General features: G+C 42.0%; 61 protein-coding genes, 1 pseudogene and 3 riboswitches (2 of these 65 only partly in view). Of the genes and pseudogenes, 45 read left to right on the top strand and 17 right to left on the bottom strand.

Annotation, left to right across the window (positions count from 1 at the left end; translation table 11 throughout):
• Window positions 1-1,407: the 3' portion of a glycoside hydrolase family 13 protein gene (locus AC3ISB_RS26005; RefSeq protein ID WP_489274952.1), read on the top strand. 273 nt of this gene lie to the left of the window's left edge; the window shows 1,407 of its 1,680 coding nt (coding positions 274-1,680); the start codon falls outside the window, past its left edge; its stop codon occupies window positions 1,405-1,407.
• 39 nt (window positions 1,408-1,446) lie between these two features.
• Here the strand turns inward: AC3ISB_RS26005 and AC3ISB_RS26000 are convergent, their stop codons facing one another.
• Window positions 1,447-2,898 carry an amino acid permease gene (locus tag AC3ISB_RS26000; protein WP_377409794.1) on the bottom strand — a complete coding sequence of 484 codons (1,452 nt, stop codon included), beginning with the start codon at window positions 2,896-2,898 and terminating at the stop codon, window positions 1,447-1,449.
• A 96-nt stretch (window positions 2,899-2,994) separates the two neighbouring features.
• Window positions 2,995-3,180, bottom strand: a riboswitch (Lysine riboswitch).
• 252 nt (window positions 3,181-3,432) lie between these two features.
• Window positions 3,433-4,395, bottom strand: a complete 963-nt coding sequence (locus AC3ISB_RS25995) for a LacI family DNA-binding transcriptional regulator (protein WP_098371500.1) — start codon at window positions 4,393-4,395, stop codon at window positions 3,433-3,435.
• A gap of 709 nt (window positions 4,396-5,104) precedes the next feature.
• Here AC3ISB_RS25995 and AC3ISB_RS25990 point away from each other — a divergent pair.
• The 5 genes from AC3ISB_RS25990 (at window position 5,105) to AC3ISB_RS25970 (ending at window position 9,928) form a co-directional block, all read left to right on the top strand.
• Complete coding sequence (locus tag AC3ISB_RS25990) at window positions 5,105-6,028, top strand: metal ABC transporter solute-binding protein, Zn/Mn family (RefSeq protein WP_489274949.1); 924 nt, start codon at window positions 5,105-5,107, stop codon at window positions 6,026-6,028.
• Window positions 6,029-6,040: 12 nt separating this feature from the next.
• Window positions 6,041-6,796 (top strand): metal ABC transporter ATP-binding protein, encoded by a 756-nt coding sequence (locus tag AC3ISB_RS25985; RefSeq protein ID WP_076368189.1) that lies wholly within the window; start codon window positions 6,041-6,043, stop codon window positions 6,794-6,796.
• Between the two features lie 7 nt (window positions 6,797-6,803).
• Entirely contained in the window at window positions 6,804-7,730 is a 927-nt protein-coding gene (locus tag AC3ISB_RS25980) for a metal ABC transporter permease (RefSeq protein WP_098371498.1), read from the top strand.
• Window positions 7,727-8,608 (top strand): metal ABC transporter permease, encoded by an 882-nt coding sequence (locus AC3ISB_RS25975; RefSeq protein WP_098371497.1) that lies wholly within the window; start codon window positions 7,727-7,729, stop codon window positions 8,606-8,608. The genes AC3ISB_RS25980 and AC3ISB_RS25975 overlap by 4 nt, the downstream gene beginning before the upstream one ends.
• Before the next feature lie 147 nt (window positions 8,609-8,755).
• A complete protein-coding gene (locus AC3ISB_RS25970; RefSeq protein WP_480339342.1) occupies window positions 8,756-9,928 on the top strand; it encodes an FtsW/RodA/SpoVE family cell cycle protein in 1,173 nt (390 codons plus the stop codon).
• An 82-nt stretch (window positions 9,929-10,010) separates the two neighbouring features.
• On the opposite strand, the gene AC3ISB_RS25965 is transcribed toward AC3ISB_RS25970, so the two are convergent.
• Together AC3ISB_RS25965 and AC3ISB_RS25960 are read right to left on the bottom strand one after the other, a co-directional pair.
• On the bottom strand, window positions 10,011-10,346 hold the full coding sequence (locus tag AC3ISB_RS25965; protein ID WP_095394034.1) for a spore coat protein: 336 nt from the start codon (window positions 10,344-10,346) through the stop codon (window positions 10,011-10,013).
• Window positions 10,347-10,359: 13 nt separating this feature from the next.
• A complete protein-coding gene (locus AC3ISB_RS25960) occupies window positions 10,360-10,641 on the bottom strand; it encodes a hypothetical protein (protein WP_489274945.1) in 282 nt (93 codons plus the stop codon).
• Between the two features lie 146 nt (window positions 10,642-10,787).
• On the opposite strand from AC3ISB_RS25960, the gene AC3ISB_RS25955 reads away from it, so the two are divergent.
• The gene (locus AC3ISB_RS25955; protein ID WP_141992862.1) at window positions 10,788-11,705 is read left to right on the top strand and encodes a proline dehydrogenase family protein; all 918 of its coding nucleotides are present in this window, start codon (window positions 10,788-10,790) and stop codon (window positions 11,703-11,705) included.
• Between the two features lie 49 nt (window positions 11,706-11,754).
• Here AC3ISB_RS25955 and AC3ISB_RS25950 read toward each other — a convergent pair whose 3' ends face one another.
• The gene (locus AC3ISB_RS25950) at window positions 11,755-11,889 is read right to left on the bottom strand and encodes a YuzL family protein (protein ID WP_072273724.1); all 135 of its coding nucleotides are present in this window, start codon (window positions 11,887-11,889) and stop codon (window positions 11,755-11,757) included.
• A 206-nt stretch (window positions 11,890-12,095) separates the two neighbouring features.
• On the opposite strand from AC3ISB_RS25950, the gene AC3ISB_RS25945 reads away from it, so the two are divergent.
• The 11 genes from AC3ISB_RS25945 to AC3ISB_RS25895 all read left to right on the top strand — a co-directional run bounded on the left by AC3ISB_RS25945 (window position 12,096) and on the right by AC3ISB_RS25895 (window position 23,929).
• On the top strand, window positions 12,096-14,480 hold the full coding sequence (locus AC3ISB_RS25945; protein ID WP_489274943.1) for a 3-hydroxyacyl-CoA dehydrogenase/enoyl-CoA hydratase family protein: 2,385 nt from the start codon (window positions 12,096-12,098) through the stop codon (window positions 14,478-14,480).
• Window positions 14,481-14,553: 73 nt separating this feature from the next.
• Entirely contained in the window at window positions 14,554-15,732 is a 1,179-nt protein-coding gene (locus AC3ISB_RS25940) for an acetyl-CoA C-acetyltransferase (RefSeq protein WP_489274942.1), read from the top strand.
• 69 nt (window positions 15,733-15,801) lie between these two features.
• A complete protein-coding gene (locus tag AC3ISB_RS25935; RefSeq protein ID WP_098371491.1) occupies window positions 15,802-17,589 on the top strand; it encodes an acyl-CoA dehydrogenase FadE in 1,788 nt (595 codons plus the stop codon).
• 142 nt (window positions 17,590-17,731) lie between these two features.
• A complete protein-coding gene (locus tag AC3ISB_RS25930) occupies window positions 17,732-18,088 on the top strand; it encodes an arsenate reductase family protein (RefSeq protein ID WP_063234020.1) in 357 nt (118 codons plus the stop codon).
• Between the two features lie 95 nt (window positions 18,089-18,183).
• The gene (gcvH, locus tag AC3ISB_RS25925) at window positions 18,184-18,567 is read left to right on the top strand and encodes a glycine cleavage system protein GcvH (RefSeq protein ID WP_034310122.1); all 384 of its coding nucleotides are present in this window, start codon (window positions 18,184-18,186) and stop codon (window positions 18,565-18,567) included.
• A gap of 92 nt (window positions 18,568-18,659) precedes the next feature.
• Entirely contained in the window at window positions 18,660-19,025 is a 366-nt protein-coding gene (locus AC3ISB_RS25920; RefSeq protein ID WP_048688210.1) for a toprim domain-containing protein, read from the top strand.
• A 3-nt stretch (window positions 19,026-19,028) separates the two neighbouring features.
• Complete coding sequence (locus tag AC3ISB_RS25915) at window positions 19,029-19,337, top strand: thioredoxin family protein (protein ID WP_098371655.1); 309 nt, start codon at window positions 19,029-19,031, stop codon at window positions 19,335-19,337.
• A gap of 145 nt (window positions 19,338-19,482) precedes the next feature.
• Window positions 19,483-19,589: riboswitch (SAM riboswitch) on the top strand.
• A gap of 99 nt (window positions 19,590-19,688) precedes the next feature.
• Window positions 19,689-20,999 (top strand): O-acetylhomoserine aminocarboxypropyltransferase/cysteine synthase family protein, encoded by a 1,311-nt coding sequence (locus AC3ISB_RS25910; RefSeq protein ID WP_181762202.1) that lies wholly within the window; start codon window positions 19,689-19,691, stop codon window positions 20,997-20,999.
• Window positions 21,000-21,115: 116 nt separating this feature from the next.
• Window positions 21,116-21,228, top strand: a riboswitch (SAM riboswitch).
• 153 nt (window positions 21,229-21,381) lie between these two features.
• Complete coding sequence (locus AC3ISB_RS25905; protein WP_076368177.1) at window positions 21,382-22,416, top strand: methionine ABC transporter ATP-binding protein; 1,035 nt, start codon at window positions 21,382-21,384, stop codon at window positions 22,414-22,416.
• Window positions 22,409-23,077 carry a methionine ABC transporter permease gene (locus tag AC3ISB_RS25900; RefSeq protein WP_076368176.1) on the top strand — a complete coding sequence of 223 codons (669 nt, stop codon included), beginning with the start codon at window positions 22,409-22,411 and terminating at the stop codon, window positions 23,075-23,077. Before AC3ISB_RS25905 ends, AC3ISB_RS25900 begins: the two co-directional genes overlap by 8 nt.
• 15 nt (window positions 23,078-23,092) lie before the next feature.
• Window positions 23,093-23,929: a MetQ/NlpA family ABC transporter substrate-binding protein gene (locus AC3ISB_RS25895; RefSeq protein ID WP_480339345.1), complete on the top strand. Its 837-nt coding sequence runs from the start codon at window positions 23,093-23,095 to the stop codon at window positions 23,927-23,929.
• Between the two features lie 112 nt (window positions 23,930-24,041).
• On the opposite strand, the pseudogene AC3ISB_RS25890 reads toward AC3ISB_RS25895, so the two are convergent.
• Window positions 24,042-24,382: pseudogene (locus AC3ISB_RS25890) on the bottom strand (IS5/IS1182 family transposase); the annotation flags it as partial.
• A 454-nt stretch (window positions 24,383-24,836) separates the two neighbouring features.
• On the opposite strand from AC3ISB_RS25890, the gene AC3ISB_RS25885 reads away from it, so the two are divergent.
• From AC3ISB_RS25885 to AC3ISB_RS25835, 11 genes are all read left to right on the top strand, one after another.
• The gene (locus AC3ISB_RS25885) at window positions 24,837-24,989 is read left to right on the top strand and encodes a YuzK family famiily protein (protein WP_481374256.1); all 153 of its coding nucleotides are present in this window, start codon (window positions 24,837-24,839) and stop codon (window positions 24,987-24,989) included.
• A gap of 451 nt (window positions 24,990-25,440) precedes the next feature.
• Window positions 25,441-26,226, top strand: coding sequence for a Fe-S cluster assembly ATPase SufC (gene sufC, locus AC3ISB_RS25880; protein ID WP_034310141.1), 786 nt, complete (start codon window positions 25,441-25,443; stop codon window positions 26,224-26,226).
• Between the two features lie 15 nt (window positions 26,227-26,241).
• Window positions 26,242-27,543 carry a Fe-S cluster assembly protein SufD gene (gene sufD, locus AC3ISB_RS25875; RefSeq protein WP_098371487.1) on the top strand — a complete coding sequence of 434 codons (1,302 nt, stop codon included), beginning with the start codon at window positions 26,242-26,244 and terminating at the stop codon, window positions 27,541-27,543.
• Window positions 27,543-28,772 (top strand): cysteine desulfurase, encoded by a 1,230-nt coding sequence (locus AC3ISB_RS25870; RefSeq protein WP_489274937.1) that lies wholly within the window; start codon window positions 27,543-27,545, stop codon window positions 28,770-28,772. The genes sufD and AC3ISB_RS25870 overlap by 1 nt, the downstream gene beginning before the upstream one ends.
• The gene (gene sufU / locus AC3ISB_RS25865; protein WP_076368171.1) at window positions 28,762-29,190 is read left to right on the top strand and encodes a Fe-S cluster assembly sulfur transfer protein SufU; all 429 of its coding nucleotides are present in this window, start codon (window positions 28,762-28,764) and stop codon (window positions 29,188-29,190) included. Before AC3ISB_RS25870 ends, sufU begins: the two co-directional genes overlap by 11 nt.
• 55 nt (window positions 29,191-29,245) lie before the next feature.
• Complete coding sequence (gene sufB / locus AC3ISB_RS25860; RefSeq protein WP_144527602.1) at window positions 29,246-30,643, top strand: Fe-S cluster assembly protein SufB; 1,398 nt, start codon at window positions 29,246-29,248, stop codon at window positions 30,641-30,643.
• Window positions 30,644-30,835: 192 nt separating this feature from the next.
• On the top strand, window positions 30,836-31,684 hold the full coding sequence (locus AC3ISB_RS25855) for a DUF72 domain-containing protein (protein ID WP_489274935.1): 849 nt from the start codon (window positions 30,836-30,838) through the stop codon (window positions 31,682-31,684).
• Between the two features lie 83 nt (window positions 31,685-31,767).
• A complete protein-coding gene (locus AC3ISB_RS25850; protein WP_141992869.1) occupies window positions 31,768-32,595 on the top strand; it encodes a sulfite exporter TauE/SafE family protein in 828 nt (275 codons plus the stop codon).
• Window positions 32,596-32,608: 13 nt separating this feature from the next.
• Entirely contained in the window at window positions 32,609-34,003 is a 1,395-nt protein-coding gene (locus tag AC3ISB_RS25845) for a bifunctional metallophosphatase/5'-nucleotidase (RefSeq protein ID WP_489274934.1), read from the top strand.
• Between the two features lie 55 nt (window positions 34,004-34,058).
• Window positions 34,059-34,361, top strand: coding sequence for a YunC family protein (locus tag AC3ISB_RS25840; RefSeq protein ID WP_098371480.1), 303 nt, complete (start codon window positions 34,059-34,061; stop codon window positions 34,359-34,361).
• Between the two features lie 178 nt (window positions 34,362-34,539).
• Window positions 34,540-35,637: an HD-GYP domain-containing protein gene (locus AC3ISB_RS25835; protein ID WP_489274932.1), complete on the top strand. Its 1,098-nt coding sequence runs from the start codon at window positions 34,540-34,542 to the stop codon at window positions 35,635-35,637.
• Between the two features lie 22 nt (window positions 35,638-35,659).
• Here AC3ISB_RS25835 and yunB read toward each other — a convergent pair whose 3' ends face one another.
• The gene (yunB, locus tag AC3ISB_RS25830) at window positions 35,660-36,409 is read right to left on the bottom strand and encodes a sporulation protein YunB (RefSeq protein WP_098371478.1); all 750 of its coding nucleotides are present in this window, start codon (window positions 36,407-36,409) and stop codon (window positions 35,660-35,662) included.
• 86 nt (window positions 36,410-36,495) lie between these two features.
• Window positions 36,496-37,485 (bottom strand): M23 family metallopeptidase, encoded by a 990-nt coding sequence (locus AC3ISB_RS25825; protein ID WP_489274929.1) that lies wholly within the window; start codon window positions 37,483-37,485, stop codon window positions 36,496-36,498.
• 187 nt (window positions 37,486-37,672) lie between these two features.
• Between AC3ISB_RS25825 and lipA the strand changes: the two genes are divergently transcribed.
• Window positions 37,673-38,587 carry a lipoyl synthase gene (gene lipA / locus AC3ISB_RS25820; RefSeq protein ID WP_063234033.1) on the top strand — a complete coding sequence of 305 codons (915 nt, stop codon included), beginning with the start codon at window positions 37,673-37,675 and terminating at the stop codon, window positions 38,585-38,587.
• A gap of 38 nt (window positions 38,588-38,625) precedes the next feature.
• Here lipA and AC3ISB_RS25815 read toward each other — a convergent pair whose 3' ends face one another.
• Window positions 38,626-39,288: a YhcN/YlaJ family sporulation lipoprotein gene (locus AC3ISB_RS25815; RefSeq protein WP_489274928.1), complete on the bottom strand. Its 663-nt coding sequence runs from the start codon at window positions 39,286-39,288 to the stop codon at window positions 38,626-38,628.
• A gap of 113 nt (window positions 39,289-39,401) precedes the next feature.
• On the opposite strand from AC3ISB_RS25815, the gene AC3ISB_RS25810 reads away from it, so the two are divergent.
• Window positions 39,402-39,677, top strand: coding sequence for a YutD family protein (locus tag AC3ISB_RS25810; RefSeq protein WP_076368161.1), 276 nt, complete (start codon window positions 39,402-39,404; stop codon window positions 39,675-39,677).
• A 30-nt stretch (window positions 39,678-39,707) separates the two neighbouring features.
• On the opposite strand, the gene AC3ISB_RS25805 is transcribed toward AC3ISB_RS25810, so the two are convergent.
• Both AC3ISB_RS25805 and AC3ISB_RS25800 read right to left on the bottom strand, forming a co-directional pair.
• Window positions 39,708-39,995 carry a cytosolic protein gene (locus tag AC3ISB_RS25805; protein ID WP_286201329.1) on the bottom strand — a complete coding sequence of 96 codons (288 nt, stop codon included), beginning with the start codon at window positions 39,993-39,995 and terminating at the stop codon, window positions 39,708-39,710.
• 70 nt (window positions 39,996-40,065) lie between these two features.
• Window positions 40,066-40,332 (bottom strand): DUF3055 domain-containing protein, encoded by a 267-nt coding sequence (locus tag AC3ISB_RS25800; protein WP_098371475.1) that lies wholly within the window; start codon window positions 40,330-40,332, stop codon window positions 40,066-40,068.
• Window positions 40,333-40,602: 270 nt separating this feature from the next.
• Here AC3ISB_RS25800 and AC3ISB_RS25795 point away from each other — a divergent pair, with 270 nt between their 5' ends.
• Window positions 40,603-41,187 carry a DUF86 domain-containing protein gene (locus AC3ISB_RS25795; RefSeq protein ID WP_311624894.1) on the top strand — a complete coding sequence of 195 codons (585 nt, stop codon included), beginning with the start codon at window positions 40,603-40,605 and terminating at the stop codon, window positions 41,185-41,187.
• Between the two features lie 23 nt (window positions 41,188-41,210).
• Complete coding sequence (locus AC3ISB_RS25790) at window positions 41,211-41,978, top strand: TIGR01457 family HAD-type hydrolase (RefSeq protein WP_098371474.1); 768 nt, start codon at window positions 41,211-41,213, stop codon at window positions 41,976-41,978.
• A gap of 60 nt (window positions 41,979-42,038) precedes the next feature.
• Here AC3ISB_RS25790 and AC3ISB_RS25785 read toward each other — a convergent pair whose 3' ends face one another.
• Entirely contained in the window at window positions 42,039-42,536 is a 498-nt protein-coding gene (locus AC3ISB_RS25785; protein ID WP_430096510.1) for a phosphatidylglycerophosphatase A family protein, read from the bottom strand.
• Between the two features lie 197 nt (window positions 42,537-42,733).
• Between AC3ISB_RS25785 and yutH the strand changes: the two genes are divergently transcribed.
• The 5 genes from yutH (at window position 42,734) to thrB (ending at window position 48,243) form a co-directional block, all read left to right on the top strand.
• The gene (gene yutH, locus AC3ISB_RS25780) at window positions 42,734-43,735 is read left to right on the top strand and encodes a spore coat putative kinase YutH (protein WP_480339350.1); all 1,002 of its coding nucleotides are present in this window, start codon (window positions 42,734-42,736) and stop codon (window positions 43,733-43,735) included.
• Between the two features lie 105 nt (window positions 43,736-43,840).
• Window positions 43,841-44,755: a L,D-transpeptidase family protein gene (locus AC3ISB_RS25775; protein ID WP_489274924.1), complete on the top strand. Its 915-nt coding sequence runs from the start codon at window positions 43,841-43,843 to the stop codon at window positions 44,753-44,755.
• Window positions 44,756-44,945: 190 nt separating this feature from the next.
• Complete coding sequence (locus tag AC3ISB_RS25770; RefSeq protein ID WP_141992875.1) at window positions 44,946-46,244, top strand: homoserine dehydrogenase; 1,299 nt, start codon at window positions 44,946-44,948, stop codon at window positions 46,242-46,244.
• Window positions 46,241-47,302, top strand: coding sequence for a threonine synthase (gene thrC / locus AC3ISB_RS25765; protein WP_489274922.1), 1,062 nt, complete (start codon window positions 46,241-46,243; stop codon window positions 47,300-47,302). Before AC3ISB_RS25770 ends, thrC begins: the two co-directional genes overlap by 4 nt.
• Complete coding sequence (gene thrB, locus AC3ISB_RS25760) at window positions 47,299-48,243, top strand: homoserine kinase (protein WP_489274920.1); 945 nt, start codon at window positions 47,299-47,301, stop codon at window positions 48,241-48,243. Before thrC ends, thrB begins: the two co-directional genes overlap by 4 nt.
• A 192-nt stretch (window positions 48,244-48,435) precedes the next feature.
• Here the strand turns inward: thrB and AC3ISB_RS25755 are convergent, their stop codons facing one another.
• Entirely contained in the window at window positions 48,436-48,672 is a 237-nt protein-coding gene (locus AC3ISB_RS25755; protein WP_034310199.1) for a NifU family protein, read from the bottom strand.
• 166 nt (window positions 48,673-48,838) lie between these two features.
• Here AC3ISB_RS25755 and AC3ISB_RS25750 point away from each other — a divergent pair, with 166 nt between their 5' ends.
• Entirely contained in the window at window positions 48,839-49,168 is a 330-nt protein-coding gene (locus tag AC3ISB_RS25750; protein WP_098371468.1) for a YuzD family protein, read from the top strand.
• An 84-nt stretch (window positions 49,169-49,252) separates the two neighbouring features.
• On the opposite strand, the gene AC3ISB_RS25745 is transcribed toward AC3ISB_RS25750, so the two are convergent.
• Window positions 49,253-50,320: an NAD(P)/FAD-dependent oxidoreductase gene (locus tag AC3ISB_RS25745; RefSeq protein WP_489274918.1), complete on the bottom strand. Its 1,068-nt coding sequence runs from the start codon at window positions 50,318-50,320 to the stop codon at window positions 49,253-49,255.
• Window positions 50,321-50,606: 286 nt separating this feature from the next.
• Between AC3ISB_RS25745 and AC3ISB_RS25740 the strand changes: the two genes are divergently transcribed.
• Window positions 50,607-50,843: a YuzB family protein gene (locus AC3ISB_RS25740; protein ID WP_098371467.1), complete on the top strand. Its 237-nt coding sequence runs from the start codon at window positions 50,607-50,609 to the stop codon at window positions 50,841-50,843.
• A gap of 210 nt (window positions 50,844-51,053) precedes the next feature.
• Entirely contained in the window at window positions 51,054-51,416 is a 363-nt protein-coding gene (locus AC3ISB_RS25735; protein ID WP_214791215.1) for a HesB/IscA family protein, read from the top strand.
• A gap of 57 nt (window positions 51,417-51,473) precedes the next feature.
• Here the strand turns inward: AC3ISB_RS25735 and AC3ISB_RS25730 are convergent, their stop codons facing one another.
• A complete protein-coding gene (locus AC3ISB_RS25730) occupies window positions 51,474-52,118 on the bottom strand; it encodes an SDR family oxidoreductase (RefSeq protein WP_489274916.1) in 645 nt (214 codons plus the stop codon).
• Window positions 52,119-52,272: 154 nt separating this feature from the next.
• Window positions 52,273-53,265, bottom strand: a complete 993-nt coding sequence (locus AC3ISB_RS25725) for an NAD(P)/FAD-dependent oxidoreductase (RefSeq protein ID WP_141992979.1) — start codon at window positions 53,263-53,265, stop codon at window positions 52,273-52,275.
• Between the two features lie 475 nt (window positions 53,266-53,740).
• Here AC3ISB_RS25725 and AC3ISB_RS25720 point away from each other — a divergent pair, with 475 nt between their 5' ends.
• The 4 genes from AC3ISB_RS25720 (at window position 53,741) to AC3ISB_RS25705 (ending at window position 56,899) form a co-directional block, all read left to right on the top strand.
• Complete coding sequence (locus AC3ISB_RS25720) at window positions 53,741-54,955, top strand: NAD(P)/FAD-dependent oxidoreductase (RefSeq protein WP_098371462.1); 1,215 nt, start codon at window positions 53,741-53,743, stop codon at window positions 54,953-54,955.
• Between the two features lie 216 nt (window positions 54,956-55,171).
• Window positions 55,172-55,651 carry an NUDIX domain-containing protein gene (locus AC3ISB_RS25715; RefSeq protein WP_076368524.1) on the top strand — a complete coding sequence of 160 codons (480 nt, stop codon included), beginning with the start codon at window positions 55,172-55,174 and terminating at the stop codon, window positions 55,649-55,651.
• 107 nt (window positions 55,652-55,758) lie between these two features.
• Window positions 55,759-56,076 (top strand): YuiB family protein, encoded by a 318-nt coding sequence (locus tag AC3ISB_RS25710; RefSeq protein WP_098371461.1) that lies wholly within the window; start codon window positions 55,759-55,761, stop codon window positions 56,074-56,076.
• A 130-nt stretch (window positions 56,077-56,206) separates the two neighbouring features.
• Window positions 56,207-56,899 (top strand): 3D domain-containing protein, encoded by a 693-nt coding sequence (locus AC3ISB_RS25705; RefSeq protein ID WP_144527619.1) that lies wholly within the window; start codon window positions 56,207-56,209, stop codon window positions 56,897-56,899.
• An 89-nt stretch (window positions 56,900-56,988) separates the two neighbouring features.
• Here the strand turns inward: AC3ISB_RS25705 and AC3ISB_RS25700 are convergent, their stop codons facing one another.
• Window positions 56,989-57,021: the 3' portion of a cobalamin-binding protein gene (locus AC3ISB_RS25700; RefSeq protein WP_098371459.1), read on the bottom strand. It continues 756 nt past the right edge of the window; the window shows 33 of its 789 coding nt (coding positions 757-789); the start codon falls outside the window, past its right edge; the stop codon is at window positions 56,989-56,991.

Genomic DNA, 57,021 nt, shown 5'->3' with positions numbered 1-57,021 from the left:
GGAATGAAGGTCATGATGGACCTGGTGGTCAACCATTCTTCAGATGAACATCCGTGGTTCAAGGAATCACGATCTTCAAAAGATAATCCGAAACGTGATTATTATATTTGGAAACCTGGCAGGAATGGAAAAGAACCGAATAATTGGGAGTCCATTTTTAAAGGTTCAGCATGGGAATATGATGAGGGAACCGATGAATATTATTTACATTTATTCAGCAGGAAACAACCGGATTTAAACTGGGAGAACCCTAAGCTCCGTGAAGAGATCTACAGCATCATGACTTGGTGGCTGGATAAGGGTGTCGATGGCTTCCGGATGGATGTCATCAACTTCCTTTCGAAAGATCAAAGCTATTCAGATGGAGCCGTTCATCATGAGAAACAGCATGGCGATGGAAGCCCCTTTTTCCTGAATGGCCCGCGCATACATGAGTTTTTGCAGGAAATCAATCAACGGACACTTTCTGGACATGACGTGATTACGGTTGGGGAGATGCCAGGCGTCACACCGGAGGAGGCGCAATTGTTCACAGGTAAAGATCGTGGTGAGCTACATATGGTCTTTCAATTCGAACATATGGATTTGGGGAGCGGACCAGCAGGGAAATGGAGTAATGATAAGTGGAAGCTTACCGATTTAAAGCGAATTCTTTCCAAGTGGCAGACTGGTTTGGAGGGGGATGGCTGGAACAGTTTATACTGGAACAACCATGATCAGCCCCGGATTGTCTCAAGGTTTGGTAATGATGGAAAGTATCGTATTGAAAGCGCAAAGATGCTTGCAGCTTGCCTTCATATGCTTCAAGGGACACCCTATATATATCAAGGAGAAGAGCTGGGCATGACCAATGTTGCATTTGAAAGCATCGATGATTACCGGGATATCGAAACATTGAATTCATATGACGAACTCGTCAATTCACATGGCTGGTCAAAAGAGCGGATGATGTCAGCCATCCACGCCCGCAGCAGGGATAATGCGAGGACACCGATTCAGTGGAATGACTCCCGGAACGCAGGATTCACGAAAGGGACGCCTTGGATTAAGGTTAATCCCAATTTCCCCGAGATTAATGCAGAAAAAGCCTATAATGATCAGAATTCCATTTTTCATTTTTATAAAAAGCTTATCCAATTACGCAAGAAACATGAAGTAGTCGTTTATGGCCGTTTTGAACTGCTATGGCCGGATGATGAACGAATATTTGCCTACACGAGATCGTTTGAAGAAGAAAGGCTTTTGGTTCTATGCAACTTTAGAGAAGAGCAGGCCTCCTATACTTTGCCTGAAGAACTGCAAGCATATTCAGCCACTAGGCTGATCGGCAATTATGATCAGGAGGAAGTAGGAATCTCCAGCAAACCTCTGCGTCCATATGAATGCCGTGTTTATCATTTGAAATGAAAAAAGGACCTGTTCTCCTTAGAACAGGTCCTTTGTGTATTATTTTGATTTAAGGTCACATTCCTCTAGGGGAATGATTTTCGTTTTATGCTTGATTTTATAGCCGAACCATAGGACGAAAAATAAAATTAAGCCAATGTAGGAAACAAACATTGAATTCCAGTCGATCCCATCGCTGCTGAAAGCTTGATAGCCTTGTCCGATGATAATGATAATACAAAGGACAAGTGCGAATATAGGCCCGAATGGGAAGCCTTTTGCCCGGAATGGTAAATCATTCATATCAAGGCCTTGAGCTGCGTAAGCTTTGCGGAACCGATAATGGGCAATCGCAATCCCGACCCAGGTGACGAATCCCGCCATGCCTGAAGCGTTCAATAACCAGATATAAACGACGCCATCACCGAAAAATGAAGCTAAGAATGCAACGCAGCCTACTAAAGAAGTCACGATAAGTGCATTCACGGGTACTCCTCTTTTATCTAACTTGCCTAGGAATTTCGGTGCTTTCCCATCACGTGCCAAGTCCCATAGCATACGGGTTGAAGCGTACATGCCAGAGTTACCGGCAGAGAGTACGGATGATAGAATGATCGCGTTCATGATGGATGCAGCAAATGCAAGGCCGGCCCGTTCAAATACAAGCGTGAATGGACTTACGGCAACATCTTCACTCAATAAACGTGAATCGGTAAACGGAATGATCATTCCAATTACAAAAATGGCAAGGATATAGAATAAGATGATGCGCCAGAAAACGGATCTGATCGCTTTTGGGATATTTTTTTCTGGATCCTCACTTTCACCAGCAGTCACTCCAAGCAATTCCGTTCCTTGGAATGAAAAGCCGGCAGCCATGAATACGCCCAGGATCGTGAAGAACCCTCCGTTAAAGGGACCTTCGCCCATTGTGAAATTGGAAAAACCAATTGGGTCTTTCCCACCCATGATTCCGAGAATGATCAGAACACCCGTGATCAAGAAAATGATGACTGTCACGACTTTGATCATGGCAAACCAGAACTCTGTTTCCCCGAAACCTTTAACTGACATGTAATTGATAAGAAACATAGTGATTAACGCAATGGCACTCCAGATAAATGAAGGGCTATCCGGGAACCAGAACTTCATAATTAAGACAACGGCAGCCAATTCAGCGGCAATGGTGATTGCCCAGTTATACCAGTAGTTCCAACCAATCGCAAAACCGAAAGACGGATCGACGAATTTGGATGCATAGACACGGAACGAACCGGCCACTGGCATGAACGCTGCCATTTCTGCAAGACTTGTCATTAAGTAATAAACCATGATGCCGATGACCGCGTATGCCACCAAAGCACCGCCGGGACCGGCTGAATGAATGGCCCCGCCACTTGCTAAAAATAAACCTGTTCCAATCGTTCCACCTAATGAAATCATCATTAAATGACGCGCTTTCAGGCTCCTTTTCAGTTCAGTAGGGCTTGATGGTGATTGTGAATTTGACAATTGATGTTACACTCCTTTTTATTGGAAGGGAACGAAAAATAAAAAAACAGCAGTCGAAAAAGATCGACGGCTGTTTATAATAAACCCGTTTATCCTTCCGAAGATAGCTCCCCACGCTTTTTTGAAAAAACGTGACAGTGGTGTTCCTGTTCGGTAACACCGCCAGCGAGAATATACATGGAATATACCCTAACTTCGGCAACTTATCCTTTCAAACGGAGTCTTGAATTTTCCAGAATCTCGTCCGTTTTACTTTTATAAGCTGCAGCCTCTAACTCATCGGTAAATGAGGAAGTATTCAATTTTCTAAAATCGTTGCGTCAGCTTGTAAGTGACGTCGGACGATAGTGCTCATGAAATTCATGCAATCGCAATAGATTGCTAGTAATTGAGTAAACTTTACTATATCAAAATTATAAAATAATCTCATGAATATCGCAATGATTATTTTGTGTGGTTATTTTTTCCTAGTTAATGAATGATGGGCAAGGAAGATTTTAAATGACGATATACCAAAATAAAGCAATGTGATAACTAAACGGTCCTCCTTTTTATAAGGGCGTAGTCCAGTTTTACATGTTTGACCACTTCAGGATTCTCAAATAGGTCCACTGCCATTTTCCCAATCCATTCCAGCGGTAAGGAAATGGTCGTGATGTCGAGCATTTCACTCAGGCTATCATTATTGAAACCGAGAATGGCCACATCTTCCGGGACCCTTATACCCGATTTCTTAGCGGTAAGAATGAAGCCTGCCGCCGTGTCATCATTCGTGATGATGATGGCTTCAGGTTTATCTATCATCGAATTCCATTCCTGAAACAATTGTTCACCGTCTTTGATGTGATAACTGCCTTCAAACAGCCATTCTTTATTGTTTATCAGTTGATGTTTACTCATGATATCGTTAAAGGCCTTTGTACGATGGGAACTATTTCTGCTCTTTTTACGGCCGAGGCTGTATCCGATTTTCTTATATCCTTTAGCAATCACGTACTCAAGGGCACAGGAGAAAGCTGCATAATGATCAATGCTGATGGATGAGAATTCAGCCTGGGCTGTATCTTCACATAAAATAATCGGTCCGTATTTTTGATAATCCAAAAGGATTTTCATTTCCGAAATCCTTGAACAAACGATAATGCCATCGAGCTGCTTCATTTGCAGCATATTAAAAGCCTCGATTTCTTTCTCTCTGTCATAGTTTGTTTGAAAGATGACGATATGACAGCCAATTGCATTTGCCTGTTTAGTGATTCCGTTAACGATTGCCCCGTAATATGGGTGATTGTTGAAGGGGATGATGATGCCGATAAGATTTGTTTTACCTTTTGAAAGATGAATGGCATTTATGTTTCTCGTATAATTCAAACGATCGATGGCTTCTAAGACGCTCTTTCTTTTATCGGGGCTTACATATGGATGATCATTCAATACACGGGACACTGTTGAGACAGATACACCGGCACATTGAGCTATTTCTTTAATATTTGTCATGGTATCACCGTTTTTTCTTTTTTTATATTGTACAGTATGAAACCCATTTCAGGGCAAGAGAACAGTGCGGGGCTGCTGAAGATTTCTCAAATAAGGTCTTGTTCTGGTATGGGTTTCATCCTTTAAGATTGTTTTAAGTCTTAGAGGAGGAGGAGATCATGATGTTCCAAACTTTAATCACCCTTTTTGTGCTTTGCGGAATCGAATTGGGATTTGCTTACTTGGCAATTTCCTTGAAAAAATGAGTGGCAATGCACATGGAATGCGTGAAATCCGCGTTTACTCGTGAATTTTGGCACTTTACTCGTAAAATTCACACATTTACTCGTGAATTTTGGCACTTTACTCGTAAAATCCGCGCATTTACTCGTGAATTTCACACCGTCCCGAAATAGCCCCCATAGTTTATATTCACCATTAAGACCCCACAATATAATATAACTTCAGCGTTAGTTTCATGTACGGAATGACTGACTGTCAGGAAGCTCCCTAGTGGAGCTTCCTGACAGTTTTTTGCTGTGTGTAAAAGTCATTGTCCTTTTTTGAAATGTTTGAAAAAATAGTTTCACTTTTTTTGTATATTTGTGTATAGTATAAAATAAGTTGTGCTCGGGAAACTTTTTAGCCTTTACGACAATGTAAAAAAATTTACACTTAATTTTGCACATGGCAAACTATTTTAGAAAGATGAAAAAGGGAGGGAATATGGATGGGTTTTCTGAAATCTATTGGGAGCGTGCTTGCTGCATTGCTGATTTTAACGGGGTGCGGCAATGATACGGTCGAAAGTGATAAAGGCAATGGTAAGTTGAATGTCGTTGCAACAACGGGAATGATTGGAGATTTGGTTGAGAATATCGGCGGTAAACATGTCGAGGTCACCAGTTTAATGGGTCCGGGAGTCGACCCCCATCTATATAAAGCGACGCAGGGTGATGTTAAGACACTGGATTCGGCTGATATGATTTTTTATAACGGTGTGCACCTTGAAGGGAAAATGACGGATATATTTGAAATGATGAGCAAGGATAAACCGACGATTGCCGTAACGGAGGACTTCAAGGAGAACCAACTTCGCAAAGTGAGTGCAACGGAACATGATCCCCACGTATGGTTCGATGTAAAGCTTTGGATCGTTGCGGCGGAGGCAGTTAAGAAAGAATTGATTGCTAATGATCCGGACCATGAAGCAGAGTTTCGTGAAAATTATGAAGAGTACGTCCTGCAATTGGAGGAACTTGATAAATATGTTCAAGACGAAATTAATAAAATACCAAAAGATCAACGGGTGCTCGTTACGGCACATGATGCTTTTGGGTACTACGGTCAGTCTTACGGACTTGACGTAAGAGGTCTCCAAGGGATCAATACATTATCGGAATATGGATCAAAAGATGTGACGGACATGCGGAATTATCTTGTGGAGAACAAAATTAAAGCGATTTTCATTGAGTCAAGTGTACCAAGGAAGGCCATCGAGGCTGTCATACAAGGAGCAGGTAAGCAGGGGCACAAGGTGGAAATCGGCGGTGAATTGTTCTCGGATGCCATGGGTCAAAAAGGGACGGAAGAAGGAACGTATATCGGAATGGTCCGTCATAATACCGACACAATCGTCCGTGCTTTGAAATAAGGGGGAGAAACTATGAATCTAGCAGCTTTGAAGGTCGAGAATTTAACGATTGCTTATCATAAGAAGCCGGTTGTCGAAGATGTCTCATTTGAGGTGCCGGAAGGGAATTTAATCGGTATCATTGGTCCCAATGGAGCAGGGAAGTCCACATTGATAAAGGGGATACTCGAATTGATCCCCAAAATATCGGGGCAAATCACAATAAAGGGTTCTACTTATAAATCGATGAGGAAGAGTATCGGCTATGTACCACAACGGGAGTCAGTGGATTGGGATTTTCCGACCAACGCACTCGATGTCGTGATGATGGGCAGATATGGTCATCTCGGATGGCTGAAGCGACCAGGTAAGTCCGAAAGACAGAAGGGGATGGAGTGCCTGGAAAAGGTGGGGATGGCTGAATACGCTAACCGTCAGATCAGCCAGCTATCAGGTGGACAGCAGCAACGGATATTCCTGGCCCGTGCATTGGCACAGGAAGCGGATATTTATTTTATGGATGAACCGTTCGTAGGGGTGGATGCCGCAACAGAGAAAGCAATCATACAATTGCTGATGGAATTGAAGGAAAAAGGCAAAACCGTTCTGGTTGTGCACCATGATCTATCCACTGTGAAGGAATATTTCGACTGGACGATGTTATTGAATAAAAAGGTGATGAAAATAGGTCCGACGGAGGAAGTATTCATTCCCGAACACTTACAGGCAACATATGGAGGCCGCCTAGCGATACTATCAGACACGAAGTCCGGCCTTTTATTAAAATGAGGTGTACATGATGAACATACTGGATATTATTACTGATCCAAATACAAGGTGGATATTGCTTGGCACGATGTTCCTCGGATTAAGCAGCGGGGTCATCGGCAGCTTTGCCTACCTCAGAAAGCAGTCTTTACTTGGCGACACGCTCGCACATGCAGCGTTACCCGGTATCTGTGTCGCCTTTATGTTAACTGGAGTGAAATCCACTTCCTACTTTCTAATAGGTGCTGCCCTGGCTGGCTTAGTGGCTGTCTTCTTGATCAGTGTGCTAACGAGATACAGTAAGATCAAGCAGGATGCGGCCTTGGGAATCGTCTTATCTTCCTTCTTTGGCTTCGGAATTGTCATGCTTACACAGATTCAGCAGAGTGAGTATGGAAACCAGAGTGGATTGGATACTTTTTTATTTGGGCAGACGGCGTCAATGGTCATGTCAGATGTATATATGATGATGACGGTTTCCTTTATTCTCATTTTCACTTGTACCGTATTTTTTAAAGAGTTCAAATTACTGTCCTTTGACCCTGGGTTTGCTAAGGGGATGGGATTGCCGGTTGTTTTTCTGGATTATTTCATCATGATGCTGATCGTGGCAGCTGTGGTGATCGGTATCCAGGCTGTAGGCGTCGTATTGATGGCATCTTTACTGATCACGCCTGCGGTTTCTGCGAGGTATTGGACTGAGCGGCTGCATATCATGGTCATCCTGTCTGGTATATTCGGAATGTTGAGCGGTGTGTCTGGAACGTTGATCAGTACATCGGTCAATGATTTGCCAACAGGACCGTTAATTGTCTTATCCGCGACGGTATGGTTTTTCTTTTCCATGCTTTTTGCACCTAAACGTGGACTGCTTTCATCTATATGGAGAAGGGTATCGACGAAAAAGAAATATTCTCTAGAACAGAATAGAAGGAAAGGGAGCCACTCATCATGAATGATTTTTGGATTATTTTAGTCGGAGCATTGGTGGCGAGTGCTTGCAGTGTATTAGGATGCTTTTTGATAGTCAGGAAAATGACGTTGATTGGGGATGCCATCAGTCATTCCGTTTTGCCGGGAATCGTATTGGCATTTTTAATAACCGGGACTCGTGACTCTGTTCCGATGCTGATAGGGGCAGCTGCTCTCGGTTTGCTCACCGTATTCTTGATCCAGCTTTTCCAATCGTCGGGCGTTCAATCTGACGCAGCGATCGGGATTGTATTCACTTCACTTTTTGCAACGGGGATCGTACTCGTGAGCTTGTATACGCAACAAATAGATTTTGACCTGGAACATGTCCTTTATGGAGAAATAGCCTATACTCCCTGGAACACGATGACAATCGCGGGAATCGAAGCTGGACCAAAAGCTGTTTGGATTGTCGGCAGCTGCTTTATCCTGAACCTCATACTGATCTTCCTTTTCTTCAAACAGTTTAAACTCGTGTCATTTGATCCATCACTTGCGGCTGCAATGGGAATTCCTGTACTGTTCTTTCATTACTTATTGATGAGCCTCATTTCACTGACAACTGTAGCTTCTTTTGATAGTGTAGGTTCCATTTTAGTAGTTGGAATGCTCATCATACCTGCGGCGACGGCCTATCTGCTCTCAGACCGTTTAAGCCGCATGATATTGGTCAGTATCGGGGTCGGGTTGCTAAGTTCCGTCATCGGCTACTATTCAGCCACCATTTTGGATGCCTCGATATCAGGTTGCATGGTGGGATCGGCCGCCATATTATTCGGATTGGCCTTTCTCTTTTCCCCAAGCCATGGATTGGTCAGCAGATTGCTGAAACGGAGAAAATCAAAGGAATCACATGCATAGTTCCCCCTGCCTACAGGCTTCTTGGAAATAACTCCATGAAGCCTGTAAACAATTCTTCGATATAGTTGTGATTTTATTTGTTTAAAGTATAATGAATAAGTGTATTTATAGATGTATCGCAGGAGCCTTTTTAAGGGAGAGTTAAGTATGGAAGAACAAAATAAATTTTCATCTCGAATAGATTTTTCTTTGGTCACAATATTGCTGTTATTATGCGTTGGAAGTTGCCTAGCAATCTATAGTGCCCAAACGACTGGACAGTACGCTGAAAACTTCTTAATGAAACAAATTTTTTGGTATATAGTGGGGATTGGAATCGTATTAGGGTTCATCACACTGGATTCGGACCAACTGAAAAAAATCTCTTGGTATGCCTATGGATTCGGATTATTTTTGCTATTTTTGCTGATCATTATGCCAAGTAGCATCGTACCTAATATTAATGGTGCAAGAAGCTGGTTCGTCATTCCGGGAATCGGTTCGATTCAGCCATCGGAATTCATGAAGGTTTTCCTGATTTTGGCTCTAGCCAATGTCATATCGAACCATCATCTCAAAAACACGCTGAAAACGATTCAAACGGATATCTGGCTGCTTATTAAAATCGGTCTTGTGACCGGTGCGCCCTTATTGTTAATCATGCAACAGCCGGATTTGGGTACCTCGCTTGTCATCATGTCAATCATGCTCGGAATGATTTTCATATCAGGGGTAACATGGAAGATCCTGCTGCCGATCGTATCGGGAGGAATTGTCGTCGCTTCCACGGTCCTGTACTTTGTACTTTGGAAGCCGGAAATCCTGGAAAAATACCTAGGGGTAAAATCCTATCAATTCGGCCGTATCTATTCTTGGCTGGATCCTTATAATTATGCCAGCTCCGAAGGATATCACTTAACCAGATCCTTACTGGCCATCGGCTCCGGTCAGACAACGGGCAAGGGAATCGGTTCGAGGGAAGTGTATTTGCCTGAGAGTCATTCGGATTTCATTTTCAGCATCATCGGTGAAGAATTCGGCTTCATCGGATCAAGCATCATTATTTCCTTGTTTTTCCTATTGATTTACCATATAACAAAAACGGGAATGGACACGAAAAATAACTTCTATACATATATCTGTGTTGGCGTTATAAGCATGTTGACGTTCCACGTTTTTCAAAATATCGGCATGACTGTAGGCCTTTTGCCGATTACGGGGATTCCGCTTCCATTTGTCAGTTATGGAGGAAGCTCGCTAATGGGGAACATGATGGCCATGGGCTTAATATTCAGCATTCGGTATCACTATAAGAAGTATATGTTTTCAACGGATATCTAAAAATAAAGCCGGCCCCCCATGGGCCGGCTTTACTTGTAGCACAAAAACAAAAGGAGCAGAATCCACCCCCCTGAATGTTTGCTTATTGAATGTTCGTTCCAGATGGAAATTGATTTTTATAACCGGAAAATTGTTGATACGATTGGCCTAAACTGGTTGCTTGCGCCTTTTCTAAACTATACCAGCCTTTTTCGAACATAAGGTTATAGAGTTCTCGCTGCATTTCCTGATTTTCTTTGGAAACGGAGAAAATGTCTTGGAATAATGCTTGGTTACTCATTTCATGCAGGGCAACGGAAAGGGAGTTACAAAAGTACTTTTCAGTTGTGAGCATATCATTTATAAAATCCCTGTCATTCATTTGCGGTGTCTTTGCCACGGGAGATTCAGGGTTTTGGACTTTGTTTTCATTGGGCATCAAGAACCCTCCTTTACTGGTATTGTTGTTGAACCTGGTTTTGATCCGGGTTCAAATGTTTCAAAATGGTTTCGTAATGGCGTTGATGCATGAGTCCGCACCGATTTAACGCATCAATGATTTGCGGGTCCTTGCATTGAGTGGCAAAAAAATGTGCTTTTTTAACCGCATTAAGATTCCATGCAAGCATATCCGTTAAGTATAAGCTATCTTTCACCGAAACCATTTCCGGCGGCTGTTTCATAAAGCCGGTGGACTGCTGTAGGCTGTTAAACGAATTTTGCTGTTCCATCATTCTACCTCCTTAAGTGTTCTTTAAACGAGCTTAATTTTCCCTTCATGAATTTTTTTTATTCTTGATTCTAAATATCTGAAAAATGAATTAAATGGTAAAATAATCTTGTGCATCTATTTTCCAAAATGATTTGGAGGGGAATGCAGATGGAAAGAGTTTTGAAAAATCTATTCCTTTTTTTATCAAAGAATAAAGGCATGACAAAGGCAGCGAAAAAATACGGGCTGCGGTTTGGGGCATCTCGTTTCGTGGCAGGGGAATCCTTGGATATGGCATGTGAAGTGATTGTAGATCTTAACCGGAAAGGGCTTGCTGTCACCATTGATTATTTAGGTGAATTCATTGAAGATGAACAAGAAGCAAGGAAGATGGCAGATGAGTGCATCGAAGCGATCCGCATGATCGGCACAAATGAACTGGATTCACAGTTATCCCTGAAGCTGACCTCAATGGGCCTGGATGTGTCCGAACGAGCCGTAATGAATAACATGCGGAGGATCTTAGATGAAGCTAAGGCCCATCGTGTTTTCGTGACGCTTGATATGGAAGATTTTCCTCGCTGTCAGCCGACTTTGGATGTATTCAAAAACCTTAAGTCTGAATATAATGAATTAGGGACTGTCATCCAAGCTTATCTGTATCGGACTGAGAAGGATATTGAGGAACTGGATGCATACCAGCCGAATCTAAGACTTGTTAAAGGAGCTTATAAAGAACCGAGGGAAGTGGCCTTTCCCGAGAAAAAAGATGTGGATGAGAATTTCAAGAAAATCATCAAGAAGCATATGCAAAATGGCCATTACACAGCCGTTGCCACACATGATGATAAAATCATTGATTATACGAGGGACTTGGTCAAAGATCAGGGAATTCCCCTGGATCGTTTTGAATTTCAAATGTTATATGGCATCCGCACTGAAAAGCAGCTTGAACTTGCTAAAGAAGGATATAAGGTAAGGGTGTATGTTCCATATGGTACGGATTGGTATGGATATTTCATGCGCCGCCTTGCGGAGAGACCTGCCAATATTGCTTTCGTTTTAAAAGGCCTATTCAAGAAATAGGAAGCGAGAGCCGCCCCGGAGAAGGGACGGCTGCTCAAATTAAGAAGGATTATCTTTTGAACTGATTGTTCTGGCTGTTCACTTTATTGATTCCATGTTGACGTTCGGCGCCAGGTCCGGCATTGCCTTTAACGCTTGCTGCGCTTACGGCTGCTTTAGAAGGATTATCTTTACGCTTCATTATATAGGTCACCTCCTACCCAGTTATTTTTTACTGAACGGAGGAGAAATAACCTAAAGAACCCGGAGAAAAAAATTTTTTTTCCTGTTTAATCATTGCGGAATTTCCAAATATATTCTATATTAGTAATAAGAAAAAATATTCAAAATTTTTTTAAATTAAAAATGAATGAGCATTCATTCAATAAATTGCGTAAGGGGGATATAAACTTGGTTCGACAAATACGAAAGGCTGCTGTTCTAGGGTCAGGAGTTATGGGATCAGGGATTGCTGCACACCTTGCTAACATCGGCATTCCGACTTTATTATTGGATATTGTACCTCGTGAACTCACTGAGGATGAAAAGAAAAAGGGACTTACATTAGATAATAAACAAGTGCGTAACCGCACCAGCCAAACTGCGATTACGAAACTTTTAAAACAGAAACCAGCTCCGCTTTCGGCTAAGGGAAACATTGCGTTGATCGAGGCGGGAAACCTGGAAGATGATATAAGTCGTTTAAAGAATGTCGATTGGATCATCGAAGTGGTCGTTGAGAAGTTTGAGGTTAAGCAAAGTGTGTTTGCCCAGGTTGATCAGCATCGTAAACCGGGAAGCATCGTTTCATCGAATACATCCGGAATCTCAATCGAAGCGATGGCAGAAGGCCGTTCGGAGGACTTTCAAAAGCACTTCCTGGGAACCCACTTCTTCAATCCGCCGCGTTATCTTAAATTGTTGGAAATCATCCCTACTAAAGCAACTTCACCAGAAGTGCTCGAATTCATGAAACGATTCGGCGAAGATGTACTGGGAAAAGGTGTCGTCGAAGCAAAGGATACCCCTAACTTCATCGCAAACCGCATTGGAACTTATGGTTTATTGGTCACTTTGCGGGAAATGCAAAAAGGCGGATACAGTGTTGGTGAGGTCGATTCGGTTACAGGTCCGTTGATTGGAAGGGCAACTAGCGCTACTTTCCGGACACTTGATGTAGTTGGATTGGATACCTTTGCACATGTTGCCAGAAACGTATATGACCAGGTGGATGGAGAAGAAAAAGAAGTTTTCAAAATACCTGATTTCATGAATGAAATGCTTAAGAATGGGTGGCTTGGAAGCAAGTCAGGCCAAGGTTTTTTCTTGAAAAAAGGCAAGGAAATCCTTGAACTGAATCCCGAAACCCTTGAATATGATGCACGAAAAAGATTAAAAACGCCTTCCATCGAAATGGCTAAACAGGCCAAGGGCTTGGAAAATAAAATGAAAGCGCTTGTTTATAGCGAAGACCGTGCCGGCCAATTACTTTGGAATGTTCTGAATCCAGCGCTTGTGTATTCTGCCCAGCTGCTTGGGGACATCGCGGATGACATCGTGGCGATCGATCAAGCGATGAAATGGGGCTTCGGATGGTCCACAGGTCCCTTTGAAACCTGGGATGCGATAGGGATAGAAAAATCGGTAGCCCGAATGGAAGCGGAAGGCATCACCGTTCCGCAATGGGTGAAGGATATGCTCGCTAAAGGAATCACTTCTTTCTATAAAGAAGAAAATGGCATTGTTCACTATTATGATGATGGTGAATATAAAGAACTTGTCGAAAATCCTAAAGTGATCAATCTTAAAGCGATCAAGAAGCAAAAAGGCGTAATCAAGAAAAACAGTGGTGCAAGCTTGATGGATATCGGCGATGGAGTGGCTCTTCTTGAATTCACTTCACCGAATAATGCAATCGGTCTGGATATCATACAAATGATCAATGCGGCGGTCGACGAAGCGGAAACGAATTTTAAAGGCCTGGTCATCGGAAACCAAGGAAAGAATTTCTGTGTAGGCGCTAATATTGCAATGATGTTGATGGAAGCGCAGGATGACAATATTTTTGAACTCGATATGGTCATCAGCCAATTCCAAAAGGCGATGCTTAAAATTAAGTACAGTGCAGTTCCCGTAGTGGTTGCCCCGTTTAATATGACACTTGGCGGGGGTGCTGAAGTGTCACTTCCGGCAGCCCGCATCCAGGCAACGACTGAAACGTATATGGGATTAGTGGAAGCTGGCGTAGGTTTAATCCCAGGCGGCGGCGGGACTAAAGAACTTTATGTGAAGACGTTGAAGAATATGCCGAAGGGCGTTGACTTCGACTTACAGAAAGTGGTTAACCAAGTATTTGAAATGGTCGCCATGGCAAAAGTTTCGACCTCAGCCGAGGAAGCGAGAGAGAATAATTTCCTTAATTCAGCTGATGGAATAAGCGTGAATGCGGATCATCAGCTATATGATGCGAAACAGGCGGTACTTTCCATGCATGAACAAGGTTATACCGCTCCAGCCCGCACAAAGATCCCTGTCGTAGGTGAAACTGGCTATGCCACACTTCTATTAGGGGCGGAATCCATGCGCCTTTCAGGATTCTTATCAGATCATGACCTTGTCATAGCCAAAGAGCTTGCATACGTCCTGGCAGGAGGAAAACTCCCATTTGGCACGGAAGTAGATGAACAGTATATCTTGAACCTAGAAAAACAGGCATTCCTAAAACTGATTTCGACTCCGAAATCCCAGGCAAGGATGCAGCACATGCTTGTTAAAGGTAAACCGCTCCGTAATTGATGAATAGATGAAGATATGGCAAAAAACGAAGATTAATAGATCGATAGCTTAAAAATGAGTAAGGGGGATCCTCATGAAAGAAGCGGTAATAGTAGCTGGAGCAAGGACTCCGGTAGGAAGAGCGAAAAAAGGTTCTCTTGCTAGTGTACGTCCTGATGATTTAGGGGCTCTTGTTGTAAAGGAAACGTTAAAGCGGGCAGGTAAATATGAAGGCACCATAGATGACCTGATTATCGGTTGTGCAATGCCTGAAGCGGAGCAAGGATTGAACATGGCGCGTAACATTGGAGCATTGGCAGGATTGCCTTATACAGTACCGGCCATAACGATTAATCGTTACTGTTCAAGCGGGCTGCAAAGTATCGCTTATGGAGCGGAAAGAATCATGCTTGGCCAAAGTGATACAGTCATTGCAGGCGGAGCGGAATCCATGAGCCTTTTGCCAATGATGGGCCATGTAACACGTCCGAACGCGAGACTTGCGGAAACGGCACCGGAATATTATATGGGCATGGGTCACACTGCTGAAGCCGTTGCAAAAAAATACGGCATTTCCCGTGAAGATCAAGATGCATTTTCTGTTAGAAGTCATCAAAAGGCGGCTAAGGCCATTGCAGAAGGAAAGTTTTCCGATGAGATCGTACCGGTTGAAGTGACCCTCCGTTCAGTGGGACCAGATCTTAAATTAAAGGAAAAATCATTTACTTTTACACAGGATGAGGGTGTTCGTTCAGGCACGACCGCTGAAGTGCTAAAAAAACTAAGACCTGCATTCTCTGTTACAGGATCCGTAACAGCTGGGAATTCATCACAAACGAGTGATGGTGCAGCCGCGGTCATGGTCATGGATAGGGAAAAGGCCTCTTCATTTGGGATGAAACCGATGGGTAAGTTCCGTTCCTTTGCTGTAGCAGGAGTACCGCCTGAAATTATGGGCATCGGTCCAATTGCAGCCATTCCTAAAGCTTTGAAGCTAGCGGGTCTTGAGTTATCGGATATTGGTTTATTTGAATTGAATGAAGCCTTTGCTTCCCAATCCATTCAAATTATCCGTGAGCTCGGATTGAATGAAGAGATTGTCAATGTAAATGGCGGAGCCATCGCCTTAGGCCATCCACTGGGATGTTCGGGAGCAAAATTGACATTAAGCCTGCTTCATGAAATGAAGCGCAGAAACCAACAGTTCGGAGTCGTGACAATGTGCATCGGCGGCGGAATGGGTGCTGCTGGAGTATTTGAATTATTGGCGTAATCCCACGCCTCCCGGAAGCTGTCATGCTTCCGGCGGGTTTACCATCTTAAATACTTAGGAGGAAATGACATGTCAAATCAAACTACAGGTAGCCTCATTAAAGGCGGAGCCTTTTTAGTGGAAGATATTACGTATGATCAAGTGTTTACACCGGAAGATTATTCTGATGAGCATAAAATGATTGCCAAAACTGCCGAGGATTTCGTAGTGAATGAAATTCTGCCGCAGGTTGAACATTTAGAAAACCATGAATTTGACCGTTCCGTTAAATTACTGAAGCATGCAGGAGAAATCGGTTTACTTGGTGCTGATGTTCCCGAGGAATACAGCGGATTGGGTCTTGATAAAATCAGTTCGGCATTGATTACGGAAAAAATGGCGCTTGCAGGCGGGTTCGGAATTACACATGGTGCACATGTAGGTATCGGGTCATTGCCGATCGTATTATTCGGGAATGAAGAACAAAAGAAAAAATACCTCCCTTTACTGGCAACGGGTGAGAAGATTGCTGCGTATGCCTTAACGGAACCAAGCTCAGGTTCAGATGCCTTGGGAGCAAAAACGACGGCGAAATTGAATCCAGAAGGAACACACTATATTTTAAATGGTGAAAAACAATGGATTACAAATGCAGGTTTTGCAGATGTCTTCTGTGTATACGCCAAAATCGACGGCGAACAATTCTCCGCTTTCATTGTTGAGCGTGATTATAAAGGCGTATCAACTGGTGCTGAAGAGAAGAAAATGGGGATCAAAAGCTCATCCACACGTACATTAATACTTGAAGACGTACATGTACCAGTCGAAAACCTTTTGGGTGTAGCCGGAAAAGGGCATGTCATCGCTTTCAATATCCTGAATATCGGCCGCTATAAATTAGGCGTCGGTGCGGTCGGCGGATCTAAACGTGCCCTTGAGATTACAGCTGCTTATACGAATCAACGTCAACAGTTCAAAACGAAAATTTCCGATTTTAACTTGACGAAAGAAAAACTTGCAACAATGGCAGCTAAAATTTATGCAGCAGAAAGCTCTGTATATCGCACCGTTGGCCTTTATGATCAAAGACAAAGCAAATTGACGGATGAGCAAGTGAAAGATGGAAAATCAATGGCGGCTGCAGTTGCTGAATATGCCATTGAGTGTTCATTGAATAAATTCTTCGCTTCCGAAGTATTGGATTATGTTACGGACGAAGGCGTACAGCTTCATGGCGGCTATGGTTTCATGCAGGAGTATGAAATTGAAAAAGCATATCGCGATTCACGTATTAACCGGATCTTTGAAGGTACAAATGAAATCAACCGATTGCTTGTCCCGGGAACTTTCCTGAAGAAAGCACTTAAAGGGGAATTGCCGCTTCTTCAAAAAGCTCAAGGCCTGCAAGAGGAATTAATGATGATGATGCCGGAAGAACCTGGCGATGAGCCACTGGCACAAGAAAAAATGCTTGTTAGGAACGCTAAGAAAATCGGTATTTTGGCAGCGGGCCTAGCGGCACAGAAATACGGCAAAACTCTTGATCAAGAACAAGAAATCCTCTCTAACATTGCTGATATCGCATCCCTTGCCTATGCAGCTGAATCCGTGGTATTGCGTACGGAGAAAGCCATTGCATCTACAGGCCTGGAGAAGAACAAACAAAAAGTGCTTTACACTGAAATCTTCGTTCAGGAAGCTTTCAATGAAATAGAACAGCATGCAAAAGAAACGTTAATTGCGGTGGAAACAGGCGATACTCTTCGCATCATGCTTTCGTCGCTCCGCAAGCTGACAAGACACAATCCGATCAATGTCATTGCGAAAAAACGTGAAGCTTCCGTCAAGGTAATCGAAGCGGAAAAATATGCTCTGTAAGCAATGAATCAGAATCTGTAAAGGGAATGCCCGTTAAGGCATTCCCTTTTATTTACTTTGATGAAATCGCATTGGAAATTCAAAAGATATTTCGTTGTATTGCTTGCTGAAAACGGGTATTCTATTGATAGGTGGTGAAATGATGGGCTTAACATTATATTGGTACCCAAAATGCGGCACATGCCGTAACGCGAAGAAGTGGCTGGATAATCATGAACTGCAATATGAAGCGATCCATATAGCGGAAAATCCGCCTTCGCGAACAGAAATTGAACAACTATATAAAATCAGCAATTTGGAATTGAAGAAGTTTTTCAATACTAGCGGTCAAAAATATCGGGAGCTGGGCTTAAAGGATAAGCTGAAAGAAGCTTCTGAAGCAGAAATGCTTGATATATTGTCCACGGATGGCATGCTTCTGAAAAGGCCGATTGTTACAGATGGCACCAAAGTGACGGTAGGTTTCAAAGAAGAGCAATTCGAACAGGTTTGGAACTGAAATTTCACAAAATATTTGGTTAATTCCTTACTTAAACAAACAATCTACCTTATAATGTAATAGATAAAATAAGATGTACATATGGAGGGTTAATAATGACAACAACACCAAAAGAACTTCGTTACACTAAAGAACATGAATGGGTCAAAACGGAAGATGGAACAGTGCGCATTGGGATTACAGCTTTCGCACAGTCCGAGCTTGGGGACATCGTATTCGTTGAGCTTCCGGAAATCGGCGATGAATTGAAAGCGAACGAACCATTTGGAAGTGTTGAATCCGTTAAGACCGTTTCTGAGCTTTATGCACCTATCAGTGGCAAGGTTGTTGAAGTAAACGAAGATTTAAGTGACAACCCTGAATATGTAAATGAGTCTCCTTATGAAAAGGCATGGATGGTCGTGCTTGAACCATCTAATAGCAGTGATATTGAAAACTTGATGAGCGCTGAAGAGTATGAGAGTTTAATCAACGGTTAAATAGAAGGAGAGGGGGGACTGAAAAGGCCTGCTCTCTTTTTCATTTTGTACAGTGGCAGTTGCGCACATAATTCGTGAGATGGAGTGATGACATGGAGTGGGGCGAATTCGATAAAGTGATCATTGTAGAAGGCAGTTCCGATAGAAGAAAAGTTGCCTCCGTTTTAAATGAAGATGTGGAAATAAGATGTACGAATGGGACCATATCATTAACTAAGCTGGATGAATTAGTGGATGAATTGATGGATCGTGATGTTTATCTCCTTTTTGACGCAGATGAATCAGGAGAAAAGCTGCGGAAGCAGTTCCGAAGGGAAATGCCGGAAGCGAACCACCTGTATATTAATAAAATGTACAAAGAAGTGGAAAGCTCACCCGAACATCATATCGCAACTGTGCTACTATCTGCCAATATGAATGTGAAAATGAAATTTTTAAGTCAAAGGGTGAACGACTAATTGATGCAGGAATGGAAAGAAGAAGAGTGTAAGCTTGCTGTTGAAAATGGGGAAACCTTTTGCTTATATTTATATACGCCTTTATGCGGCACTTGTCAGGTTGCATCCAAGATGTTGACGATATCCTTGGAGCTGTTTCCAGAATTGAAGGCAGGTAAAATGAATATGAACTATGTCCATGCAATTGCCGAATCATATGAAATCGAAAGTGTGCCTTGTTTATTGCTTTTCAAAAAAGGAAAGCTGCACAAAAAAATATATGCCTTTCAATCCGTTCCTTATTTGTACGGATTGCTTAAGGAAATCAGCTAAGAAACCAATCAGAACCGTGGTTGGTTTCTTTGTTGCGGACATTTGAACGCGAGATCGGAATTAAACAAAGAATATTCTAACAATTTATTGACTGATTTATTCTAAAATGCTATATTTTGAATTAAGTAATGGCAGAATTTAATAGTTCTTATCAAGAGTGGCGGAGGGACTGGCCCGACGAAGCCCGGCAACCGGTATAAATTTTATATACGGTGCTAATTCCAGCAGAGTGTTGGCTCTGGTAGATGAGGTGTGTTCTTGAGACCTCTTCTTGTTGAAGTGGTTTTTTTGTTTATAAAAGGCCAGATATCATATAATTCCAACTAAATCCATAGAAAAAGGTGAAATCATATGTCAGGGAAAAAGTTGCGTTTCGAAACATTGAGTGTTCATGGCGGTCTGCAAGCTGATGAAACAGGTGCACGTGCAGTTCCTATTTACCAAAGCAATGCATATTTGTTCAAAGACACCGACCATGCAGCGAATTTATTTGGCCTAAAGGAGAATGGCTATATATATACACGGCTTCATAATCCCACGGTCAGCGTTTTTGAGGAAAGAATGGCCTTATTGGAAGGCGGTATCGGCGGGTTGGCAACAGCAAGCGGAATGGCTGCCATCTCACTTTCAATCCTGAACATTGCCGCTGCAGGTGACGAGATTGTTTCAGCCTCTACATTATATGGCGGTACGTATAACCTTTTTGAAAATACTCTTCCCAAGTATGGGATCAAAGTGAAGTTCGTTTCTCCCGATGACCCTGAAAATTTCAAAAGGGCGATTACGCCAAGAACTAAAGCCATTTTTGCCGAAACGATCGGTAATCCAAGTTTGAGGGTGCTTGACATTGAAGCGGTAGCGAAAATCGCCCATGAAGCCGGCATACCTTTAATCATTGATAATACCTTTGCAACACCGTATCTTTGCAGACCAATTGATTTTGGCGCGGACATCGTCATCCATTCCGCTACAAAATGGCTTCTGGGAAATGGAACGACACTAGGCGGTGTCATCGTGGATGGAGGGAAGTTCGATTGGAACTCGCCAAACTACCCTGGCTTCACGGAGCCTGACCCAAGCTACGACGGTCTTGTATACGCCGAGGCAGTAGGACCTGCCGCATTCATAACGAAAGCCCGAGTTCAGTTACTTCGAGACTTAGGCCCTGCGCTAAGTGCCCAAAGTGCATTCCAGTTTACGCTTGGACTTGAAACGCTGCATGTAAGGATGAAAGAGCATCTATCAAACACCAAGTCTGTCATTAAATATTTAAAAAACCATCCTGCCGTGACTTGGGTTTCGCATCCTGGTGATGAGGATCATCCCGATAAAGCCCTTGCGGATAAATATTTACCTAAGGGAGCCGGGTCTGTCGTGACTTTTGGAATACAAGGTAATCGCGAAGCTGGGGCAAAACTTATCAATTCGGTGGAATTATGGTCCCATGTGGCGAATGTAGGGGATGCGAAGAGCTTGATCATCCACCCAGCCAGTACGACCCATCAACAATTGAATGAGGCGGGTCTTGCGAAAGCGGGTGTGCGCGCCGATCAAGTCCGTTTATCCATCGGGATTGAAAATGTAGACGACTTAATAGAAGATTTGGAGCAGGCAATTGAAAAAGCGACGAATATCGTTTCCTTGACTTCCAAAACGCTTTAACCAAAGTTCCTGTCATTCTTGAACTAGAAATAATATACATTGCGCTCCTTTTTTATCTATGATAAAATTTCTCCATACTAAAGAACTTAATGATGTACAAATATTCTATATATTAGCTCTTATCAAGAGAGGTGGAGGGATGTGCCCGATGAAACCCGGCAACCGACAAGGAGATTTCCTTGGAAAGGTGCCAATTCACACAAAGTTTAATTACTTTGGAAGATGAGAGAAAGGCCTGTTTCTTCACCTGCCTTTCTGCTCATGCAGAAAGGTTTTTTCTGTTTTAATGAGGAAAACATGTGCATGATATGAGAAACAGACTAATAATGTAGAGAAATCAACTAAGTTCATAGGTTTTATTGGATAAAAGAGGTGAGGATTAATGATTACATTGACGAAAGTCAGTAAGCTGTTCCGAACAGGAAAAGGAAACAGTGAGACGATCAAGGCTGTAAATAATGTGAATGTTGAAATAAATAAAGGTGAGATTTTCGGTATCATCGGATACAGTGGAGCGGGGAAAAGTACTTTGATCAGAATGCTCAATGGATTGGAAACTCCTACAGAGGGATCCGTTGTGGTGGCTGAGAAGGAAATTTCAAAAATTAAAGGGGCTCAGCTACGTAAGGCCCGTCAAGAAATCAGCATGATTTTCCAACATTTCAATCTATTATGGTCAAGGACCGTTCAGGAAAATATTTCTTTCCCATTGGAAATTGCAGGAGTTTCTAAAACTGAACGGACCAAGCGTGTGAACGAATTGATCAAGTTAGTCGGACTGGAAGGCAGGGAAAAGGCCTATCCTTCACAATTAAGCGGAGGGCAAAAGCAAAGGGTGGGAATAGCCAGGGCTCTGGCAAATAACCCTAAAGTGCTGCTGTGTGATGAAGCGACATCTGCCTTGGATCCGCAGACTACCGACTCCATACTCGAATTGCTTGTTGACATCAATCAGCGCCTAGGATTGACGATCGTCTTGATAACACATGAAATGCATGTAATACGTAAAATCTGTCATCGCGTCGCCGTAATGGAAAACGGGCAAGTTGTTGAACAGGGTCCTGTCCTGGATGTTTTCAAGAATCCTAAAGAACAAATGACGAAGCGTTTCGTGCAGCAGGTAACGGAACCAGAAGAAACGAAAGAAACGATGGACCATTTGCTCGAACGTTATCCTGCAGGCAAAGTGATTCAATTGACCTTTGTAGGTGATCATGCAGAAAGCCCGTTGATCACCAAGCTTGTACGAAACTTCGAGTTGGATGTCAATATCGTTCAAGGTAAGATATCCCAAACAAGAAGCGGTTCATATGGAACATTGTTTATCCATCTTGATGGCACAGAGGATGAAATGCTCCGCGCAATCGAATTCATTAAAGCACAGCAGGTAGGCGTGGAGGTGATTACTCATGCTTGAAGAATTATTGCCGAATATTGATTGGGAAGACATTATTGAAGCAACGAAAGAAACGCTCTACATGACAAGCGTCTCTGTAGTGGCAACCTTTTTTATAGGCATAATATTAGGATTGATCCTGTTCCTGACAGGGAAGGGTAATATGTGGGAAAACCGGGTAATCAACGGGGTCATGAGTGCTATCGTTAATATATTCCGTTCCATTCCATTTCTTATTTTGATCGTGCTGCTCATTCCTTTCACTAAGGCACTTGTCGGTTCAATGATCGGAGAGAACGCTGCATTGCCGGCACTTATTATCGGTGCGGCCCCATTTTATGCGCGTATGGTTGAAATCGGCCTGCGTGAAATCGATAAAGGTGTAATTGAAGCCGCTAAATCTATGGGGGCAAAAACGAGCACGATCATTTGGAAGGTCCTTCTTCCAGAGTCGATGCCTGCCCTTATTTCAGGAATTACGGTAACATCGATTGCATTGGTTGGATATACCGCAATGGCCGGGGTCATCGGCGCAGGCGGACTTGGTAATCTAGCCTATTTGGACGGCTATCAAAGAAATCAAAATGACGTTACGCTTGTAGCGACGATCGTTATTCTAATTATCGTCTTCATAATTCAAATTATTGGAGATGTGATTACATCTAAATTGGACAAAAGATAAAAGGAGATGAATAGGATGAAAAAGTTTTTAGGATTTGCATTAATTTTAGTGTTATCTATCGCTTTGGCTGCTTGTGGAAGTGAAAAGGATAAAAGCGGCAGTGATACAGAAAAAGAATCGAAGAAATTAGTTGTAGGGGCATCTAATGTTCCGCATGCTGAAATCCTTGAGGAAGCTAAGCCGCTTCTTAAAGAAAAAGGAATCGAATTGGAAATCGAAACATTCCAGGACTATGTTTTACCGAATAAGGCGTTGAATGATAAGGAATTGGATGCTAACTACTTCCAACACATTCCTTATTTAGAAGGGCAAATTAAAGAAAATGGATATGACTTCGTCAATGCTGGCGGAATTCATATCGAGCCGATTGCTCTATATTCACAAAAATATAAAAGCATTGATAAACTTCCGGAAGGCGCAACAATTATTATGAGCAGCTCTGTTGCTGACCACGGACGTGCGTTATCTCTATTAGAAAAAAATGGCCTGATTACATTAAAAGAAGGCATCGATAAAACGACAGCTACAACGAAAGACATCGTTGAAAATAAGAAAAACCTTAAATTCGATGCTGATTATGAAGCGGCCCTGCTTCCTAAAATATATGAAAGCGGCGAAGGCGATGCTGTTTTGATCAACTCAAACTATGCAATCGACGCTGGCTTGAATCCATTGAAAGATTCAATTGCGATTGAAGATTCCGAATCACCTTATGTGAATGTCATCGCAGTAAACAAAGGCGATGAAAATAAAGAAGAAATCAAAGCGCTTGTAGAAGTGTTGCATTCTAAAAAAATTCAAGATTTCATCCTTAAGGAATACAAAGGTGCGGTTGTACCGGCGGATAAATAATTCAAGAATGGCGGCCTGATTTAATTCAGGCCGCAGTTTGTAAACAAAAAGGTTCCGGAATGTTCTCATTCCGGAACCTTTTGATTTTTTATTGGATTTGAAGCAGTTAAAGCGATTTGTACTCACGATAGCCCTCTTTATTTGTTGTTGAGTGCCGATGGGCAGAGATAACAACCAAAACGCTCATATTACAAATAGGCATGGTTGCGGAAGAATATTTCTTTTGTTCGAGGACGTGTACAGAGTAAAGCTGGTGTTTTGTTAGTTGCATCTGCGTCAACCAGCTTCAGGTTTTCCAACTTTCTTAATCACTTGTTCAACCAGATGCTCTTAAGAAACGACTATCATGAGTATTTCCGGGTGTTACTATCGTCCTCAACACAAATCCGTTACGGTCTGTCGCAGCATAAATGAATAGGCAAACTGTTTTGTTCGTTCAGCTTTTACATAATGCGTCGCTCATAATTTTTTCCGAACTTAGAAAAGTGAGGCACTTTATCATGGAAACCTTAACCGGCATGGAACGAATAAAGACTGTAGGTGAAAGTGATTCTATCTGATTGTTTAGTCTTAGTGGATTGGAACGGAAGGTACGAGACTCCTGCGGGAAAAGCGAGTCAAGGGAGACCCCGCAGGCGCAAAAGCGCCGAGGAGGCTTCCGGACCGCCCGCGGAAAGCGAGTGCCTGAAGTGGAAAGTAACGTTTAAATTTTGAAAACCTAAAAACTAAAAAACTGTAGATAAACTCATTGATCAACCAGTTTGTTTACAGTCTGCGGCCTAATTTAATTCATTTCATGTTTAATCAGAAAAGTAAAGGGTAAGAGATAATGAAAGCATTAAAATGATACACAAATTTGAAAGGATGGTTCACTATCAATACTCTAGATTTAAATGTAACAAGCGAAATGGAAAAGGCGATGCAGTCTTCACATGGGGTTGGCTACAGTGAGTACAGTAGAAACTTAGACCTCCGTATCGAGGTCGAGAAAGAACGGGATAGGGAACATGTAAAGTGCAATAAAATGGTCCAGGACCTACAACGCAAAATTCACGGATAAGCATATAAAAGAGTTCTTTAAAAGATCGGTCTGTAGAGGTAAAATGGAAAGTGGTCCATAAATAAGGGGTGCCTTATTGGATAAACTTACATAATGCCTGACAGTCCGTTTTTTTTTCTTTTTAAAGCGGAACGTTCATACCTTGCAATCGAATTCTTTGAACATATATTAATAAGGATGGAGATTTGCTGAATAATAAGATAATTTTAACAAAAGCTAAAATAAGTATGAATATGCAGGAAACAGGCTATATCTGTTAGTATTGTAAGAATAGGACGGGTTTTTAACATGACAGAAGTGGAAACCCTTATCTATTTAGTTGATTCCAAATTGGATTTGTTATAAAATTGGAATGAGAATAAAGTGAGAATGCTTTTACGTAAATTACAGTAAAGAAAGTAATCCTTACTTTCTGGTAATAAAATTGGAATTAGTTCACGGAGGTATTATTATGTCAGCTTCTACATTAACGGTTAAAGATCTTCACGTATCAATTGAAGGTAAAGAGATTTTAAAAGGGGTAAACCTTGAAGTCAAAGGTGGAGAAATCCATGCGATCATGGGACCAAATGGAACTGGTAAATCCACTTTATCATCAGCAATCATGGGTCACCCTAAATATGAGGTGACTAGCGGAAGCATCACATTCGATGGCGAAGATGTATTGGAAATGGAAGTAGACGAGCGCGCTCGTGTCGGTCTATTCCTAGCTATGCAATATCCAAGTGAAATCAGCGGTGTTACAAATGCTGACTTCTTGCGTTCTTCCATTAATGCACGCCGTGAAGAAGGCGATGAGATTTCATTGATGAAATTCATCCGTCAAATGGACCAAAAAATGGAGTTCCTTGAAATGGATGAAGATATGGCGCAACGCTATTTGAATGAAGGATTCTCTGGCGGAGAGAAAAAACGTAACGAGATTCTTCAATTAATGATGATCCAACCTAAAATTGCAATCTTGGATGAGATTGATTCAGGTCTAGATATCGATGCACTTAAAGTCGTTTCAAAAGGAATCAACGAAATGCGCGGAGAAGACTTTGGATGCTTGATCATCACTCACTACCAACGTCTATTAAATTACATCACTCCTGATTTTGTACATGTTATGATGCAAGGACGTGTCGTTAAATCAGGCGGTCCTGAACTTGCTGCCCGCTTGGAAGCGGAAGGTTATGACTGGATTAAACAAGAATTGGGCATTGAAGACGAAACTGTTGGCGAAGAAGCGTAAGTAGGAGGATTTGCAATGACTACAGAAACGAAATTACCGTTTGAACAAGAGGATATAAGCTCCTATTCAACTAAAAATAATGATCCAGCTTGGTTATCCGAGCTTCGGATTCAAGCGTTTTCTGAATTAGAAAAGCTCCCGATGCCAAAGCCGGATAAAACGAAAATCGATAAATGGAATTTTACTTCTTTCCAGACCCATACGGTTGATAGTGAAGCTTTTGCCTCTTTAGAGGAGCTTCCGGAAGAAATTAAATCCATCATTGAAGAAAATGAAAACTTATACATTCAACGCAATAATACGCCGGCACATATCAATCTGTCAGCAAATGTGAAAGAACAAGGCGTCATTTTTACGGATATTTTAACAGCGGCTCGTGACCATGCTGAGCTCGTGCAAAAATATTTCATGAAAGACGGCGTTAAGATAGATGAACATCGTTTAACGGCACTTCATGCTGCATTAGTTAATGGAGGAGCATTCCTTTATGTTCCGAAAAATGTAGAAATCAAAGAGCCAATCCAATCGGTATTCCTATTGGATAATCCAGATACTACACTTTTCAACCATGTCTTGATCGTAGCGGAAGATAATAGCTCTGTCACATATGTAGAGAACTACTTCTCAAGCGTTGAGTCTAACGAAGGGGTTGCCAACATCGTAACGGAAGTATTTGCAAATGCGAATGCCAAAGTGGAGTACGGAGCGGTCGATACCCTTTCTAAAGGCTTCACGACATACGTTAACCGCCGTGGAGTGGCAGGTCGTGACGCTCGTATTGAGTGGGCACTTGGCCTGATGAACGATGGAAATACGATTTCAGATAATACAACATATCTAATGGGCGATGGCTCTCACGGTGATACTAAATCCGTTGTAGTCGGACGCGGGGAACAAAAACAGAACTTTACGACAGCGATCATTCATTATGGCAAACGCTCTGAGGGCTATATCCTTAAGCACGGTGTCATGAAAGAATCCGCATCCTCCATTTTTAATGGAATTGGGAAAATAGAGCATGGCGCTACAAAGTCTAATGCCGAACAAGAATCACGCGTATTGATGTTAAGTGAAAAAGCACGCGGGGATGCCAATCCAATCCTCTTGATTGATGAAGATGATGTAACGGCTGGCCATGCTGCTTCCGTCGGTCGTGTCGACCCGCTTCAACTGTATTATTTAATGAGCCGCGGTATTACTAAGAAAGAAGCAGAAAGACTTGTCATTCACGGATTCTTGGCCCCTGTTGTTAACCAGCTTCCAATTGAGGGAGTTAAAAAACAATTAGTAGCGGTCATTGAAAGGAAAGTACAGTAATGAACCCATACGAAATTCGTAAGCTTTTTCCGATATTAGATCAAGAAGTCAATGGTCAGCCATTAGTTTATTTAGATAGTGCTGCAACCTCTCAAAAACCGGCTGCAGTGATTGAAGCGATTGAGCAATATTACCGCGGATACAACTCGAATGTTCACCGCGGGGTGCATACACTTGGAACAAAAGCTACGGATGCGTATGAAGGTGCACGTGAAAAGGTACGTAAATTCATTAATGCTTCTTCTACAGAAGAAATCATCTTTACAAGAGGCACAACGACTTCTTTAAATACTGTAGCAAGAAGTTACGGTGGTGCAAATATTAAAGAGGGTGACGAAATCGTCATCTCCTATATGGAGCATCACAGTAATATCATTCCGTGGCAGCAGCTTGCCAAAGAAAAAGGCGCTGTATTGAAGTATATTCCGCTTCAAGAGGATTGCACGATTTCCCTTGATGATGTTAAGGCAACAATTACGGACGCAACGAAAATCGTTTCCATCATGCAGGTTTCGAATGTGCTTGGTGTTATCAATCCTGTGAAGGAAATCGCGAAAATTGCCCATGAACACGGTGCTGTAATGGTAGTCGACGGGGCGCAAAGCACGCCGCACCTAAAAGTGGATGTTCGTGATCTTGATTGTGATTTCTTTGCCTTCTCTGGACATAAAATGGTCGGTCCAACAGGTATCGGCGTATTATATGGCAAAAAAGAACTTCTGGAAAAAATGGAGCCGATTGAATTCGGCGGAGAGATGATCGATTTTGTAGGTTTGCAGGAGTCTACATGGAAAGAACTCCCGTGGAAATTCGAAGGCGGTACCCCAATCATTGCCGGCGCCATCGGCATTGGTGCTGCAATTGATTTCTTGGAAGAAATCGGCTTGGATAATATTGAACGGCATGAACATAAGCTCGCCGCTTATGCAATGGAAAAAATGTCAGCAGTCGAAGGGCTGACCATATTCGGTCCTAAAGATGCAGAAAAGCGTGCGGGTGTAATAACCTTTAATATTAATGACGTACATCCACATGATGTCGCTACCGTTCTTGATGCAGATGGAATTGCTGTCCGTGCCGGTCATCATTGCGCACAGCCATTAATGAAATGGCTTAACGTATCATCGACAGCAAGAGCAAGTTTCTATCTATATAACACGGAAGAAGATATTGATAAGCTCGTATCCGGGCTTGTTAAAACGAAGGAGTATTTCAGTAATGTCTTTTGATAACCTAGATACACTTTACCGACAAGTCATTATGGATCACTATAAGAAACCGCGTAATAAGGGCATGCTAGAAGATGGCAGCATGACAATCGATATGAATAATCCAACTTGCGGCGATCGGATTCGTTTAACGATGAAGATTGAAGATGGCAAGGTCAGCGATGTTAAATTCGATGGTGATGGTTGTTCGATATCCATGAGTTCGGCTTCCATGATGACTCAAGCCATTAAGGGCAAAGACGTTGATACTGCCCTAGCGATATCCGAGACTTTTTCCTTAATGATCCAGGGAAAAGAATACGACGATGAGATGGACCTTGGGGATATTGAAGCCCTACAAGGTGTCTCTAAATTCCCAGCCCGAATCAAGTGTGCTACCTTAGCTTGGAAAGCCATGGAAAAGGGATTGAAGGAATAATTAAATTAAAATGAGCTGTTGTAATTCAGCCATTTGAAATGGAGGAATACGAGCTATGGCAAAGAAAATGCCTGAAATCGGCGATTATAAATATGGCTTTGCGGATAAAGATGTTTCCATCTTCCGTTCAAAGCGTGGTCTGACAAAAGAAATCGTGGAAGAAATTTCTCGAATGAAGGATGAACCGCAATGGATGCTTGATTTCCGTTTGAAATCATTGGAGCATTTTTACAACATGCCAATGCCTCAATGGGGCGGCGACATGCAGAGCCTGAATTTTGATGAAATCACATACTATGTTAAGCCATCAGAGAAATCAGAGAAATCTTGGGATGAAGTTCCTGAAGAAATCAAACAGACTTTTGATAAATTGGGAATTCCTGAAGCCGAACAAAAATATCTTGCCGGCGTATCTGCTCAATACGAATCAGAAGTGGTTTACCATAGCATGAAAGAAGAATTGGAAGATTTGGGTATCGTGTTTAAAGATACGGACTCGGCACTTCGTGAAAATGAGGATATCTTCCGTGAGCACTTTGGAAAAACGATCCCGCCCACTGACAATAAATTCTCTGCATTGAACTCGGCAGTTTGGTCAGGCGGATCTTTCATCTATGTACCAAAAGGCGTTAAAGTGGATACTCCGCTTCAAGCTTATTTCCGGATCAACTCTGAAAACATGGGGCAATTCGAACGTACGCTAATCGTTGTTGATGAAGGCGCATCCGTTCACTATGTAGAAGGTTGTACAGCTCCTGTTTATACAACTAACTCCCTTCATAGTGCGGTTGTTGAAATCGTCATTAAGAAAGATGCTTACTGCCGTTACACGACGATCCAAAACTGGGCAAACAACGTGTTTAACCTGGTTACGAAACGTGCGGTTTGTGACGCTAACGCAACAATGGAATGGATCGATGGTAACATCGGTTCCAAATTGACAATGAAATATCCTGCTGTCATCTTAAAAGGTGAAGGTGCTCGTGGTATGACATTATCGATTGCCATTGCCGGCAAAGGCCAACACCAAGATGCTGGAGCAAAAATGATTCACCTAGCTCCAAATACATCTTCAACTATCGTATCTAAATCAATTTCTAAACAGGGCGGTAAAGTAACATACCGTGGTATCGTTCATTTCGGACGTAAAGCGGATGGAGCTCGTTCCAACATTGAATGTGATACATTAATCATGGATAATCAGTCTACATCTGATACGATCCCTTACAATGAAATCTTGAATGATAACATTTCCCTTGAACACGAAGCGAAGGTTTCCAAAGTATCTGAAGAACAATTGTTCTACTTGATGAGCCGCGGAATTTCTGAGCAAGAAGCAACGGAAATGATCGTAATGGGCTTCATCGAACCATTTACAAAAGAACTTCCAATGGAATATGCGGTTGAAATGAACCGTCTGATCAAGTTCGAAATGGAAGGCTCCATCGGATAATAACCGACTGGCCTGCCTGTAAGGCGATTTAGGATAACCATTCATACAAAAGCCTGCCGGGTCTGACTGGCAGGCTTTTTGTTTTGATATTCACACCCTTATACCAAAGATTAGATATGGCTCAAAAAGGGTAAAAAATAATAAAGAAGAAGTCCAGTAATTGGGGCCTGTCCCAAAGGAGTGATGATGCAGATGATTTATGTTGGTGTGACCGGTTGGGGTGATCATGATAGTTTGTATCATGGCGGTGTGTCCCAGCGTGATAAACTCAAAGAGTACGGTGCACATTTTCCCGTTGTGGAGGTGGATGCCTCATTCTATGCAATCCAGCCAAAGAGGAACAGTGAAAAGTGGGTATCCGAGACGCCAGCATCATTCCAGTTTGTCGTTAAAGCCTATCAAGGGATGACAGGACATCAGCGTGGGGAAATCCCATTTGAAAGTAAGAAGGAAATGTTCAAGGCATTTTGCGACTCTCTGGAAGCTTATCAGAAGTCCGGCAAGCTTGCGATGGTCTTATTTCAGTTTCCGCCATGGTTTGATTGTAAACGGGAAAATGTGAATTACCTGCGATGGTGCAAAGCTGAAATGGGCGATATTCCAGCTGCCATTGAATTTCGGAATCAAAGCTGGTACAGGCCCAATGTATTACAGCAAACTTTGGACTTTATCGAAAAGGAAGGCTGGATCCATACTGTATGCGATGAGCCGCAGGCTGGAGAGGGATCCATTCCTGTCGTTCTGCATGCCGCCGGTAAAGATAAAACCCTGATACGCTTTCATGGCCGTAACCTGCATGGTTGGCAAAGGCCTTCCTCAGGTGATAATTGGCGTGAAGTCAGGTACTTATATAGATATAATCATCAGGAATTGACAGAATGGGTGGAGAAAATCAGGAAATTGGAAAAGGAATCCAAGGAGATATATGTCCTGTTCAATAATAACTCAGGAGGAGATGCCGCTGATAATGCCAAACAAATGATTGAGTTGCTTGGTATAGAATATGAAGGGTTGGCTCCTAAGCAGCTTGGTTTGTTTTAAGGGGAATTATATAATTAATAAAGAGATGATGTGACAAGCTAGAGAGGTAATATCCTCACAAACAGGTAAAGGCGGATTTCTTCATGGTATGGTTAGTATTAGTTGGTATTGGATTATTAGCGGGAGCAATCGGCGCTCTTGTCGGTCTGGGCGGCGGCATCATCATTGTGCCTTCTCTTTTATATTTAGGTACATCTACGAATATTATCGATGAGCTGACTCCTCAGGTCGCCGTAGGTGTTTCAACCGTAATCATGATTTTTACCGGCTTATCTTCTACTTTATCTTATTTAAAACATAAAGTGGTGGATTATAAGGCTGGCTTAATCTTTTTTATTGGCAGTGCACCTGGTGGAATAATAGGGGCTTATGTGAATAAAAACCTTAACGCCGAAGCTTTTTCATTGTACTTTGGAATTTTCATGGTTTTCATGGCTATCGTGTTATTAGTGAAAAATCGTTTGAAGCCAATGCTTTTCAAGCCTGGAAAAGGGAAAATAGTGAAGACGTATAAAACAGAAAATGGACATTCATTTTCCTATGGTTACCATCCCCTGTTGGCTGTATTGATTTCTTTTGTCGTGGGATTCAGCTCCGGGTTATTTGGAATTGGCGGTGGGGCCTTAATGGTTCCCGTCATGATGCTTCTATTCTTCTTCCCTCCGCATATGGCTGTTGCGACTTCGATGTTCATGGTATTTCTATCTTCCATCACTAATTCGATTACGCATATTTCTCTTGGGAATGTAAATTGGCCATATGCTTTTGCCCTGATTCCGGGTGCTTGGTTCGGTGCTAAATTTGGCGCATTCATCAATACGCGCCTAAAGAGTGCATCGCTGGAAAATATGTTGAAAATAGTGCTGATAATCATTGGTTTACGTCTTATATATCAAGGTATTACAGGATAAACGAGGAGGAGAAATGATGTCAGAAATCATTCATTTGTATCACACCAATGATCTCCATAGTCATTTTGAGAATTGGCCTCGTATTGATAAGTTTCTTAAAGAAAGAAGACAACTTCATCAAGAAACGGGAGAAGAAGCGATCATACTGGATATAGGCGATCATGTGGACCGCTGGCATCCATATACAGAAGGTACGTTGGGTAAAGGAAATATTGAACTGCTTAATGAAGCGGGCTACCAATATGTGACCATCGGCAATAATGAAGGGATCACTCTACCTCATGATGCATTAGACTCCTTATATGATCATGCAAAGTTCAAGGTCTTGGCAGCCAATATTTATTACGGTGATTATGAAAGGCCGGAATGGGCGCTGCCATATTGGATACATACGACGGTAAAAGGCACCAAAATTGCCATGATAGGTTTGACAGCTTTTTTTCAAAAGTTTTATTCTGCGTTGGGCTGGGAAATAACAGAACCATTCGTGGAGTTAAAGGCACAGCTCGAAAAGGTCAAAACAGAGGCGGATGTAATCATCATCCTTTCCCACCTGGGCATCCATGATGATGAGAGGATGGCAGAGGATTTTCCGGAGATTGACATCATACTTGGCGCGCATACCCACCACATCCTCCACCAAGGTAAATTGATTAATGATACACTCCTTTGCGGTGCAGGGAAATATGGTTTCTATGTTGGACAGGTGGAAATGACCGTCAATCAGGAAAAGAAAGTTAGCCATAAGAGTGCCATTCTTTATGATACCAATGACTTTTTGGAATTGGAGAATGAACGGTCATGGATTGAAGAGATACACCAGGCCGGAGGGGAAACACTAAAACAGGTTGCAGTGGATTTACCCGAAGCACTGGATAATGATTGGTTCAAAGGAAGTCCTTTGACTGAACTACTTGGGGATGCCCTAAGGGAGTGGACTCAGGCGGATTGTTCCTTTTTGAATGCCGGTCTTCTGCTCGAAGGGCTGCCCAAGGGACCTGTCACAAAAGGGGATATTCACAGAATCTGTCCGCATCCCATCAATCCTTGCGTCGTTGAAGTTAATGGGAATGAATTAAAAGAAATCTTAATGCAATCGAGAAATGAGGAGTGGCCTCATATTCAGGTGAAAGGTTTCGGTTTCCGCGGAAATATCATGGGAGCCATGCATTATGATCAAATTGAATTTAACGAAATGGAGAATGGAATCGTAAAAGGGATACTTATAAAAGGGGAGAAACTGCAGGCAGATAAGTCCTATAAACTGGCAATACCTGATATGTTCACGTTTGGGCACTTCTTTCCAAGTATCCAGCGCTCCAATCGCAAGGAATACTTACTACCGGAATTCTTACGGGATATCCTTTTATGGAAGCTGGAAAAAATATACACAAACAACAAACTCTAAATCACGGTTTCGCCCTTTTTTTCATAAAGTATCGGGAAGAGAGGGGCGAAACCAATTGATTAACATGATACCAATAATTCTTGATAATCATACATTCCTAGCCATTTCTGTCCGACTTCCCAAAACGAATTTACTTGCTATCGCGTCCGAAAAAGGGTATATAATGTGCGGTGCGTTAGATGTTGGACTGCTGAATGATAAATTGAGAGATCGTAAAATCCTTGCAGGAAGGGCCACAGGAGTTAAATCGATTGAAGAACTATTGGAAGCGCCGCTTGAATCAGTTACCTGGGAGGCTGTGGAAAAGGGCATTCATCCAGGAATGATTGGTAAAGAGGCATTAATCAAAATGATTTGAAAAGGGGGGCTTTCTTTTTTCCAGAAGGGGGCCTTATTTTTTTATCAAAGTAAATGCAGATATTTTTTCAATAAATGCGTTCAAACAGATTCATTTATCAAAATATTTTCCGATAATCCTAATAAAGGAAAGAAACGGTTTGATTTACAAATATTGAACAGGGAAATGGAGTACAAGTATGAGGCTAGCTATTACAGAGTCCCTAAGCCCTGGAGCAAGGCTCGGTAAACACATCTATAATGAGCGGGGTCATATCCTATTGTGCGAGGGTCTTACATTAACGCAGAGAATGATCAATCGACTGGTGTCCCTTAATATTCCCTTTGTTTACATTCAAGATTCCAGGACGGATGACATTATTCCAATGCTCCCAGTGTCAGGGAAACTACGAAGAGAAGCCATTAATACGATTGAAACTACTTTCCTGGACATGAAAAATAAAATGAACCTTGCTGGGTCATTCACGATAGAGCAGGCTAACGTCAAGTTCACTCAAATAGTTCGGAACATCATGGGCGAGCTGAAAAGGAATAAAGAGTTAATGACTTTATTAGCTGACGTTTATACATACGATGACTATATCTTTACTCATTCCTTCAATGTGACCTTATATACCCTGGCAATCGGCATGGAATTGAATATCAATGATAGGAATCTCGAAATTCTTGGGCTGGGAGCGATTTTACATGATGTCGGCAAAATGCTCGTGCCTTTGGAAATCCTCCATAAACCCGGTAAGCTGACGGAAAGTGAGTTTGAACAAATCCAAAAACATGCCGATTACGGATTCCATCTAATCAAAAATGTTCATACCGTTTCCCTTTTAGTTGCGAATTGTGCCTATCAGCACCATGAACGGTTAGATGGTTCTGGATATCCCCGTGGGATAAAAGGGGATGAAATCCATTATTTCGGCAAGATCATTGCCGTTGCCGATGTGTTTGATGCCGTGACTTCCAACCGGGTTTACCGTAAGGCCATGCTGCCGCATCAGGGATTGGAAGTCCTTTATGCCGGAGTCGGGAAAAAGTTCGATAATATGATCATCGAGGCTTTCCGCCGGGCGGTTGCCATTTATCCTAATGGTCTATCCGTTGAATTGAATGATGGAAGGAAAGGGGTAGTATCCGCTCAGAACGAGGGGATAGGAGACCGCCCCATGATAAGGATACTTGAAGAAGATGGGGAGCAAATCAAGGAGCCGTATGAAGTGGACTTGAATAAAAACCTGCATTTGCTTATCATGAAATGTCTCAATATACAAGAACCAGCCTAACCTCAAGGATAAGCTGGTTTTTTCATTCCTTGTTTTCCTTCATGATGGGAGGTGCCACCGAACTGTTTCCGTTACTAAAATAACTTGGAACATCACCTTCGATCAGCAGGCTTCCGACTGTCACTTCCTGACTCACCTTGGTCTCCTTTGTGAAAGAGGGGATGACGATTTGAATATTGACATCAAAATCCACAATCAATTCATAATAAACATTATTGATGCCTGCGTTTGTCAGTTTTGTCCTCAAATCCGATTCAACATTCCCGATGACCGACATTTTCACTGGGATTTCAGGTCCGTAATTGGAAAGAAGGTTATTCCCGGTTACGACACCAAATGGTATATAATAGACCACACTTTTATATTGTTCATCATTTATTTTGGCTGAACCTGTTTTAAAAGGGTTTCCCTGTTTGATGCCAAGCTTTTTTTGAATATCATTCGTAATGTTAGCCCGCAATTCACTGTATATGACCGGATTGAAGCTATAGGAAGAACTGGAGCCCTTACCACCCTTGTTATTGGTGATGATTTTGTTCATATCAATCTTCGCTATATTCTCATCAACCGATTCATGAATCGTTTCCGTTGCAATCCGTTTGATTTCATATTCGGCTACACTCATGATCACGGGTTCGATTGATTTGTCCACGTACCAAAGAGTCATGATGCTTGATATGATAAACAGGATAAATGAATAGAGAAATACTTTTCGGGTGGGAAGAGGCCCCTTTTTTCGGAATTTCTTCGTTCGAAATCTTTTTCGGAACACGCTTTAGCCCCCTTTACTAATAACTATGCATTAAGTTCAGGGGTTTATGTTCGAATCAAAAAAAAGCAGCGTAAAATTCACGCCGCTCACTTTTGCTTTTTAGACAGATCTTTCCTTTCCCACAATCTTAAATAGGGGTAAGGGTCAAAGCTCCATTCTGTAATTCCATTGTCTTTGTACATTCCGTAATGAAGATGGGGGGGGAATTTTCCGGAAGTTCCTGGAGGGCCGTAACCTGTACTGCCGACACCTCCGATGACTTGTCCGGGCTCGACGATTTGTCCGACTTTCAACCCTTTGGCAAAGCCGCTTAAATGGGCAAAGTAATGATAGGTATTATTTAAATCCCGTATCCCAATCCGCCATCCGCCAAATTTATTCCAGCCTTTCATTTCGATGATTCCATAGCTCGTGGAACGAACGGGAAGGCTATAGTCCGCAAAAATATCAGTGCCCTCATGGATTCTCCTTCCGCCCCATCCACGAGCGCTTCCCCATGTATTTAAGTACGTATAATGAGTTCGTACTGGAACCGGGAAGGCCTTTTCATGTAGATCCAACCGGCCATATTTTTTATAAATCTCGGCATTGCCGATAATGATGCTGACGGCTTTATCTCGTTTATAATAATCCCACAAGCCGATCCGGATATTATCTTCATCAGCACCATAAGATTGGAGATGCTTCGAAAAAGCATACAATCGATCTGTATCAGTAGTGATATCAGCTTTGCCATCACCATTTCCATCCTGGCCAAACCCATCAAAAAATGTGATCGTGAGCGGGTTCACGTCGTTTAAGTCAGGATTGAGGGCCCCGCTCCACTTTGAAGGCTCGATGTGGATGCCTATCAAACCCTTTGCCGGCTCTAAATCCCTTCGTGCAGCCCTGAGGCTGTGCTCATATTGATCAGCTCCAGCAAGGTAATACCACGGGATTTGGAGGGCGGCCTCCATATTTTTATATAGCTCCATTCTCCCGGCATAAACATCTGGGATATCGGCAGCATTAGCCGCTTGGCCTGGTGCATTCAAAATAAACAAACAAGTTATGGTAAGAAGGAATAATTTTTTCAACGGGGCAGGCTCCTTTCATGACATTTTCCGTATTTAAAAGACATCAGTCCATCCATCTTTTATAGTTTTGCTGATTTAGCTATAAACATGAAAAATAAATAATGGGAAACCAACTATAACTTGTATAAATGCTTTTTTATTGTTAAAGTAGGGTGTGTTAATTTCTATAGAATGGAGTGGCATTTTCATGTCTTCTACAAATAAAGAAATTCTTCGTAAACCAGATTGGTTGAAAATAAAGCTTAATACTAACGAAAATTACCTCGGTTTAAAAAATATGATGCGCGAGAAAAACCTTCATACTGTCTGTGAAGAGGCAAAATGTCCGAATATTCACGAATGCTGGGCAGTGAGAAGGACGGCTACTTTCATGATCTTAGGTGAAATCTGTACAAGGGCTTGCCGTTTTTGTGCTGTTACAACCGGACGTCCGAATGAATTGGACTGGGCTGAACCGGAGCGTGTTGCCGATTCCGTCGTTTTGATGAATTTAAAGCATGTCGTCATTACAGCTGTTGCCCGTGATGATTTAAAGGATGGAGGCGCTGAAGTTTTCGCTGAAACGGTCCGTGCCATCCGACGCAAAAATCCATTTACATCAATTGAAGTATTACCGTCTGATATGGGCGGGGTGTTTGAAAATATCAAGACTTTGATGGATGCTAAACCAGATATCCTGAACCATAATATAGAGACTGTCAGAAGTTTATCCGACCGTGTACGGGCTCAAGCCAAGTACGAACGTTCATTGGAGCTTTTAAGAAGAGCCAAGGAACTGTATCCGGAAATCCCGACAAAGTCCAGTTTAATGGTAGGTTTGGGTGAAACTCGGGAGGAAATCCTTGAGACCATGGATGACCTAAGGGCTAATAATGTGGATATCATGACGATCGGCCAGTATTTGCAGCCGACTAAAAAGCATTTAAAGGTGCTGAAATACTACACGCCTGAGGAGTTTGCCGAGCTGAAGGAACGTGCATTGGAAAAAGGCTTCAGCCATTGTGAATCCGGCCCGCTTGTCCGTTCATCCTACCATGCGGATGAACAGGTTAATGCTGCGGCAAAACATAAGCAAAACAAAGGTGAAGAATTATTGAAATAGAGTGAAATAAAGGACCGAAAAAATTCGGTCCTTTTTTATTAAGGGTTATCCATTTTTTGATGGATGTTATCGTGATGATCTCTTTTATCGTTAACCATTTCCCCGTTTTCATTTTCTTCGTCACTCATTTTGTACCCTTGAGGCGACTTCAGCATTCTTTTGATGGTTTGTTCGATCGTATAGTCGATCCCTTTGCTGCCGGATTTCAATGTAGAGAAGTTCTCGACATCTTGGGCAAGGGTTTGATAATCATCACTGACGTAGACATGATAGTAGCGAGGCACGATGGACATGGCAGTGCGTTTGACTTGGTCTGCGGTTTCTGTCCGATCCTTGGCATTGGTATCATATACGACAAGCACTTCCTCATCAGTAACGAGGGTAGCGGCATCATTGACATTTGGAATTTGAACACTCAGTTTAGAAATGACATCAGAAAGTTGTTCACGGTCAATGGAAGCAGCTTTGTTGGAAATGTTACGGCCATCAATGGTTGCACTATTAGTGCGGGTAAAACCAAAATCATCACTTTTATTGTCATTATTACGATAATCCTCATCATAATATTGAGTTGGATTATTTACGTTTGTTGGGTTACCGGCATGGTTTTTTGCACCCATCCCCTGATCTTTTGCTTTATCAGCACATCCGGTTAGTGCAATAATCGAGCTTAAACCTATCGTTATTATTGTTTTTTTCATCAATAACACCCCCGTAACTTTAGGATGAACATATTTCTCTATTTTTCGCTTAGTAATTGATGGGGAATCAGTTATAATTTAAAGAAGGAATGTATATATGAGAGGTGAAAACAATGATTAACATCAATAACATGACCTATGAAATAATTGAGAATGAAAGGGAAGGCTATAACGAAGAAGCGTTTAAGGCCAGATACAGTGAGATTTTAACGAAATATGATTATATAGTAGGGGATTGGGGTTACGGGCAATTGAGACTGCGTGGATTTTTTGATGATAATAATCAGAAAGCGACCTTTGATACGAAAATAAGCACGCTTAGTGAATATTTATATGAATACTGCAATTTTGGCTGTCCTTATTTCGTCGTGAAGAAAATAAAGAAATAAAAAGGCCAGAATTCACTCTGGCCTTCCTTGTTAAGAGCTACCATATCCTTTATATGGAGGCTGTTCATCTTTTTCTGAATCATCATGTGTCGGATGAGCACCAGGATATTGTCGAGGTAAATCTTCGTGCAACGATTTATTTTCATAATTAAAGGCACTTTGATATCGTTGCCCTTCCTGCCACGGGGTGTTTTTATTCTGAACTGGTGCATCTTTTGCTATGGCTGATCCAAAAGGTCCTTCGGGAAATTCTTCAGGAATTAAATAATCCCTCTGTTTTTCGACATTGGAAAAATCGTGGTATTCTTCTTTGTCCAAGATAATCCCCCCTCATGTAATCGATCTTACATTCAGTAGGTTTCCCGTTTAAGATAAAAAACTTCAGCACTCAGACGATTTCCATTAAAAAGTGACGCAGTTCTTCGGCTTCCGCTTCTGATAACTGAAAGGCATGCTCAAGATAGCCTTCCTCTTCTAAATCATCAGGCCCAATAATCGCGAAACGGTTACTCTGCATATTTAAAACAAGTTTCTTTCCATAAAAACGATCGGTAGTCGTAATGGCCAGGTCGAATCTTGATTCCTCTCCCATGAAGCTTATGAACCGGGTTTTTGAATCAACGACGTCATTGTATAAATAAAAACGATCTTCCATAGTATCATTCCCTTCTTAACTTCACATTTGTAGTTCCATCATAACAAAGTGACTTCAATAGGGGAACAGACATTTTACGGGGCTTCTGCATGAGAACCTCGTCGCTCCTCATGATGCTCCGGCAATCATAAGCGTTCATCGATTAAATGAAAATGGTAAGAATATAAATGGGATCGTGAATTGGATTTCTTGGAGTTGCTGTCGGGAAATGCACCCATAGAAAATGGCAATGTGTAACACACCCGCTTCTGTTAGTTATTGGATGGTACAATGGTTGTGGTTGAAGGAATTGAGAGTAAGGGAGAAGCTATGGTATTATCAAGGAATAAGGTTGGTGCGGCACAGGGTTTTAACTATGCCGCTCATTCAACCAATGATTCCCTATATCATCTTAGATCAGAAAGGATCTGGAAAAAAATGTACTTTGTAGACCGCCAAAAGATTGAACAAATATTAGGTTTTCTTGAAAAGCAGCTTGGACTTTTTGAAGGGCATGATAATTGGGATGGAGATCTTTCGGAACTTATCGCTGAAAGGCTCATACAAACTTCCATCGATTCCGTGTTGGACGTAGGAAATGCGGTAATTGATGGTTTTATTATGCGTGATCCAGGAAGTTATGAAGATATTATCGATATCCTTCAAGATGAAAAAGTCATTTCTGAAGAAAAGGCGATACAATTCAAAAAGGTCTTGCCGCTAAGGAAAATGCTGGTTCAAGACTTCATTGAAGTGAATCACACAGAACTGCATGCCGTATTTTCGGAAAATATCGAGGCATTCAAGCAATTCCCGGATTTGGTGAGGAACTATTTAACAAATGAATTGGGACCTGTATCAGCTTTTAAAAACTAGCAGCGTTAGGAAGGCGAATTCAAATGAAGTCGTATAAAGGATATTTAATTGACTTGGATGGCACCATGTATCGCGGAACCGAACAAATTGCGGAAGCGGCAGGGTTTATTAATGACCTAAGGAAAAGGGATATCCCTTATTTATTCGTCACCAATAATTCATCCCGGACTCCGGCACAGGTGGCGGATAAATTGAGAAGCATCGGCATATCGACGGAAGATGACCAGGTTTTCACGACAAGCATGGCCACTGCCAATTACATAGCTGAACAAAAGAAAGATGCATCGGTTTATGTGGTAGGTGAAGAAGGCATCATAGAGGCTCTTAAGGAAAAAGGAATGAAGCTTGTGGAAGAGCATCCAGACTTTCTGGTAATGGGCATCGACCGCGGGGTCAATTATGAAAAGTTGTCAAAAGCCTGTCTTGCTGTAAGAAACGGCGCTGTTTTCATTTCGACCAATGGTGATATTGCCATTCCCACTGAGCAAGGCCTTTTACCGGGGAATGGTGCCTTGACCTCCGTAGTTTCCGTTTCGACCCAGGTACAGCCGATTTTCATTGGAAAACCTGAATCCGTCATAGTAGAGCAAGCTCTAAGAGTATTAGGGGTACCTAAAGAAGAGACAATCATGGTTGGAGATAACTATGATACGGATATCCTTGCCGGCATCAATGCAGGGATCGATACACTGCTTGTACATACTGGCGTAACGACAAAAGAACGCTTAAAGCAATATAAGGAGCAGCCGACGCATGTGGTGGACACCCTCGACTTATGGCGCTTCGAATGAAAAAAACCAGGCCTGCGAATGCAGCCCTGGTTTTTTTATGCCGTGAATATCATATGTTTACTATTCCCCATTTTCGGTTCTATGGGCAAGCCGGCTTGAAGCGGCAGCTGCAATTGCCCCAACGATATCATCTAAAAAGGTGTTCACCTTACCCGTGCTTTTATCGTTTAAATATTTTAAGATACCCGGCTTTTGTTTATCGATGAAACCATAGTTGGTAAAACCGATGGATCCATAAACATTCACAATTGAAAAAGCCAATATTTCATCGACCCCATATAGGCCTTCATCTATTTCAATGATGCTCTGCAAAGGCTCCTCGAGCAGTTTTTTCTCAGCTAGAATATCCAACTGAATGCCGGTAAGGATGGCATTTTGGACCTCGCGTTTTGAAAGGACCCGTTCGACATTGTGAAGGCAATCGGACATTTGGAGATTTTTATGGTAGCCAGATTGCAAATACATGACAAGCTCAGCGATATCCTCCAATTTCACTCCTCGTTCAATTAGCCATTTTCGAGCCGTTTTCTCAGACATTGATTGTTCAATATTAGCCATGTCATCACCCATTTCTCTATATTAAGTTCTAATGCAGGTAGTTTGATTTGATTAAACTGAAAACCCACGGAAGATGTTTTGATTGGAATTTCTAATAAGGTTTCGATAATCATTCAGAAAACGGGTTATTCCACATATATATAAGTTTATGATGTCCAATATTTCTATTATATCCATTTGATGAAGGGGGTCATTCCATGATAGAAGAAATCATTTTTAATAATTATGGTATACAGGTGGAGCTTGAAGAAGCCAATGTCAGGTTTCCAAGCTTCCGTTCAGGGAATATGGTGTACAGTATCGTTCCCATTGAAAATATGGAGCAAGAGGAATTAGTGGAACGTTATAAAATGTCTCAACATCTGATTTCACAAGGTGATCGTCACGTATCCGCCTTTGTCCTTGCCAATCATGGAAGCTATGTTTCGGAAGCGGATGAACAATTATTCATCCTTCTTGCCAATCAGGCATTGGAAGGTCCGAAAAATTTCAACCCAGGAAGACGTCTGGCAAGATTCCATCAGCGTGGGAGAACTATTAATGATACGATTCGAACATGTTCAAGGATTGGTAAATGGAAAGAACTCTGGGAACAAAGGATCGATCAGTTAGAAAAGATTTGGCGGGATAAGCTCAACGCCCATCCTGATAACCAGTTTGAAAAATTATTTATTGAAACCTTTCCCTATTATATGGTCCTAGGTGAAAATGCGATTCAATATTTAGTCGACACGGAAATCGATGAAACCCCGCAAATTGTCGATAGTGGAACGGTATGTTATGAACGTTTTTTACATGATACCTGGAAAAGCAATAAGTGGATGAAAAATCCGTTCGATTGGGTATTTGACCACGGAACAAGGGATGTCGCGGAATGGGTGAGGGAACATTATTTTCAAAATGTGCATACCCATCAGCGGGGAATTGCCCATTTCTTTCACGAATATCAGTCCATAGAACCGTTCTCCAGCTTTTCGGCCCGGTTATTATATTCGAGGATGCTATTTCCCATTCATTACTTTGAAACTGTGGAAGAGTATTTTTCAAAAACGACGGAATCAAGGTCGAACCAATTGGAGGATAAAATATCTTCGATCACGAAATCCTCCCAACAATATGAGTCCTTCCTCAAACATTTTTATGAATTGGCAGAGGTCCCTGCCAAGCAATATGATTTGCCTAAAATTGACTGGATTTAGATAAAAACAGGAAAGAAATATGATTCATCCTTACTTACTATGTTATGATAATAACAAGATTTTTTAGAATAATTAGATATTTGATCACTACGGAAGGATGGGACCATGAAAAGATTGATGATGGCCGCCCTTATAGCCTTTTTAATCTTCCACACGGCAAATCTTGCGAAGGCTGAAACGAAAACAGGCTGCGAAGCAACTCAATTCAAGATTGTCATGAAGTCTGAAGCGGATGTGAAAGAAAAGGCGTCGGCTGCAAGTAAAACGTTAAAAACCTATAAGAAAAATAAAGAATTAACGGCAAGCGGAAGAACTGGAAGCTGGTATAAGGTCTGTCACTCAAATAAGACCGCATATATCAATATGGCAGATGCAAAAGAGGTTTTCAGTTCCGGTGAAAAAGCCATTTTGAAGAAATTCGATGGGAGAAAGGGCGTTAACCAAGTTGTATCTGTGACAGGTAAAGCGATGAGTGATACGAAGGTCACGATCCAAACTTATGAGAAGAAACAAGGGGAATGGCGCCGGGCATTGAAGAAGATGGAGGGTGTCATTGGGAAGAACGGCTTCACGAAGAGCAAAAAAGAGGGTGATGGGAAATCCCCGGTCGGGATTTATTCATTTGGTACGGCCTTTGGAAGCGAAACGAAGCCGGCAGGAGTGAAAATGAGTTATAAGAAAACGACCAAATATGACTACTGGATTGATGATCAGACATCCACGGATTATAACAAGTGGAAAACCTATAAAGGAAATCCTGCAGGTAAATGGAAGTCTTTCGAAAGGATGAATCATGAACTCTATAAGTATGGGGCAGTCATCAATTATAATACGGATCCCATCGTAAAAGGAAAAGGAAGTGCAATCTTTCTTCATATATGGAGAGGGAGTACAAAACCGACGGCTGGATGTACAGCCACGGCCGAAAAGAATGTCGTCAGTTTACTGAAATGGATGGATCCCGTGCAAAAGCCACATATTGTAATGGGTACAAATGATTCATTGAAGAGCGTTAAGTAATAATGAACAAAATGGTTTCCCATAAAAAATTTAGCTTTACCCGTTCTTACTCGTTCAAGGGATGGACGAAAAAAGTTCGTGCATCCATCTTTTCTAACTATTGATAATTATATGAATTAAACTTATAATGTCTACTATACAAATACAAACGTCTTCTTCAGGCAAACAGTTTTTAAGGGGGAACCAAAATATGAAAGCCATCTCAATCGGTTTATTGGGGTTAGGTACAGTTGGATCAGGAGTCGTACAAATCATTGAAAGCCATCAGGACAAGCTCATGCACCAAGTGGGCTGTTCCATATCCGTTAAGAAGATACTAGTCAAAGACACGACGAAGGAGAGGCTTGTCGAGATCGATAAAGGTATGTTAACTGACAATCCTGAGGATATCCTCTCGAATCCCGAGATTGATGTTGTAATAGAAGTGATGGGTGGAATCGAAGAAACACGCGGTTATCTGATAGAGGCAATAAAGAATAAAAAGCATATCGTTACGGCCAATAAAGACCTAATGGCTTTATATGGACCTGAATTGCTGGAATTGGCCACAGAGAATCAATGTGATTTGTTCTATGAAGCAAGTGTTGCAGGGGGAATTCCGATTTTACGCGGACTTGTGGATGGATTATCTTCTGACCGCATCACGAAAATGATGGGAATCGTCAATGGAACGACAAACTTCATTTTAACGAAAATGAGCAAGGAAGGCAGAGCTTATGATGACGTATTGAAGGAAGCTCAGGAGCTGGGATTTGCTGAAGCCGATCCGACTGCCGATGTAGGCGGTTTGGATGCGGCCCGTAAAATGGCGATCCTTTCCACACTCGGGTTCTCCATGAACATTGGCTTGAATGATGTTGAGGTACAGGGCATTACCGAGATATCCGAAGAGGATTTGAGATATAGTAAGAAGCTTGGTTATACAATGAAATTGATCGGCGTCGCTTCGAGGGCAGGGGATAGAGTCGAAGTAAGTGTCCAGCCTGCACTTCTTCCTGAAGCACATCCTTTAGCATCGGTAAATAATGAGTATAATGCGGTATACGTTTATGGGGAAGCCGTAGGGGAAACGATGTTTTACGGACCGGGGGCTGGCAGTCTTCCTACTGCGACTGCAGTCGTTTCGGATATGGTGACGGTCATCAAGAATATGAGGCTGGGCGTAAATGGCCGCAGTGCCGTTTCACCTCAGTTCCCGAAACAATTAAAAGATGCGACTGAGATTTTCGCTAAGTTCTTCATTCGATTACATGTTCAAGATGAAGTTGGCGTTTTAGCCAAAATCACGAATTTATTTGCCGAGCATGGGGTAGGATTCGATAAAATCCTTCAATTGCCTCTGGATGAAAAGGAATCTTCCGAAATCGTATTGGTTACGCATACTGCCACAAAGGCTGCATTTGAGCAAATAATACAGAAATTAAATGATTACAATATGGTAAGAGAAGTGAAAAGCACATACAGAGTTGAAGGAGAGGACATCAAATGAGCTGGCAAGGACTTATAAGCACGTATAAAGATTTTTTACCCGTTAATGAAAACACACCTGCACTAACCCTTTTGGAAGGGAATACACCTTTAATCAGACTGAATCGATTATCCGAAGAGTGGGGAATCGACTTACATGTAAAATACGAAGGGGCAAATCCAACTGGGTCGTTTAAAGATCGCGGAATGGTCATGGCCGTCGCCAAAGCGATAGAAGAGGGCAGCGACACGATCATCTGTGCTTCCACCGGGAATACATCAGCAGCTGCAGCAGCTTATGCGGCCCGTGCCAACCTGCGCTGTATCGTTGTCATCCCGGAAGGTAAAATTGCCATGGGCAAGCTTGCCCAAGCCGTTATGTATGGAGCGGAAATCATCTCGATCGAAGGGAACTTCGACCAGGCTTTAAAAATCGTCCGTTCACTTAGTGAGAGCTCACCGATAACTCTTGTGAATTCGGTCAACCCATGCCGGATTGAAGGGCAGAAGACAGCGGCTTTCGAAATTTGTGATGCACTTGGCTCGGCACCGGATATTTTGGCTCTTCCTGTCGGGAATGCAGGTAATATAACTGCTTACTGGAAAGGGTTTAAAGAATATAACGAATCGAAACAAACGGGCCTTCCTGAAATGAGAGGGTTCGAAGCTGAAGGTGCGGCTGCAATTGTCCGGGATAGCATCATTGAAAATCCAGAAACGATTGCAACAGCCATCCGGATTGGAAATCCTGCAAGTTGGAACTTCGCTGTTGAAGCAGCAAATGAATCCAAAGGCAAAATTGATGAGGTGACAGACGAAGAAATTCTGGAAGCCTATCATTTCCTTGCTAAAAAAGAAGGGGTATTTGCAGAGCCGGCATCTTGTGCTTCCATTGCAGGTATCTATAAACAACTAAAAAGCGGTGAAATCAAAAAAGGAAGTAAGATTGTTGCTGTATTGACTGGAAATGGATTGAAAGATCCGAATGTGGCTGTCAATACTAGCACGATTCAACCGACATTGCTGCCAATGGATGAAGAAGTCATTTTAGAACATCTGCAGGGTGTGAAGCAGGCATGAGTGCAGAATCGGAGATGTTCTTGATCCGTGTACCAGCAAGTACGGCCAACTTAGGCCCAGGATTCGATTCCATCGGCTTGGCGTTAGGCCTTTACTTGGAAATACACGGATCTTCATCAGATCATTGGGAAGTCGTTCCGCTTTCAGAGGAAATGTCTGTTTTTCCAAGGGATGATCGTAATTATATCGTCCAGATTGCCAAGGAAACGGCGGCTTCCTATGGAAAGGAACTATCCCCATGCCGGCTTTTCGTCTCTAGCGAAATTCCGCTGGCTCGGGGTCTTGGAAGCAGTGCCTCTGCCATTGTGGCGGGGATTGAATTGGCGAACATCGTTGGTGAACTTCATTTATCCGATGATGAGAAGAATAGGCATGCTTCCATCTTTGAAGGGCATCCGGATAATGCGGGGGCATCTGTGTATGGTGGATTGGTCGTGGGCCTTCATACGGATGAAAGAACGGATGTCGTGTCGTTTCCGATCGAGGGAGTTAAGGTGATTGCTGTCATTCCCAATTTTGAATTGCTTACTGAGGATTCAAGAAATGTCCTTCCGAATTCGCTTTCCTATAAAGATGCGATAAGCGGAAGTGCAGCCGCAAATGTTTTGCTGGCGGGAGTTCTATCAAAAGATTGGAAGCTTGTTGGTGAAATGATGCAAAGTGATCGCTTCCATCAACCATATAGGGCGGAGTTGGTCCCTCATTTAGCGCTTATAGAAGAAGTTGTCCTTAATGAAGGCGGATTTGGTGCAGCACTAAGCGGAGCAGGACCAACTGTTTTATGCTTGGCATCGGCAGAAAAAAGTGAAAGTTTGCTCACTGGATTGAAGGAAAGGTTTCCGGAATTTCTTGCGAAAGAATTGGAAATCGATAATGATGGCAGTTATACGGCAATCCTTTCAGAACAGGAAAAAAAGGAATTGAAATTTTTGGAATCGTAAGCCATGTTCATATACCGTCCAATAAAAAAGCTGACTCGCGTCAAGCCGTATCAATTCATTTGATAGGGCAAAAGCCGAGTCAGCTTTATTTTTCATACAGACCAGGAAAAGTTCCGGCCTGTATGAAAAAGGTTGAACGTGTATAGATGAAGTAATCCTTCATCCATACGCTGCATGTTATTTAAAGGGCTATTAGAAAACTTGTTCAACTTCCACTACACCAGGAACTTCTTCAAGAAGGGCACGCTCAATCCCAGCTTTTAGCGTAATGGTCGAACTAGGACAGCTTCCGCAGGCTCCTAGTAATCGTAATTTTACAATTCCATCTTCTACGTCAACTAGTTCACAGTCACCGCCATCACGAAGAAGAAACGGACGAAGCTTATCTAGGACTTCTTGAACTTGAACTTCCATTGTTTGTTCAGACATTGCAATCGACTCCTTTCCTAATCATATTATAAAGCGAAGGTAGTAAAAAATCCAACTGTAACTTTGCGGAAATATAATCTATATTATTCTGGTATGATGGAAACAGGTGAAGTTTTTAAACATTATTCAAAATGAAGCAAATATACTAAAATGAAGGAGGAAGATTATGGTAATTAAAGAAATTGAGATAGAAGTGTATGGAGCGGAGCAAATTTGCGCGAGTTGTGTGAATCTCCCTTCTTCGAAAGATACCTGCGAGTGGCTAGAAGCCGCTTTAACGAGAAAGTTTCCTGAGCAGAAATTCAAAATATCCTATATAGATATGTATAATCCCCCAGAAACGCTGAAGCAAAAGAACTTTGCCGCGAAGATGATCGAAGAAGATTTGTTTTATCCACTGGTCCTCATCGAAGGTGAAATCATCGCAGAAGGAAATGTGCGTCTCAAAAAAGTGGTGGAAACCATGGAAAAATACGGATATACGATGCAAGTGTGATATATAATGGAAGAAATAAGAAAAACTGACCCAATGAGCTGCATGCAGCTCATTGGGTCAGTTTAACTGTATCATGGGTTGGAATCAACCGTTATGGTATTTATACATCCAGAGGATGCCTGATTTCATTAGGCGTGCCACTCTGCCTGTGATTGGGCGATTTGCAACAAGACCAAAACCTTGTTTCTTCCCAAGGGAACCTAATGTTCCTTTTAATTTCATTGTAGGGAAGCTTTCCGGAAGTGGTTCATTTGCCCATTTCTTCACAAGAACTTGGACGATTTGCTCTGCTTGGGACTCCGCTAATTGAGCACTAGGCGCATGAGGCAGGCTCGCACAGTCACCGACGACAAAGATGCTGTCATCATTAGGTAGGAAATGCTGAGGAGTCAGAACAGCTCTTCCTTGACGGTCCTTTTCAATATCCATATCGCGGATGATCTTACTTGGCTGAATTCCAGCTGTCCATACGATGACGTCGCTTTGAACGGCTTCGTCGCCATTATAAAGAAGGTTTGGCTCAACTTTCGTTATATTTGAATGATGGACGATCTCGATTGTATGTTTATCGAACCATGATTCAACAAAAGTACTTAATCTTTCTGGGAATGCAGATAGAATATGCGGTCCACGGTCGAATAGCTTGACGTTTAAATCTGAACGGCTTTCAATCAATTCACTTGCAAGCTCAACACCACTCAGTCCGCCACCAACGATAGAAACGGTTGCACCGGCACCTAAATTATTCAAAGCTGAATATGTGCTTCGTGATTTATCGATTGTTTGGATACTGTAAGTATGTGTGTCTGCACCAGGAATATCGTGGTATTTATCTTCGCAGCCAAGGCCAATGACTAAATCATCATAAAAGACAGGATCTTGATTTTCTATAATGACTTGTTTATTTTCCATATCGATGGAAAGTACTTCTCCGTATACGTTCTTCAAGCGAGGATGTTCAGGAAATGCAACACGGATGTGCTGATCTGGAATGGTACCTGCTGCTAAAGCATAATATTCCGTTTTTAAGCAGTGATAAGGATTACGGTCGATAAGCGTGATGCTCACATTTTCAGGAAGCTGATTAGGCAGCAATCTTTGCAACATGCGCATACCACCATACCCGCCACCAAGTATGACTAGATTCTTCATATGATTTTTCCCCTTTATTTGATCTCTTGAAAATTTGATAAGCATTTAACTATAGGATTCCCCCAAATGGTCCCCTTTAAAGTTTAAATAAATATATATACCCCAATTAGTAACAAGAATAAAAAATTAGATAATTTTCTTTTTTTACGTACCCCGACAAAAGTATAACGAATATAAAAGGAAATCACAACCGATATCTTGAAATCGGCTGATTTTTTATGCGTAAATATTGACTGTATACGGGAAAAGTAATAAGATGGTTTGTTAGTAACTGTGAGGTGAAACAATGTACCCGATTATTGAATTTTGTGTAAGCAATCTGGCCAGTGGCGCTCAGGAGGCTCTGGAAAGATTGGAGAGGGATCCGAATTTAGATATCATAGAATATGGTTGTCTGGGATATTGCGGCAGATGCTCCAGTAACTTATATGCTCTTGTAAACGGTGAAGTGGTTTTTGGTGACACAACGGATGAATTGGTGGATAAAATATATAAGTACATTGATGAATATGAAATGTTCTAATCATCAATGGCGAATTAAAAGGCTGTTCCTCGATGGAACAGCCTTTTTAATTATCAGTTTTGCAGCATTAGTATAAACTAATTATTTGGTAAAATAGGTGGGGGAATATGAATATTTTCAAGCTGGAACATTGAGCGTGGGAATTTCTTTGGTATATACTATAAAGAGAAATAGTTCTATCTCACATATCAGAAGAAGGAGGGATTTATTGTGAGTGAAGTTGTTCAAATAACGGAAGCTGCCGCTTTTCAGATAAAAGAAATGATGAAACATAATGGCGAAGAGGGTTCATTTTTAAGAGTGGCCGTTAAAGGCGGAGGCTGCAGCGGATTATCCTACGGAATGGGTTTTGAACAAGAGCCTGGGGATAAAGATAGCCAGCTGGAACAGTTTGAAATTAAGATCCTTGTTAATGCCGAGGATGCAGATATATTGAATGGAACGGTAGTTGATTATAAACAAACGATGATGGGCGGAGGCTTTACGATTGAAAACCCAAATGCTATCGCTTCATGCGGTTGCGGGTCTTCCTTCAAAACGGCAAAAAACGCCGGTACACCGGAGAACTGCTAAGAAACTCCAATACTTTAGAAAAGGGGGGCACTTTTACAAGTGCCCCCTTTTTAATGTTTAGTTGATATTGTACAGGGCCTCTTTGATTGGGAGGGTGCCGCTGAAAATCTCGAAAGTTTTATTGAATGTTTTTTCCTCTGTGACTGATTGGGCAAGAACGGCGGCGACATCGGCCCTTGGAATGGATTTATTAGTATGATCCACTTTCTCAGCCGCAAAGATTTTTCCGATGGCTTGTTCATTTGTCAAAGCAACCGGCGGGACAATCGTGTATGTCAGCCCGCTTGCTTTTAAATGTTCATCGGCATCATGCTTTGCTTCGAGATAATGTCGCATTCCTGCTTGGGCTTGTTCCGGATTATCAGAACCGACAGAGCTTAACATGACAAAACGTTTGATACCCTTCTTCTTGGCGGCATCAACTAGTTTAATGGCTCCATTCTTATCCACAGCTGTCGTTTTATCCGGCCCTGTTTTTGGTCCAGATCCGGCGGCAAAAATGATGGCTTCCATGTTATCCACTGCTTTATCCACATTTCCCTCTAAATCTGCAAGGATTGGATGCCCGCCGAGTTCTTTTATCGTTTGAGCCTGTTCCTCTTTCCGGATCATCCCGTATACAGTCATTTGCGGATTTTTTGATAATTCCCCAATGATCTGTTTTCCGGTCGTTCCGTTGGCTCCTGCAATTAAAATATTCATATATGTGCATTCCCCTTTCAGTGCTTATCCTACTCTTTACCCTTAGAATGACAAGGATAAGCACTGTGGATAACTAATGGAAATAAGTTATCCACAATCATCGAATTGGGGACAACAAAAAACCCGGCAGTGAAAGCCGGGTTTTTGCGTGATTTTAAAACATGGAAGAGCTGTGCATCGGCTGAACTTTGGCTTTTGGGTCAATATATTGTTTGGCGTGATTGACGGCAGTGGGTGCCTCACCAAAACCACTTGCAATCAATTTTACTTTGCCATCATATGTTGCAATATCACCTGCAGCATAAATTCCCGGGATATTCGTTTCCATTCTGGAATTCACCAAAATACTGTTCTTCTGGATATCGAGTCCCCATTCCTTAATGGGACCAAGGGAAGAAACGAAGCCGTAGTTGACGATGACTGCATCTACCTCCATCGTCTCTGTATCTTCACCATTTGTATCCTTGATGACAATTGTATGGATCCGTCCGTCTGTACCAATCAACTCTGAAGGTATGTATGGAGTCTTTATTTCAACTTTTGAATCTTTAAGTGTTTCTACACTATGTTCGTGGGCACGGAATTTATCCCTTCTGTGTATGATGCTCACTTTCTCGGCGATGGGCTCCAGCATCAGGGCCCAGTCCACTGCTGAATCCCCACCTCCGAAGACCACCACTTTTTTGCCGGCAAAATGATTGAGATCATCGATAAAATAGTGAAGGTTACTGCTTTCATATTTTTTTGCATCATCAATTTCGATGCGGCGGGGTTGGAAAGCCCCATTCCCAGCTGTGATGATAATCGTTTTGGAGTAATGGATTTCTTTATCAGTCGTTAACTTGAAAACTCCATCGGCTTGCTTTTCCACTTCTTGAACGGCCTGCTCCAGGACAACATCCTGCTCGAACTTTGCCATTTGTTCTTTCAAATTATTCACTAGCTCCTGAGCGCGCACTTTGGGGAAACCAGCGATATCATAGATGTATTTCTCAGGATAAAGGGCCGACAATTGTCCGCCTAATTGTGGTAGGCTCTCGATGATTTTTACGGATGCCTGTCTCATTCCCCCATAAAATGCAGTGAATAATCCAACTGGGCCTCCGCCAATGATGGTAATATCATAAACTTTTTCATTAACTTCCAACGTTATCCCTCCGATATACTAGGTTTGCTGAAATTTATTCTCTTATTTTAACATAGATGATCTTTTAAAAAACGGGTAAAGTTAGAAAAGTGAGAAAGTTTTGACTATATATAGGCGGTTTTATGATGAATGTTCTTTATTCTCTTTCAAAAGTGGGTAAAATTACTCTTTACCAATGTTAAGCATATCGTATAAATATGGTTCGGAACTGGGTGAAAAGTAACGCTTTTTGGCTTTATTTTAACCCGAAAAAGTTCGGTTTGTTACTTGAAAAAGGTATGGAAAAAGACTAATATTTACTTATACATCATTTGGTAAAATTTTTATGAATTTTTTATGACATTTATGAAGTGTTACGTGAAATACGTCACAAATGTATAAGAGTGCTTTTTATAATGGAAATTAATAAGATAGACAATATATTTTAGTTATGGAAAGCATCACAAGAAAATATCGTAAAGGTGGACGAATACTTTTGAAAAAGCCAACTATCGTTGTTTTGGGAGCAGGTTATGGTGGATTGATGACTGTTACTCGCTTACAGAAGGCATTAGGTCAAAATGAAGCAGAAATCGTATTAGTTAACAAAAATGATTACCACTATGAAACAACATGGCTGCATGAAGCATCCGCTGGAACTCTACATCATGATCGTGTGCGCTATCCAATCAAAAGTGTCATTAACAGCAAAGTTAAATTCATCCAGGACTCTGTTTTGGAAGTGAAAACAGAGAACAAAAAAGTCATCCTTGAAAACGACGAAATTTCTTATGATTACTTAGTGATTGGACTTGGACCGGAATCGGAAACATTTGGAATCCAAGGGCTGAAAGAATATGCTTTCTCTATCTCTAACGTAAACACTGCACGAAAAATCCGTGACCATATCCAATTGCAATTCGCCACGTACAGTACTGAGGTCGAGAAGAATGAAGACCGCTTGACGATCGTTGTTGGAGGAGCAGGATTTACGGGTATCGAATTCCTTGGCGAATTGGCTAACCGTGTCCCTCAACTTTGTAAAGAATACGACATCGATTTCCAAAAGGTCCGTATGTACTGTGTGGAGGCAGCACCAGCCGTCCTCCCTGGCTTCGATCCGGAATTGGTGGATTATGCAGTATCTTACCTTGAGAAAAAAGGTGTGGAATTCAAGATCGGTACACCGATCAAGGGGGCGACTCCCGAAGGCATCATCGTGGCAAAAGGCGAAGATGAAGTGGAAGAAATCAAAGCCGGGACCGTTGTATGGGCAGCTGGCGTACGTGGAAACTCCGTGATAGAGGCTTCCGGTTTTGAAGCTATGCGCGGACGTATCAAAGTGAACCTTGACATGCGGGCACCGGGTCATGACGATATTTTCATTGTGGGGGATTGCGCTTTGATCATCAACGAGGAAATTAATCGTCCATATCCACCTACTGCCCAAATCGCTATGCAGCAAGGTGAGGTCATTGCGAAGAACCTGACTAAATTGGTTCGTAATGAAAGCGACCTTGAAACGTTCACTTTCGAAAACAAAGGAACGGTATGTTCACTTGGTGAAGACAACGCGATTGGTGTTGTTTTCGGCAAGAAAGTTACAGGTAAGACTGCATCATTCATGAAGAAAATGGTTGATAACAGAGCGTTGTTATTGATTGGCGGAGCTTCCCTTGTTGCAAAAAAAGGTAAATTCAACGTCCTTTAATTTTTTCGGTATATAAAATAATGGCCATTTGGGGATTGTCCCTGAATGGCTTTTTCATTGGAATCTCATCCATCGATGAGTGTGTCATAGTGGAGTATGCACTTTTCTTAAGTGGAATATAATGGGGATAAGAATGATGAAGCTGCATCAAGAAAGTCCTTACCTTTGGCACTGTTTGGAGTTTACACTAATTATAAAGAATGTGGGGGAAGGATTTTGGAACGATGCAAAAATGTTTGGCTGGCAGTGTCCGGCCTTGTGATATCTGATAAAGGTGAGTGGCTGGTCGTGAATAAAAGGTATGGCGGATTGAAAGGGCAATGGTCGCTTCCGGCAGGTTTTGTCAAAAATGATGAAACCGTCGATGAAGCTGTCGTACGGGAAGTGTTGGAGGAGACGGGTATTCAAACAGAAATCGAAGGCATTGTAGGAGTGAGAAGCGGAGTCATCAAAGGGGATATAAGTGATAATATGTTGATATTTTTACTTAAACCGGTCAGTTTTGAAGTAACCGCTCAATTGGATGAATTATATGAAGCTAAATTTTATGACCCTGATTTACTCATGCAGGAGGGGAAGCAATCTTTACTATTAGAACAGCTTTTAGCTTTTAAAAAGGAAAGAATGCAGACGATGCTTGACGGGTTGAACCCGGGAGATCAATTTGGATATACATCATATAAATTATTCATGTAATTTGGGTAATTATCTTTTCTTCGGCATTATTTGGTATAAGTCGTTGACGCAGCAATTATTTTTTCAGTAAACTAAAGGTGTCGCTTTTAAGGAGGGTCAAGAATAACATGCCATTGCCTGTTTTAATTATCTCAATACTCTTATTTTTCATATTGTTTTTCGGAATTGGCTTTTTGCTGAATATGCTCTTTCGTTCTTCTTGGATCATGGTCATCTTATTTCCAATCGTCTTCATCATCATTGTCAATGAAACAAAGCTAATAGAATATTTTAGAAATCCGGGAATCTCTTTTTCCAATCTTGGAACGAGCCTTACATCCCTTCATACGGCAGACATCATTATTTTATCAAGCGGGCTGCTTGGCGCGGTTTTAGCGGGTGTGGTCATCAGGATTCTAAGGAAAAAAGGATATCAAATGTTTTGATAATGGAAAGGGCCGTCATTTATGGACGGTTCTTTTTTTGTAAGAAAAATTGTATCTTTCCATGCTTTATGAATACTTTCACTCTGGAAAGGGAACAAATATCCTTGTGAGAGGAGTGGAATTAATACATATGAAGATTGTAAAGGCATTATTTTTGAGGGTTGCTATTATCATATTATTTATCTTGGCCATCGAATCAACCTTAAATCATGTTTTTGGGGCTGTGCCTGAAGATCATCCTTTTGAAGAGGCAATGAGACAACATCGAATGCTTGGTCTCGAATATAAAGCGATCCATAGTGGAGGTCAAGTGGCAACGCTAATGGCATCGGCATCCACGAGCAATGGTCCCACGACGATAGCGGAGGCAATCGAGCTCTCGAAATACCCGAAGCATGAAGTTTTGGCTACAGGATATACAGCAGGGTATGAATCGACAGGAAAGTACCCGGAAAGCCCATCCTATGGAATCACTTATTCAGGGGTGAAGGTGAAACGGGATCTGTTTTCCACCATTGCCGCCGATCTTGCCGTATTCCCTCTCGGAACCATCCTTTGGATTCCGGGCTATGGTTATGGGGTTGTAGCGGACAAGGGCGGTGCGATCAAAGGAAACCACCTGGACCTATACTACGAAACGGTACAAGATGTATACGAGAACTGGGGCAAGAAAACCCTTGAAGTATATGTTGTGCAAAAAGGGAATGGCGAGTTATCTGAAGAGCAGTTAAGCAAGTTGAATGAAACCAAGATCAAGCAGGTATTCAAGCCGAAAATTGCTGAGAAAACATTAAACGAGAATGTAGCTTCCTTTGCTTTTTAATGATTGATGGACAAATCGGAGAAAGTGAAGGTGAAAGGCTGCCTCGATTGAGGCAGCCTTTTTGATTGTCTGTTTCAGTTGGGACGCCCTTAGGCCATGCTTTTGTAGGCTTCAGGATGCAG

It is taken from the genome of Peribacillus sp. GL_122 (assembly GCF_057835005.1).
The sequence above is the reverse complement of the archived record's forward strand: the minus strand, read 5'-3'. Positions and strand labels throughout refer to the sequence as shown.

Excerpts from the sequence above, each read along its gene's own strand:
- AC3ISB_RS25995 (WP_098371500.1), bottom strand. The coding sequence starts at position 4,395 with ATGACAAATATTAAAGAAATAGCTCAATGTGCCGGTGTATCTGTCTCA.
- AC3ISB_RS25990 (WP_489274949.1), top strand. The coding sequence starts at position 5,105 with ATGGGTTTTCTGAAATCTATTGGGAGCGTGCTTGCTGCATTGCTGATT.
- AC3ISB_RS25985 (WP_076368189.1), top strand. The coding sequence starts at position 6,041 with ATGAATCTAGCAGCTTTGAAGGTCGAGAATTTAACGATTGCTTATCAT.
- AC3ISB_RS25980 (WP_098371498.1), top strand. The coding sequence starts at position 6,804 with ATGATGAACATACTGGATATTATTACTGATCCAAATACAAGGTGGATA.
- AC3ISB_RS25975 (WP_098371497.1), top strand. The coding sequence starts at position 7,727 with ATGAATGATTTTTGGATTATTTTAGTCGGAGCATTGGTGGCGAGTGCT.
- AC3ISB_RS25970 (WP_480339342.1), top strand. The coding sequence starts at position 8,756 with ATGGAAGAACAAAATAAATTTTCATCTCGAATAGATTTTTCTTTGGTC.
- AC3ISB_RS25965 (WP_095394034.1), bottom strand. The coding sequence starts at position 10,346 with ATGCCCAATGAAAACAAAGTCCAAAACCCTGAATCTCCCGTGGCAAAG.
- AC3ISB_RS25960 (WP_489274945.1), bottom strand. The coding sequence starts at position 10,641 with ATGATGGAACAGCAAAATTCGTTTAACAGCCTACAGCAGTCCACCGGC.
- AC3ISB_RS25955 (WP_141992862.1), top strand. The coding sequence starts at position 10,788 with ATGGAAAGAGTTTTGAAAAATCTATTCCTTTTTTTATCAAAGAATAAA.
- AC3ISB_RS25940 (WP_489274942.1), top strand. The coding sequence starts at position 14,554 with ATGAAAGAAGCGGTAATAGTAGCTGGAGCAAGGACTCCGGTAGGAAGA.
- AC3ISB_RS25935 (WP_098371491.1), top strand. The coding sequence starts at position 15,802 with ATGTCAAATCAAACTACAGGTAGCCTCATTAAAGGCGGAGCCTTTTTA.
- AC3ISB_RS25930 (WP_063234020.1), top strand. The coding sequence starts at position 17,732 with ATGGGCTTAACATTATATTGGTACCCAAAATGCGGCACATGCCGTAAC.
- gcvH (WP_034310122.1), top strand. The coding sequence starts at position 18,184 with ATGACAACAACACCAAAAGAACTTCGTTACACTAAAGAACATGAATGG.
- AC3ISB_RS25920 (WP_048688210.1), top strand. The coding sequence starts at position 18,660 with ATGGAGTGGGGCGAATTCGATAAAGTGATCATTGTAGAAGGCAGTTCC.
- AC3ISB_RS25915 (WP_098371655.1), top strand. The coding sequence starts at position 19,029 with ATGCAGGAATGGAAAGAAGAAGAGTGTAAGCTTGCTGTTGAAAATGGG.
- AC3ISB_RS25910 (WP_181762202.1), top strand. The coding sequence starts at position 19,689 with ATGTCAGGGAAAAAGTTGCGTTTCGAAACATTGAGTGTTCATGGCGGT.
- AC3ISB_RS25905 (WP_076368177.1), top strand. The coding sequence starts at position 21,382 with ATGATTACATTGACGAAAGTCAGTAAGCTGTTCCGAACAGGAAAAGGA.
- AC3ISB_RS25900 (WP_076368176.1), top strand. The coding sequence starts at position 22,409 with ATGCTTGAAGAATTATTGCCGAATATTGATTGGGAAGACATTATTGAA.
- AC3ISB_RS25895 (WP_480339345.1), top strand. The coding sequence starts at position 23,093 with ATGAAAAAGTTTTTAGGATTTGCATTAATTTTAGTGTTATCTATCGCT.
- AC3ISB_RS25885 (WP_481374256.1), top strand. The coding sequence starts at position 24,837 with ATGGAAAAGGCGATGCAGTCTTCACATGGGGTTGGCTACAGTGAGTAC.
- sufC (WP_034310141.1), top strand. The coding sequence starts at position 25,441 with ATGTCAGCTTCTACATTAACGGTTAAAGATCTTCACGTATCAATTGAA.
- sufD (WP_098371487.1), top strand. The coding sequence starts at position 26,242 with ATGACTACAGAAACGAAATTACCGTTTGAACAAGAGGATATAAGCTCC.
- AC3ISB_RS25870 (WP_489274937.1), top strand. The coding sequence starts at position 27,543 with ATGAACCCATACGAAATTCGTAAGCTTTTTCCGATATTAGATCAAGAA.
- sufU (WP_076368171.1), top strand. The coding sequence starts at position 28,762 with ATGTCTTTTGATAACCTAGATACACTTTACCGACAAGTCATTATGGAT.
- sufB (WP_144527602.1), top strand. The coding sequence starts at position 29,246 with ATGGCAAAGAAAATGCCTGAAATCGGCGATTATAAATATGGCTTTGCG.
- AC3ISB_RS25855 (WP_489274935.1), top strand. The coding sequence starts at position 30,836 with ATGATTTATGTTGGTGTGACCGGTTGGGGTGATCATGATAGTTTGTAT.
- AC3ISB_RS25850 (WP_141992869.1), top strand. The coding sequence starts at position 31,768 with ATGGTATGGTTAGTATTAGTTGGTATTGGATTATTAGCGGGAGCAATC.
- AC3ISB_RS25845 (WP_489274934.1), top strand. The coding sequence starts at position 32,609 with ATGATGTCAGAAATCATTCATTTGTATCACACCAATGATCTCCATAGT.
- AC3ISB_RS25835 (WP_489274932.1), top strand. The coding sequence starts at position 34,540 with ATGAGGCTAGCTATTACAGAGTCCCTAAGCCCTGGAGCAAGGCTCGGT.
- lipA (WP_063234033.1), top strand. The coding sequence starts at position 37,673 with ATGTCTTCTACAAATAAAGAAATTCTTCGTAAACCAGATTGGTTGAAA.
- AC3ISB_RS25815 (WP_489274928.1), bottom strand. The coding sequence starts at position 39,288 with ATGAAAAAAACAATAATAACGATAGGTTTAAGCTCGATTATTGCACTA.
- AC3ISB_RS25810 (WP_076368161.1), top strand. The coding sequence starts at position 39,402 with ATGATTAACATCAATAACATGACCTATGAAATAATTGAGAATGAAAGG.
- AC3ISB_RS25800 (WP_098371475.1), bottom strand. The coding sequence starts at position 40,332 with ATGGAAGATCGTTTTTATTTATACAATGACGTCGTTGATTCAAAAACC.
- AC3ISB_RS25795 (WP_311624894.1), top strand. The coding sequence starts at position 40,603 with ATGGTTGTGGTTGAAGGAATTGAGAGTAAGGGAGAAGCTATGGTATTA.
- AC3ISB_RS25790 (WP_098371474.1), top strand. The coding sequence starts at position 41,211 with ATGAAGTCGTATAAAGGATATTTAATTGACTTGGATGGCACCATGTAT.
- AC3ISB_RS25785 (WP_430096510.1), bottom strand. The coding sequence starts at position 42,536 with ATGGCTAATATTGAACAATCAATGTCTGAGAAAACGGCTCGAAAATGG.
- yutH (WP_480339350.1), top strand. The coding sequence starts at position 42,734 with ATGATAGAAGAAATCATTTTTAATAATTATGGTATACAGGTGGAGCTT.
- AC3ISB_RS25775 (WP_489274924.1), top strand. The coding sequence starts at position 43,841 with ATGAAAAGATTGATGATGGCCGCCCTTATAGCCTTTTTAATCTTCCAC.
- AC3ISB_RS25770 (WP_141992875.1), top strand. The coding sequence starts at position 44,946 with ATGAAAGCCATCTCAATCGGTTTATTGGGGTTAGGTACAGTTGGATCA.
- thrC (WP_489274922.1), top strand. The coding sequence starts at position 46,241 with ATGAGCTGGCAAGGACTTATAAGCACGTATAAAGATTTTTTACCCGTT.
- thrB (WP_489274920.1), top strand. The coding sequence starts at position 47,299 with ATGAGTGCAGAATCGGAGATGTTCTTGATCCGTGTACCAGCAAGTACG.
- AC3ISB_RS25755 (WP_034310199.1), bottom strand. The coding sequence starts at position 48,672 with ATGTCTGAACAAACAATGGAAGTTCAAGTTCAAGAAGTCCTAGATAAG.
- AC3ISB_RS25750 (WP_098371468.1), top strand. The coding sequence starts at position 48,839 with ATGGTAATTAAAGAAATTGAGATAGAAGTGTATGGAGCGGAGCAAATT.
- AC3ISB_RS25745 (WP_489274918.1), bottom strand. The coding sequence starts at position 50,320 with ATGAAGAATCTAGTCATACTTGGTGGCGGGTATGGTGGTATGCGCATG.
- AC3ISB_RS25740 (WP_098371467.1), top strand. The coding sequence starts at position 50,607 with ATGTACCCGATTATTGAATTTTGTGTAAGCAATCTGGCCAGTGGCGCT.
- AC3ISB_RS25730 (WP_489274916.1), bottom strand. The coding sequence starts at position 52,118 with ATGAATATTTTAATTGCAGGAGCCAACGGAACGACCGGAAAACAGATC.
- AC3ISB_RS25710 (WP_098371461.1), top strand. The coding sequence starts at position 55,759 with ATGCCATTGCCTGTTTTAATTATCTCAATACTCTTATTTTTCATATTG.
- AC3ISB_RS25705 (WP_144527619.1), top strand. The coding sequence starts at position 56,207 with ATGAAGATTGTAAAGGCATTATTTTTGAGGGTTGCTATTATCATATTA.